General features: G+C 35.2%; 55 protein-coding genes, 6 pseudogenes and 1 riboswitch (2 of these 62 running past the window's edge). Of the genes and pseudogenes, 10 read left to right on the top strand and 51 right to left on the bottom strand.

All coding sequences use genetic code 11. The annotated features are described in order from the left end of the window. Positions 1 to 66 carry the 5' end (the start) of a hypothetical protein gene (locus DPQ31_RS22120; protein WP_000867046.1) on the bottom strand. Its footprint begins 78 nt before the window's first position, so 66 of the gene's 144 nt are visible here — the first part of the coding sequence; the start codon lies at positions 64 to 66; the stop codon falls past the left edge of the window. 683 nt (positions 67 to 749) lie between these two features. After that, positions 750 to 1,673: a ribonuclease Z gene (gene rnz / locus DPQ31_RS22115; protein ID WP_000397436.1), complete on the bottom strand. Its 924-nt coding sequence runs from the start codon at positions 1,671 to 1,673 to the stop codon at positions 750 to 752. 189 nt (positions 1,674 to 1,862) lie between these two features. Between rnz and DPQ31_RS22110 the strand changes: the two genes are divergently transcribed. The 3 genes and pseudogenes from DPQ31_RS22110 (at position 1,863) to DPQ31_RS22100 (ending at position 4,604) form a co-directional block, all read left to right on the top strand. Then, positions 1,863 to 2,114 (top strand): DUF3932 family protein, encoded by a 252-nt coding sequence (locus DPQ31_RS22110; protein ID WP_000665711.1) that lies wholly within the window; start codon positions 1,863 to 1,865, stop codon positions 2,112 to 2,114. A gap of 195 nt (positions 2,115 to 2,309) precedes the next feature. Beyond that, positions 2,310 to 2,477, top strand: a riboswitch (M-box (ykoK) riboswitch). A 332-nt stretch (positions 2,478 to 2,809) separates the two neighbouring features. After that, positions 2,810 to 3,802: pseudogene (locus DPQ31_RS22105) on the top strand (cation-transporting P-type ATPase); the annotation flags it as partial. Between the two features lie 95 nt (positions 3,803 to 3,897). Next, positions 3,898 to 4,604, top strand: a pseudogene (locus DPQ31_RS22100) (MgtC/SapB family protein). Between the two features lie 41 nt (positions 4,605 to 4,645). Here the strand turns inward: DPQ31_RS22100 and DPQ31_RS22095 are convergent. Next, complete coding sequence (locus tag DPQ31_RS22095) at positions 4,646 to 5,884, bottom strand: DNA polymerase IV (protein WP_097957988.1); 1,239 nt, start codon at positions 5,882 to 5,884, stop codon at positions 4,646 to 4,648. A gap of 141 nt (positions 5,885 to 6,025) precedes the next feature. Between DPQ31_RS22095 and DPQ31_RS22090 the strand changes: the two genes are divergently transcribed. After that, entirely contained in the window at positions 6,026 to 6,226 is a 201-nt protein-coding gene (locus DPQ31_RS22090) for a hypothetical protein (RefSeq protein WP_002093303.1), read from the top strand. Positions 6,227 to 6,272: 46 nt separating this feature from the next. On the opposite strand, the gene DPQ31_RS22085 is transcribed toward DPQ31_RS22090, so the two are convergent. Next, the gene (locus DPQ31_RS22085) at positions 6,273 to 7,391 is read right to left on the bottom strand and encodes a tripeptidase T (RefSeq protein ID WP_000609820.1); all 1,119 of its coding nucleotides are present in this window, start codon (positions 7,389 to 7,391) and stop codon (positions 6,273 to 6,275) included. A gap of 127 nt (positions 7,392 to 7,518) precedes the next feature. Beyond that, the gene (locus tag DPQ31_RS22080) at positions 7,519 to 8,064 is read right to left on the bottom strand and encodes a GNAT family N-acetyltransferase (protein WP_002044843.1); all 546 of its coding nucleotides are present in this window, start codon (positions 8,062 to 8,064) and stop codon (positions 7,519 to 7,521) included. Positions 8,065 to 8,251: 187 nt separating this feature from the next. Between DPQ31_RS22080 and prli42 the strand changes: the two genes are divergently transcribed. Beyond that, positions 8,252 to 8,344 (top strand): stressosome-associated protein Prli42, encoded by a 93-nt coding sequence (gene prli42, locus DPQ31_RS22075; RefSeq protein ID WP_000549039.1) that lies wholly within the window; start codon positions 8,252 to 8,254, stop codon positions 8,342 to 8,344. A 72-nt stretch (positions 8,345 to 8,416) separates the two neighbouring features. Here prli42 and DPQ31_RS22070 read toward each other — a convergent pair whose 3' ends face one another. The 19 genes from DPQ31_RS22070 to DPQ31_RS21980 all read right to left on the bottom strand — a co-directional run bounded on the left by DPQ31_RS22070 (position 8,417) and on the right by DPQ31_RS21980 (position 27,073). Continuing rightward, on the bottom strand, positions 8,417 to 8,656 hold the full coding sequence (locus tag DPQ31_RS22070; protein WP_000281161.1) for a DUF3894 domain-containing protein: 240 nt from the start codon (positions 8,654 to 8,656) through the stop codon (positions 8,417 to 8,419). Positions 8,657 to 8,770: 114 nt separating this feature from the next. Then, positions 8,771 to 9,331 carry a L,D-transpeptidase gene (locus DPQ31_RS22065; RefSeq protein WP_001146537.1) on the bottom strand — a complete coding sequence of 187 codons (561 nt, stop codon included), beginning with the start codon at positions 9,329 to 9,331 and terminating at the stop codon, positions 8,771 to 8,773. A 16-nt stretch (positions 9,332 to 9,347) separates the two neighbouring features. Next, positions 9,348 to 10,316: an aromatic acid exporter family protein gene (locus DPQ31_RS22060; protein WP_000472694.1), complete on the bottom strand. Its 969-nt coding sequence runs from the start codon at positions 10,314 to 10,316 to the stop codon at positions 9,348 to 9,350. Between the two features lie 100 nt (positions 10,317 to 10,416). Then, on the bottom strand, positions 10,417 to 11,139 hold the full coding sequence (locus tag DPQ31_RS22055) for an amino acid ABC transporter ATP-binding protein (RefSeq protein WP_000590220.1): 723 nt from the start codon (positions 11,137 to 11,139) through the stop codon (positions 10,417 to 10,419). Beyond that, positions 11,132 to 11,791: an amino acid ABC transporter permease gene (locus tag DPQ31_RS22050; protein WP_001046918.1), complete on the bottom strand. Its 660-nt coding sequence runs from the start codon at positions 11,789 to 11,791 to the stop codon at positions 11,132 to 11,134. The genes DPQ31_RS22055 and DPQ31_RS22050 overlap by 8 nt, the downstream gene beginning before the upstream one ends. A 36-nt stretch (positions 11,792 to 11,827) precedes the next feature. Next, positions 11,828 to 12,607 (bottom strand): transporter substrate-binding domain-containing protein, encoded by a 780-nt coding sequence (locus tag DPQ31_RS22045; protein WP_000735467.1) that lies wholly within the window; start codon positions 12,605 to 12,607, stop codon positions 11,828 to 11,830. A 249-nt stretch (positions 12,608 to 12,856) separates the two neighbouring features. After that, a complete protein-coding gene (locus DPQ31_RS22040; RefSeq protein WP_001979317.1) occupies positions 12,857 to 13,270 on the bottom strand; it encodes a BrxA/BrxB family bacilliredoxin in 414 nt (137 codons plus the stop codon). A 143-nt stretch (positions 13,271 to 13,413) separates the two neighbouring features. Then, on the bottom strand, positions 13,414 to 13,821 hold the full coding sequence (locus DPQ31_RS22035; RefSeq protein ID WP_208730994.1) for a YjdF family protein: 408 nt from the start codon (positions 13,819 to 13,821) through the stop codon (positions 13,414 to 13,416). A gap of 119 nt (positions 13,822 to 13,940) precedes the next feature. Next, positions 13,941 to 14,405, bottom strand: a complete 465-nt coding sequence (locus DPQ31_RS22030) for an NUDIX hydrolase (RefSeq protein ID WP_000542539.1) — start codon at positions 14,403 to 14,405, stop codon at positions 13,941 to 13,943. A gap of 70 nt (positions 14,406 to 14,475) precedes the next feature. After that, positions 14,476 to 15,180: a DUF421 domain-containing protein gene (locus DPQ31_RS22025; RefSeq protein ID WP_033661369.1), complete on the bottom strand. Its 705-nt coding sequence runs from the start codon at positions 15,178 to 15,180 to the stop codon at positions 14,476 to 14,478. A gap of 99 nt (positions 15,181 to 15,279) precedes the next feature. Continuing rightward, a complete protein-coding gene (locus DPQ31_RS22020) occupies positions 15,280 to 16,458 on the bottom strand; it encodes an FtsW/RodA/SpoVE family cell cycle protein (RefSeq protein ID WP_000831187.1) in 1,179 nt (392 codons plus the stop codon). A gap of 340 nt (positions 16,459 to 16,798) precedes the next feature. Further along, complete coding sequence (locus tag DPQ31_RS22015; RefSeq protein WP_208730992.1) at positions 16,799 to 18,112, bottom strand: dihydrolipoamide acetyltransferase family protein; 1,314 nt, start codon at positions 18,110 to 18,112, stop codon at positions 16,799 to 16,801. A 15-nt stretch (positions 18,113 to 18,127) separates the two neighbouring features. Beyond that, on the bottom strand, positions 18,128 to 19,111 hold the full coding sequence (gene bfmBAB, locus DPQ31_RS22010) for a 3-methyl-2-oxobutanoate dehydrogenase subunit beta (protein WP_000290072.1): 984 nt from the start codon (positions 19,109 to 19,111) through the stop codon (positions 18,128 to 18,130). 13 nt (positions 19,112 to 19,124) lie between these two features. After that, positions 19,125 to 20,126: a 3-methyl-2-oxobutanoate dehydrogenase subunit alpha gene (bfmBAA, locus tag DPQ31_RS22005; protein WP_000852551.1), complete on the bottom strand. Its 1,002-nt coding sequence runs from the start codon at positions 20,124 to 20,126 to the stop codon at positions 19,125 to 19,127. A 27-nt stretch (positions 20,127 to 20,153) separates the two neighbouring features. Beyond that, complete coding sequence (lpdA, locus tag DPQ31_RS22000) at positions 20,154 to 21,575, bottom strand: dihydrolipoyl dehydrogenase (RefSeq protein WP_000090439.1); 1,422 nt, start codon at positions 21,573 to 21,575, stop codon at positions 20,154 to 20,156. A 4-nt stretch (positions 21,576 to 21,579) separates the two neighbouring features. Beyond that, positions 21,580 to 22,683 carry a butyrate kinase gene (gene buk, locus DPQ31_RS21995; RefSeq protein WP_000056190.1) on the bottom strand — a complete coding sequence of 368 codons (1,104 nt, stop codon included), beginning with the start codon at positions 22,681 to 22,683 and terminating at the stop codon, positions 21,580 to 21,582. Between the two features lie 87 nt (positions 22,684 to 22,770). Beyond that, a complete protein-coding gene (locus DPQ31_RS21990; RefSeq protein WP_000171363.1) occupies positions 22,771 to 23,871 on the bottom strand; it encodes a leucine dehydrogenase in 1,101 nt (366 codons plus the stop codon). Between the two features lie 34 nt (positions 23,872 to 23,905). Then, positions 23,906 to 24,805, bottom strand: coding sequence for a phosphate butyryltransferase (gene yqiS / locus DPQ31_RS21985; protein WP_000763063.1), 900 nt, complete (start codon positions 24,803 to 24,805; stop codon positions 23,906 to 23,908). Positions 24,806 to 25,000: 195 nt separating this feature from the next. Beyond that, the gene (locus DPQ31_RS21980) at positions 25,001 to 27,073 is read right to left on the bottom strand and encodes a sigma-54 interaction domain-containing protein (RefSeq protein WP_208730990.1); all 2,073 of its coding nucleotides are present in this window, start codon (positions 27,071 to 27,073) and stop codon (positions 25,001 to 25,003) included. Positions 27,074 to 27,210: 137 nt separating this feature from the next. Here DPQ31_RS21980 and DPQ31_RS21975 point away from each other — a divergent pair, with 137 nt between their 5' ends. Further along, entirely contained in the window at positions 27,211 to 27,444 is a 234-nt protein-coding gene (locus tag DPQ31_RS21975) for a DUF2627 domain-containing protein (protein ID WP_001190186.1), read from the top strand. 100 nt (positions 27,445 to 27,544) lie between these two features. On the opposite strand, the gene DPQ31_RS21970 is transcribed toward DPQ31_RS21975, so the two are convergent. After that, positions 27,545 to 28,273 carry a glycerophosphodiester phosphodiesterase gene (locus tag DPQ31_RS21970; RefSeq protein ID WP_208730989.1) on the bottom strand — a complete coding sequence of 243 codons (729 nt, stop codon included), beginning with the start codon at positions 28,271 to 28,273 and terminating at the stop codon, positions 27,545 to 27,547. A 50-nt stretch (positions 28,274 to 28,323) separates the two neighbouring features. Between DPQ31_RS21970 and DPQ31_RS21965 the strand changes: the two genes are divergently transcribed. Beyond that, a complete protein-coding gene (locus DPQ31_RS21965; RefSeq protein WP_001247671.1) occupies positions 28,324 to 28,470 on the top strand; it encodes a YycC family protein in 147 nt (48 codons plus the stop codon). A 228-nt stretch (positions 28,471 to 28,698) separates the two neighbouring features. Here DPQ31_RS21965 and DPQ31_RS21960 read toward each other — a convergent pair whose 3' ends face one another. The 11 genes and pseudogenes from DPQ31_RS21960 to DPQ31_RS21915 form a co-directional block, all read right to left on the bottom strand. Next, a complete protein-coding gene (locus DPQ31_RS21960; RefSeq protein ID WP_087949754.1) occupies positions 28,699 to 30,024 on the bottom strand; it encodes a glycosyltransferase family 2 protein in 1,326 nt (441 codons plus the stop codon). Between the two features lie 244 nt (positions 30,025 to 30,268). Next, the gene (locus DPQ31_RS21955) at positions 30,269 to 31,696 is read right to left on the bottom strand and encodes a glycan biosynthesis hexose transferase WsfD (RefSeq protein WP_208730987.1); all 1,428 of its coding nucleotides are present in this window, start codon (positions 31,694 to 31,696) and stop codon (positions 30,269 to 30,271) included. 368 nt (positions 31,697 to 32,064) lie between these two features. Next, positions 32,065 to 33,588 carry a glycosyltransferase family protein gene (locus tag DPQ31_RS21950; protein ID WP_208730985.1) on the bottom strand — a complete coding sequence of 508 codons (1,524 nt, stop codon included), beginning with the start codon at positions 33,586 to 33,588 and terminating at the stop codon, positions 32,065 to 32,067. Positions 33,589 to 33,765: 177 nt separating this feature from the next. Continuing rightward, positions 33,766 to 33,999 carry a hypothetical protein gene (locus DPQ31_RS21945; protein WP_261797528.1) on the bottom strand — a complete coding sequence of 78 codons (234 nt, stop codon included), beginning with the start codon at positions 33,997 to 33,999 and terminating at the stop codon, positions 33,766 to 33,768. Between the two features lie 263 nt (positions 34,000 to 34,262). After that, a pseudogene (locus DPQ31_RS21940) lies at positions 34,263 to 34,358 on the bottom strand (sporulation initiation factor Spo0A C-terminal domain-containing protein); the annotation flags it as partial. 309 nt (positions 34,359 to 34,667) lie between these two features. Beyond that, positions 34,668 to 34,922, bottom strand: a pseudogene (locus DPQ31_RS29415) (GntR family transcriptional regulator). A 273-nt stretch (positions 34,923 to 35,195) separates the two neighbouring features. Further along, positions 35,196 to 35,651, bottom strand: a complete 456-nt coding sequence (locus DPQ31_RS21935) for an SMI1/KNR4 family protein (protein WP_208730980.1) — start codon at positions 35,649 to 35,651, stop codon at positions 35,196 to 35,198. 18 nt (positions 35,652 to 35,669) lie between these two features. Beyond that, positions 35,670 to 36,122: a YrhA family protein gene (locus DPQ31_RS21930; RefSeq protein ID WP_173780794.1), complete on the bottom strand. Its 453-nt coding sequence runs from the start codon at positions 36,120 to 36,122 to the stop codon at positions 35,670 to 35,672. A gap of 141 nt (positions 36,123 to 36,263) precedes the next feature. After that, entirely contained in the window at positions 36,264 to 36,836 is a 573-nt protein-coding gene (locus DPQ31_RS21925) for an imm11 family protein (RefSeq protein WP_208730978.1), read from the bottom strand. A gap of 210 nt (positions 36,837 to 37,046) precedes the next feature. After that, on the bottom strand, positions 37,047 to 37,616 hold the full coding sequence (locus DPQ31_RS21920; RefSeq protein WP_070173760.1) for an imm11 family protein: 570 nt from the start codon (positions 37,614 to 37,616) through the stop codon (positions 37,047 to 37,049). Positions 37,617 to 37,651: 35 nt separating this feature from the next. After that, positions 37,652 to 39,313, bottom strand: a complete 1,662-nt coding sequence (locus DPQ31_RS21915) for an AHH domain-containing protein (RefSeq protein WP_208730975.1) — start codon at positions 39,311 to 39,313, stop codon at positions 37,652 to 37,654. 231 nt (positions 39,314 to 39,544) lie between these two features. Here DPQ31_RS21915 and DPQ31_RS21910 point away from each other — a divergent pair, with 231 nt between their 5' ends. Together DPQ31_RS21910 and DPQ31_RS21905 are read left to right on the top strand one after the other, a co-directional pair. Next, a complete protein-coding gene (locus tag DPQ31_RS21910) occupies positions 39,545 to 40,639 on the top strand; it encodes a Rap family tetratricopeptide repeat protein (protein WP_208730973.1) in 1,095 nt (364 codons plus the stop codon). After that, positions 40,639 to 40,893 (top strand): DUF2790 domain-containing protein, encoded by a 255-nt coding sequence (locus DPQ31_RS21905; RefSeq protein ID WP_000734398.1) that lies wholly within the window; start codon positions 40,639 to 40,641, stop codon positions 40,891 to 40,893. Before DPQ31_RS21910 ends, DPQ31_RS21905 begins: the two co-directional genes overlap by 1 nt. Positions 40,894 to 41,208: 315 nt before the next feature. Here the strand turns inward: DPQ31_RS21905 and DPQ31_RS21900 are convergent, their stop codons facing one another. Further along, positions 41,209 to 41,568: a hypothetical protein gene (locus tag DPQ31_RS21900; RefSeq protein ID WP_085450662.1), complete on the bottom strand. Its 360-nt coding sequence runs from the start codon at positions 41,566 to 41,568 to the stop codon at positions 41,209 to 41,211. A 1,096-nt stretch (positions 41,569 to 42,664) separates the two neighbouring features. On the opposite strand from DPQ31_RS21900, the pseudogene DPQ31_RS29410 reads away from it, so the two are divergent. Next, positions 42,665 to 42,799, top strand: a pseudogene (locus DPQ31_RS29410) (recombinase family protein); the annotation flags it as partial. A 312-nt stretch (positions 42,800 to 43,111) separates the two neighbouring features. Here DPQ31_RS29410 and DPQ31_RS21895 read toward each other — a convergent pair. The 14 genes and pseudogenes from DPQ31_RS21895 to xseA form a co-directional block, all read right to left on the bottom strand. After that, positions 43,112 to 43,807 (bottom strand): hypothetical protein, encoded by a 696-nt coding sequence (locus tag DPQ31_RS21895; RefSeq protein WP_208730971.1) that lies wholly within the window; start codon positions 43,805 to 43,807, stop codon positions 43,112 to 43,114. Beyond that, entirely contained in the window at positions 43,807 to 44,073 is a 267-nt protein-coding gene (locus DPQ31_RS21890; RefSeq protein ID WP_208730969.1) for a helix-turn-helix domain-containing protein, read from the bottom strand. Before DPQ31_RS21890 ends, DPQ31_RS21895 begins: the two co-directional genes overlap by 1 nt. Before the next feature lie 22 nt (positions 44,074 to 44,095). After that, a complete protein-coding gene (locus DPQ31_RS21885; protein ID WP_208732108.1) occupies positions 44,096 to 44,383 on the bottom strand; it encodes a helix-turn-helix domain-containing protein in 288 nt (95 codons plus the stop codon). A gap of 444 nt (positions 44,384 to 44,827) precedes the next feature. Continuing rightward, positions 44,828 to 45,235, bottom strand: coding sequence for a GIY-YIG nuclease family protein (locus DPQ31_RS21880; protein WP_173780788.1), 408 nt, complete (start codon positions 45,233 to 45,235; stop codon positions 44,828 to 44,830). 888 nt (positions 45,236 to 46,123) lie between these two features. Beyond that, positions 46,124 to 47,097, bottom strand: a pseudogene (locus tag DPQ31_RS21875) (tyrosine-type recombinase/integrase). A gap of 168 nt (positions 47,098 to 47,265) precedes the next feature. Then, on the bottom strand, positions 47,266 to 48,060 hold the full coding sequence (gene spo0A / locus DPQ31_RS21870; protein WP_000411416.1) for a sporulation transcription factor Spo0A: 795 nt from the start codon (positions 48,058 to 48,060) through the stop codon (positions 47,266 to 47,268). Positions 48,061 to 48,348: 288 nt separating this feature from the next. After that, positions 48,349 to 49,647 carry a SpoIVB peptidase gene (gene spoIVB, locus DPQ31_RS21865; protein ID WP_002048975.1) on the bottom strand — a complete coding sequence of 433 codons (1,299 nt, stop codon included), beginning with the start codon at positions 49,645 to 49,647 and terminating at the stop codon, positions 48,349 to 48,351. 118 nt (positions 49,648 to 49,765) lie between these two features. Beyond that, complete coding sequence (gene recN, locus DPQ31_RS21860; protein WP_043322351.1) at positions 49,766 to 51,505, bottom strand: DNA repair protein RecN; 1,740 nt, start codon at positions 51,503 to 51,505, stop codon at positions 49,766 to 49,768. Positions 51,506 to 51,766: 261 nt separating this feature from the next. Then, positions 51,767 to 52,216 (bottom strand): arginine repressor ArgR, encoded by a 450-nt coding sequence (gene argR / locus DPQ31_RS21855; protein WP_001032581.1) that lies wholly within the window; start codon positions 52,214 to 52,216, stop codon positions 51,767 to 51,769. A gap of 142 nt (positions 52,217 to 52,358) precedes the next feature. Then, positions 52,359 to 53,201: a TlyA family RNA methyltransferase gene (locus tag DPQ31_RS21850; RefSeq protein WP_001274740.1), complete on the bottom strand. Its 843-nt coding sequence runs from the start codon at positions 53,199 to 53,201 to the stop codon at positions 52,359 to 52,361. Between the two features lie 3 nt (positions 53,202 to 53,204). Further along, the gene (gene dxs / locus DPQ31_RS21845; protein WP_000366442.1) at positions 53,205 to 55,097 is read right to left on the bottom strand and encodes a 1-deoxy-D-xylulose-5-phosphate synthase; all 1,893 of its coding nucleotides are present in this window, start codon (positions 55,095 to 55,097) and stop codon (positions 53,205 to 53,207) included. A gap of 300 nt (positions 55,098 to 55,397) precedes the next feature. Beyond that, a complete protein-coding gene (ispA, locus tag DPQ31_RS21840) occupies positions 55,398 to 56,288 on the bottom strand; it encodes a (2E,6E)-farnesyl diphosphate synthase (RefSeq protein WP_000150368.1) in 891 nt (296 codons plus the stop codon). Then, positions 56,288 to 56,518 carry an exodeoxyribonuclease VII small subunit gene (gene xseB, locus DPQ31_RS21835; protein ID WP_000428977.1) on the bottom strand — a complete coding sequence of 77 codons (231 nt, stop codon included), beginning with the start codon at positions 56,516 to 56,518 and terminating at the stop codon, positions 56,288 to 56,290. The genes ispA and xseB overlap by 1 nt, the downstream gene beginning before the upstream one ends. Beyond that, positions 56,508 to 57,671, bottom strand: partial view of an exodeoxyribonuclease VII large subunit gene (gene xseA / locus DPQ31_RS21830; RefSeq protein ID WP_000415264.1) — the 3' portion only. Its footprint extends 195 nt past the window's final position; the window shows 1,164 of its 1,359 coding nt (coding positions 196-1,359); its start codon lies beyond the right edge, outside the window; the stop codon is at positions 56,508 to 56,510. Before xseA ends, xseB begins: the two co-directional genes overlap by 11 nt.

The following is a 57,671-nucleotide window of genomic DNA, read 5'->3' as shown; positions in this document are numbered from 1 at the left end:
AATGAACCAATATCCTGAAATAATACCAGATACCATAATACATAAGAAATATAGCATTACTTTCATTTAAAACGATATAAGATAACCAGCAATAAATCCTGGTAGCAATCCAAAGTTTAACACAGAAGCCATTGCAAGCATAGCATAAACAGGTGATATAACCATTGTTAATACAACTAAATTTGCACCCGCTACTCAACCTAGACTACCTGCTGATGTTCTGAACTCTTTTAAAGAGTGGTATACCAATTAAATCCCCACCAACTTATTATTAAAAAAGCTTCTACTAAAGCACTTGCAACAGCTACACTAGCTAATCATACCGTTTAGCTAAAAAGTAAAAAAGACTTAGTACAAATAATGATATCTTTCCTATTATAATCTCCATATTACTCTCTCATGTTTTAGTCAACTTCACTTGTTACGACAATGACTAATATGCATGTGACTTATAATAAATTGTAATCTGCCCTCATTATAGCTTGTTTTTTATAAAACGCTTACTTTTGTTGAATTTTAAAAGTTCTGAATAAAAGTCCCTTTCTGCTATTTGTATTACTTGTATGTCATCTGACTTATATAACAGTTTTTCTAAATAATCATTATTACGTATTTTTATCCTATATATTCAAACCATTCTAAGTTTCTGTATCATCCAAGTTTAAGTATAAAATAATAACAGTTTTATTTTTAAAATTTTTTAGACATAAAAAAATGGTAACCTAATGTTACCATTTTTCAAAAAATCATTATTTTTCTACTGGAAATGATTTTAAATCTGTCGCTATTTCTGTATTAGGAAATAACTCTCGTGCCTCTTTCAATAATTCCTTATATGTATCTCCTTGATAACGAGAACTAATGTGAGTTAATATTAATCGTTTCGCATTTGCATGAAGTGCAATGCTCGCAGCTTGCTTAGATGTGGAATGAAAATAATCATGCGCTTGTTGTTCATCGTCTGCCGCAAAAGTTGCTTCATGAACAAGTACATCAGCATTTTGTGCTAGCTCTCTACTCGCTTCGCAATATCGTGTATCACCTAAAATGGTAATAATTCTTCCCTTTTGAGGCGGACCGATAAAATCTTTTCCATTTAGTATCGTACCATTCTCTAATTCAACTACTTCTCCATCTTTTAAACGCTTAAAGATTGGCCCTGGTTTCACTCCCATTTCAAGCAATTTATCGACTAAAAGAACACCTTGTATATCTTTCTCTACAATACGATATCCAAAACATTCAATGCCATGTGACAATTTTTTCGTTTCTACATAAAACTCATTATCTTCAAACACAGTACCTTCTTCTGTTATCTCAACGATTTCAAGTGGATATTTCACATGTGTCGTACTTACTGATAATGCCACTTCAATAAATTGTTTAATTCCTTTTGGTCCGTACACTGTTAATTTTGTTGTTCCACCTTGAAACGAACGGCTACCCAATAAACCCGGCAATCCAAAAATATGATCGCCATGTAAATGCGTAATAAATATTTTTTCAATGCGGCGTGGACGTACAGACGTATGTAGTATTTGATGTTGCGTCGCCTCGCCACAGTCAAATAACCAAGTCTGTCCTCGTTCTTCTAACAACTGCAAAGCAATTGCTGAAACATTCCTTCCTTTTGAAGGAACACCTGCACCAGTTCCTAAAAATACAAATTCCACTTTCTTTCCTCCAGCTCTTTATATAATCTATCTTTCATCTTACGGAATGTTATTTCAAATGGCAAATTGAATTTACATAACCAATCATCTAGACAACTATATAACACGAACGTTATACTCAAAAAATTTAGCTATCGTTCGTGTTTTGTGGTAAAATGATTGTACTACATTTTAAGGGAGCGTTTTATTATGAAAGAAGTATTTCGTTTACAAACTGATTTTTCATCTTCATTTGATCGCTGGGTAAGTTCTTTCGTGTCTGATCACCCAGCACAATTAGAATGGACGACTTTAAAAGAATTAATCCATGAATATACAACATCACATACAAATGAGACATTACCAACATATATTTCTTCAGCTTTAACATATTACGCACAACGCGTTTCAACAACAAATAACTCAGAAATTGTTATTTTTGAAAATCCTACAATCTCATAATCTATTATAAAAAGCACTGTAATGAGTGCTTTTTATTTATGTTCATTATTTTTTATTTTTCCAACTTATTCTCAAAAAATACAACTTATTTCATACTATATACCCTTCATAAATCTATTTGATTTTTCAAAAAAACAGATTAAAAAGATATTGACACTACGATTTTACAGTGCTAACATTCAACATGTAATTGAATATGGTCTCTGTTAGGTGAGGCTCCTGTATAGAGAAACGCTGCTGCCCAAAAATGTCGAGAGACGCCAATGGGTCAACAGGAAAGGTCGGAATGAAGGCCTTTTTTAACGTAGCTGGTTTCAGTACCTATGCTATACAGTGCTAAAACTCAACGAGGGAGAGGTGCATGTATTTTGTCATACACAAAAACTGTTTTTAGCTATGTTTACTAACAGGCTTTCGTGTGGACGTTTTTTAACTGTGAATTCAGACCTTTACTCGTTGTGAGTAAAGGTCTTTTTTATGTCTTTATGCACCTGACTATGAAACAAACATAGCATATTCAAAAACTATTAAATTGGACGGAGGTGAGGAACAGTGGCAAGTGATGATTCGGCCCAGATACCCATATGTTTTACGTTCATATTTCATCATGTAGGTAGGAAAGAAGCTGTTCCTCCTAATTTTAAATAGTCGAGTAACAGATTGTTTCCTCCTTCATGACAAAGAAGGAACTACCGATGTTAAATTTACAAAGACAAGAAGCAAAGCATGCTTACGATCAAGATAGCATGCAAACAAATAACAAAGTATTAGTGGAAGTTGCAACACAAGATATAAACTCTGCATTAAAACTTCTAGAAACTACAGAAAATGGACTCTCTAAACAAGAAGCGTCCCGTAGACTTTCTTTATATGGTCCGAACGAAATTGCTCATAATAAAACATTGCCGTGGTACATTCAATTTCTGCTGGCATTTAAAAATCCATTTATTTTTGTTTTATTAGCTCTTGGAGCGCTCTCTTTTTTCACAGATGACATGCAAGGAAAAATTGTCGTATCTGTAATGATACTGCTAAGTTCAACGGTTCGCTTTTTACAAGAATTCCGCTCTCAAAAAGCCGCGGATAAGTTAAAGGCTATGGTTCGAACAACCGCGAGCGTCTTTAGAATAGATGGATTTGTACACGAAACAAAAAACGTAACGAATTTAAATCGAAATTATACAATAGAAATTCCAATTGAAGAACTTGTGCCTGGCGATATTATTTCACTTTCAGCTGGTGACATCGTTCCAGCTGATGTGCGTATTTTATCCGCTAAAGATTTATTTGTTAATCAGTCTTCATTAACTGGGGATGCACTTCCTGTAGAAAAATACGAAAACTGCTACCATACAGAAAACAAGCATATCTTACCGAAAAATATGAAAAAAAATTTCAATCCACTCGATATGGAAAACCTTTGCTTTATGGGTACGAATATTGTAAGTGGTAGCGCAAAAGCTGTTGTCGTTTCAACAAGTACCGATACGTATTTCGGCTCTTTAGCGAATAAAGTAATCGGAAAGCGCGCAGAAACAAGCTTTGATAAAGGTGTAAACAAAGTAAGCTGGCTCTTAATTACATTCATGCTTATTATGGCGCCCATTGTCCTTCTCATTAATGGATTCACAAAAGGTGATTGGCAAGAAGCTTTCTTCTTCGCTATCGCTATTGCAGTTGGTCTTACTGCCCGCAAATAGCGGGATAAAAACGAGAATGAGTGGGTACTCCCCACTCATTCTTAAAAACATAACACGTACTTATATGTATGGAGGTGACCATGATGGTATGGTATGACATTGTATTAAGATTATTTATCGCAATTATTATAGGTGCTTGTATCGGAATGGAAAGGCAATGGAGACACCGGATGGCCGGTTTACGGACAAATGCTCTCGTATCACTTGGTGCCTGTATATTTGTTTTATTATCCGTCATGCTTGATCATGATGCTAGCCCCTCACGTATTGCTGCTCAAGTTGTTAGTGGGATTGGCTTTTTAGAAGGCGGTGTGATTATCCGTGACGGTTTTAGTATTAGAGGATTAAATACTGCGGCTACTTTATGGTGTGCTGCTGTCGGTACTCTTACAGGCGCTGGTTTTCTCCTTGCAGCTATATTAGGTGCAGCCGGCGTTTTACTAGCAAATATACTACTTCGCCCGATCGCTCTCTTTATGAATAAAAAATCAAAAGAAGAATCACCTGAACAAACAAACAAACAAACTACTTCCTTTCTCTTACTTGTTCCGAAGAAAATGAAGCACATATTCGTTTTTTACTCATGCACATGGTAAGTACAGAATGTCTCGGTTTAAAAGAGTTATATAGTGAAGATGTAGATTCTTAGCAAAAAGTCTGTATACAGGCTACATTACATTGCAAGACAAATGCGGCTATCTTAATTGAAAAAATAGTAAGTAGAATGTTATTAGAATCTGGCGTTACTGCTGCTGGGTGGAAGACTTCTTTAAATTTAGAAGCGAGTTAAATATGAAAGGTGTCATGATATTTACTACTTCATGACACCTTCTACATAAACTTATTTTCTAACTTTTGTTGAAACGACTTCTCTTGCTTACGTAGTAGTTGACTACCTCGTTGTAAAAGCGGTGTTCCATACTTATCATTAATTTGATCAATGACAGCAAGTAGCGGTTCTTTTTTCGCATCCTCTTCAAATGAAAACAAATCTAATTGTTTCACCGATTCTGTCTTCCACTCTATTTCAGTAGCTGTAACACCTAATAAACGAACGGAATCACCGTCCCAATGTTGCTTCCATAAACGGGATGCTGCTTGAAAAATATCGCGTTCTTCCCAAATTGCATTTTTCAATTGCTTACTCCGTGTTATCGTTCGCCTATCATGGTATTTAATCATAATTTGAATATTATAGCTGACAAGAGTTCGCTTTTGTAATCTTTTACTCACTGATTTTGATAAACGTTCTAACATATCAAGTAACTCTTTCTCTTCATCCATATCCTTTGAAAAGGTCGTCGAATTACCGACACTTTTATGCTGTCCCATTTGACTCGGATCAACTTCTCTATCATCCATACCTTTTGCACGCCTTTGTAAATCAACACCGTGCTTTCCAATTTTAGCTCGAATGATATGCTCGTCTCCCTTTGCCAATTGTTCAATTGTCTGTATATGAATATCATTTAATTTTTCAGCTGTTTTCTCACCAATTCCATGCATGGCCCCAACTGGAAGTGGCCAAATCAATTCTGGAATATCACGTTTTCGAAGTACAGTAATACCAAGTGGCTTTTTCATATCTGAAGCGGTCTTTGCTAGAAAAAGATTTGGAGCAATCCCAATACTACACGGAAGCTGTAGCTCTGTTAACAACGCTTGTTGAATCATCTTTGCTATTTCAAGAGGCGAACCGAGTGCATAGCAATCTGTAATATCTAAATATCCTTCATCTATAGAGACTGGTTGTATCTTTTCTGTAAAACGGGAAAGGATTTGAAACATTTGAAATGAAGCTTCACGATATAATGTGAAATTAGGACGCCTTACAACTAATTGTGGGCATAACCTTTTCGCTTCCCAAAGAGGCATCGTCGTACGTATTCCATATTCTCTCGCCTCATAACTACACGTTATAATAATTCCTTTTCTCTCTTTTTCATTTCCAGCAACCGCTAATGGCTTTCCTTGTAATGATGAATCATGAGCAATTTCAACAGATGCGAAAAAACAATTCATATCCACATGTAAAATAACACGGCCATTTTTCGGATACATTTCTCGCATAGTACTACCCCCTCCAAAGAACATTTGTTCCTTCATTATACCAAATTCATGTACAATATAATAATTACTTATTCTTTTTATCCTTATTTTTGCTATACTTAATACAAAATATGGATATTATTGTAAAATGAGTGACTTATTATGAAATCTAATAGTAAACTTAACTCTACCTTTCTCATTATTATATTAATCCTCTTAATTAATTACTTACTACTCCCCATTTTTAATATTAATACAGCTGGACTCCTCCCTCGTTTACTAAGTATCGTAACAACTTATATATTGCCATGGATTTTCTTATATTGGTTTATCCGCCTAGTGAAAGCAGTTGAATCAAAATAAAAAAGACGTGTAAACCATAATTGGTTCACACGTCTTTTTTATTTTATTACTTCGCTACTTCTTCAATAATTGCAACAACTAATTCTGCTGTTTTCGCTAATTCTTCAACAGGAATCTTCTCGTTTGTTGTATGAATTTCTTCATAACCAACCGCTAAGTTAACTGTTGGAATACCGTGTCCTGCAATTACGTTTGCATCACTTCCGCCACCACTTTGGTGAAGAGAAGGTGTGCGACCAATTTTTTCAGCTGCACGTTTTGCAACTTCTACAACGTGGTCGCCATCAGCAAATTTAAATCCTGGGTACATAACGTTTATTTCAACGTCTGCTTGACCACCCATATCTTTTGCAGTTGTTTCAAATGCTTCTTTCATTTTCGCAACTTGTTCTTCCATTTTCTCGTTGATTAAAGAACGAGCCTCTGCAAAGATTTGTACATGATCACAAACGATATTTGTTTGTGTACCACCTTCAAAACGTCCAATATTTGCAGTCGTTTCAGAATCAATACGACCAAGTGGCATCTTCGCAATTGCTTTCGCTGCGATCGTAATTGCAGATACACCTTTTTCTGGTGCTACACCAGCATGAGCTGTTTTCCCGCGAATAATTGCGTTCACTTTCGCTTGTGTTGGAGCTGCAACAACGATTTCACCAACTTTTCCATCGCTATCTAATGCGTAACCATATTTCGCTGTAATGCGCTCACGGTCTAATGCTTTTGCACCAACAAGTCCAGATTCTTCTCCAACTGTAATAATAAATTCAATTTTACCATGAGGAATATTTTTCTCTTTTAACACACGAATTGCTTCGAACATTGACGCTAATCCTGCTTTATCATCCGCACCTAAAATTGTAGTACCATCTGATACGATATATCCATCTTTAATAGAAGGCTTAATTCCATTACCAGGAACTACTGTATCCATATGAGAAGTAAAGTAAATTGTATCCACGCCATCTTTTGTTGCTGGTAAAGTACAAATTAAGTTACCTGCACCATGACCAGTTACAGACATTGTGTCATCTTCAAATACTTCTACACCTAAATCTGTAAATTTCTTTGTTAATACTTTGCAGATTTCTGCTTCAAATTTCGTTTCAGAATCTACTTGTACTAATTCCATAAATTCATTTACTAAACGTTCTTGATTAATCATAAGACTGCGCCTCCTGCACTACCATTATGTATGTAACACTACTAATTATAACAGAATTTCGCAAAAGTTTCGAAATACAAGACAAAAAACAGACGGTTTATATGTCTAGATAACCATCTGCTTTCGATTACTCATTTAACAATACCCAGCGCATATGATCTTCCCACACTCCATTTACCATTAACATCTTCCTAGATACACCCTCATACTGGAAGCCTATTTTCGTCACTACTTGTATAGATGCTAAATTACGCGGCATAATTGGTGCTTCTATACGATGTAAATGAAATTCCTCAAAAGCAACTGCAATTGCTTTTCTAAGCGCTTCTGTCGTATAACCTTTATTTAACTCTTCCTTATCTAATTTATAACTGAGTACACAAGATTGATAAATACCACGAACGATTAAATTAAATGAAATACAGCCAATTATTTTCGTGTCATCACCTTTTTTAAAAATCCATAGCCTAATGATCTTACCTTCTGTAAACTCTTTTCTATCCTTTTGTAGCTTTTTCTTTTGATAATCTAACGTAAAAAAATCCTCCGGTCTATACTCTTCCCAAGCTTTTAAAAATTCACGATTTCTGTCGTAATATTGAAGAATTTTTTCAGCATACGACTCATCGATTTCCCTTAAATGTAAGCGACCTGTCTCATATATTTTCATCATCGTATCTCCATTCTTCAGCTTGCAAAACAAAAACTCACAATCTATCTTTTAATATATTCTCTATGCATACTTAAATTTCCTGTTATATTTTGCAACCCCTTCCCGAAATTTGTCCTTTCTCTCCCCTTGTCCACAGTTTCATTTCTCGTTACAATGAAGGTGTACTGATTTGCAAGGAGGTTTAACGATGCATAAAAAAGCTCAAAAAGTTATGGTTTATATCATGCTAATTTCTATGCTTGTAACAACATTACTTGCTGGCGCAAGTATGTTTTGGTAAAAAGGGCGATGTGTTCGTCCTTTTATTACGTTTTACACATAATAAAATAAACCATCTCGACATCGAGATGGTTTATTTTATATAAAACACAACCGCTACAATACTAAAGGAAAATGCCATTACTAACGCTATCACAAAACTCGTGTACTGTTTCTGCTGAAACGCCCCAATAACAAAAGTAAGATTAAGTAATGCCATCAATACAACCGCTACAACGTAAGAGCATATATTAAAAGTTGCCAATATGAATGTAATCACAAATAGAAAGCCAATAAAAAACTGCATATACGAAATTTTTGGATTCAAGTACATATGAGCAACCCCTTTACCTATTTTTATCCCGCATTAACGGGGAATAACCTCGCACTGATTAAAGTTTCACTTTATCTTTCTATATTTTCATTAACGCATGGTTATGTACACATGTCAAGACAACTTATGATAAAAGAAAAAGCCAACCTTTGCGTTGGCTTTTTCATATGCAATGGCACCTTTTTCTTTTGCCAATTGCTGAAATGTTTTTTTCGACTTCACAATCCACACTTTTGTTCCAATTGGAATGCGATCAAATAAATATTCCACATCGTTTTTCTTCATTCTTATACATCCTTGTGAAATATACTTTCCAATTGAACTTGGTTGGTTTGTTCCATGTATTCCATATTTACTCCCATCAGTTCCTCTTGCATTAAACCCAATCCACCTTGATCCAAGTGGATTTTTTGGTGAACCACCTGGAATATCTTTTGCAATATAGTACGGATCCTTCGCTTTCATTACAATATCAAAAGTTCCTTCTGGGGTTAATTCATTCGTTTTTCCTGTCGCTACGGGAAAAATCTTTTGAATTTTCCCATCGTCAATGTAAGCTAGTTTATTCGTCGCTTTATTTACAATAATGAAAGGATCTCCGGCACGTGGATTATCACCAAGAGGCCAAATCGGCGATAAAGAAAGACATAATATGAAAGAGAGAAGATACGGCATAAATAATTCCTACCTTCTATATAAGTTCTTTTATATTATCCTTTCCCTTAAAGCGACTTTTAATGAGTAAATATTGCTCCATTTCATATACAAGTTGAACAAGTTTTGCACGTATTTCAAATTCTTCACGTGTGACTGGTAACGGCATTTCTCTAAACAATTCCCTCATTTCTTGAAGCTGCCTTAAGGAAATAACACCTGTACTTTCAGGGCTAATTGCATTCCCAATATTTTCAACAACATCGGCAATCATATCAGCCTGTTCATATGTCCACGATAAAGAGGCTGCCAATGGTATCATTCTCTCTAAAATTTCGAATTGTTGCATGCGCATATTAAAGTAACGATAGTAATAATCATCTTCGCGCATAAATGCATTCTCCAGCTTCTTAAAAGATAAATCTCTTGCTTCATTTAGCATATTCTCGGTTTCAATGAGTTCTGCCCCGCTCCAACTACTTTCTCGATTTCGTAAATACACAACCATTTCAAACAATATCGTTTTAAAATTACTTTCTATTTTATTCCGATACTCTCTTAGCTTATTTTCACTACTTGGCATATACATGTTCACTAATAACGCCACACTAATTCCTATCGTTAATATAGCAATTTCATTTCCAACTATAAGCCATGTAATGTGTTTCAATGAATATAGATGCATAACAATAACTGAACTCGTGACGATGCCTTCTTGAATTTTCAACATAACTGCAGTCGGAATAAATGTAAGTAATAATACGCTAATTGCAAGTGGGGTATAGCCAATTGTTTCAAAAATGCAAAATGCGAATACCATTGATAATACACAAGCTAAAAATCGATGTACCGATACTTGAAGTGATTTACGCTTCGTATTTTGTACACATAATATAACTAAAATACCTGCTGAACTATAAAATTCTAACCCTAATAACTGAGCAATAAAAACTGCTGCTCCTGTCCCTATTGCTGTTTTTACTGTACGGTATCCAATTTTAAACATATCATTACTCCTATATGTATAAACGTATTTACAGTTAGTATAAAAAAAGGATGACACAATGTCATCCTTTTCTACTTATTATTCACATAACCTTTTCATATTACAATATTTTTTGTAAAAATTGTTGCGCACGTTCACTTTTTGGTGCTGCAAAAAATTGTGCTGGCGGACTGTCTTCTACAAGATTTCCTCCGTCTAAGAAAAGAACGCGATCTGCCACCTCTTTTGCAAATCCCATTTCATGTGTAACGATAGCCATCGTCATTCCTGTCGTCACTAATGATTTCATAACTTCTAGCACTTCCTTCACCATCTCTGGATCTAGAGCAGATGTCGGTTCATCAAATAACATTACTTCCGGTTCCATCGCTAAAGCTCTCGCTATCGCTACACGTTGCTTTTGTCCCCCTGAAAGGCGATTCGGATACGTATCTTTTTTATTTAACAAGCCTACTTTTTCTAAAAGTTTCTCGGCTTTCTTTTCAGCCTCTTGTTTCGTTACTCCTTTTACATTGATAGGAGCATACGTAATATTTTCTAATACAGTCATATGAGGGAATAGGTGAAAATGCTGAAATACCATTCCTACATTTTCACGAACGTGCATTATATTCGTTTTCGGATTCGTTACTTCTTCCGTTCCAATCCAAATGTGACCATTTGTCGGTGCTTCTAACACATTCATACAGCGTAAAAATGTTGATTTCCCTGATCCGGACGGTCCGATAATTGCAACTACTTCCCCTTTTTCAATCGTTGTTGTAATGCCCTTTAATACCTCGTTTTTCCCGAATGATTTATGAAGGTTTTCAATTTTAATCACTTTTTTTCATTCTCCCTTCAATTGCCTTCCCGACTAATGTAAGAATAATGACTAGCGTATAGTAGATCAGACCAACAAATAGTAGCGGCTCAAGATATTTAAACGTTTCACCGCCTACAATGTAAGCGCGGCGCATTAAATCCGTCGCACCTATTACTGTTACTACAGCCGACTCTTTCGTAAGCGTCGCAAACTCGTTTACAAGTGCCGGTAATATATTTTTTAAAGCTTGGGGAAAAATAATATTTCGCATCATTTTTCCATATGGAATTCCTAAAGCCATCGCTGCTTCTGTTTGTCCTTTATCAACCGCTTGAATGCCGGCACGGATGACTTCTGACATATATGCACCTGAATTCAAACTAAATGCTAGTACAGCCGCTAAAAAGGCTGGTATCTCATAACCAATTATTTGCGGGACACCGAAATAAATAATCATTAATTGCAATACAAGTGGTGTACCACGGAAAATTGATGTATAAAGATCTGCCGCTATATTTAATGCTCGTATTCTAGCAATCTTACAAAGTGCTAATAACGTTCCTAAAATAAATCCTGCTAAAGCTGATACTGCTACAATTTTCAAAGTAACTTCTAGCCCTTTTAATATATACGGTATCGAAGGCGTAATCGCTGAAAAATCCAAGTTCATTCTTTTCATTCCCTTCACAGAAAAGCGAAAGGCAGCTTATTTTCCGCTGCCAAACCACTTCTTCACTAATTTATCCATTTCTCCGTTTTCTTGCATTTTTTTAATCACTTTATTAAATTCAGCTGTTTTATCACTGTTTTTCGGAAGGGCAATTGCCGCTCCTACTTCTTCTGGTGCTTCTTTAATTTCAATTCCTTGTAAATCTTTCATTTTCTCTAAATAATTTTTCGCTACTGTATCTTCTAAAATCGCCGCATCAAAACGACCCGCTTTAATTTCTTGTACAATTTCTGGTATACGGTCACGTCCCTCAGCTTTGAAATCAACTTGTTTTTTAAATTCCGCCGCCTTCTCTTCTTGAATAGATCCTGTTTGTACCCCTACTTTTTTCCCTTTTAAATCTTCTACTGATTTAATGTTAGAATCCTTTTTAGAAACAATCATGTTTTTCGCAACAAAATATATATCTGTAAAATCTACATTATTTTTACGCTCTGCCGTTGGCGTCATACCTGCCATTACAAAATCAACTTTTCCTGAGCTAAGAGACGCTAATAAACCACCAAAATCCATATCTTTCACTTTCACTTCATACCCAAGTTCTTTTCCGATATACTTTGCAATATCAATGTCAAAGCCAATAATTTCATCACTCTTTGAAGCTTCTACATATTCATAAGGTTTATAGTCTGCTGAAGTTCCCATTACAAGTACTTTCTTATTTCCGTTTTCTTCTTTTACGTCCCCATTACTACACGCACTAAACATACTTACAATTAAAATAAGTGCAAACGATATCGATAATAACTTCTTCATCTTTCTTCCCCCTAATAATGTATATTTAAAAGTTTAATAGAATATTTATTCGATGTTTGTATTGTATCAGCAGTTTTATTTTTATGCAATATATAAAATAAAAATAAATAAAATAACATTAAATAACGCATTCTCAATGCATAAAAAACTGCATAACAAAACAAGATGATGTATATTCCATCGTTTTGTATAATTAATAAAAAAAGCGGTACACCCACTTAATCGTGGGCGTACCGCCTTTTCACTTATTTATAGTTCTTCACAATTCTCTTCAAAATACGATTGTAATTTCGCAATAACTTGCATCGGTTCATGACCTTCAATTTCATGACGTTCTACCATCGTTACAATTTTTCCATCTTTTAATAAAGCAAATGATGGAGAAGAAGGTGGATACCCTTCAAAATATTCACGAGCTCTTGCTGTTGCTTCTTTATCTTGACCTGCAAACACCGTTACAAGATGGTTAGGACGTTTATCATAATGTACGGAATGCGCAGCAGCAGGGCGAGCAATACCACCTGCACAACCACATACAGAGTTTACCATTACAAGTGTTGTACCATTTCTTTTAAACGCTTCTTCAACTGCTTCTGGTGTCGTTAATTCTGTATATCCAGCAGAAACGATCTCTTCACGCGCTTGACGAACAACATCATTCATAAAAAAGTTAAAATTAATCAATCTTTTCCCTCCTCTAAATCTACCTATTTGTATCTTACCAGTTAATGTTTATGAAATACAAGTAAGTTTACTTGTATTTAAGCATAGAAAAGGTGTTAGAGCTCTTGCTCTAACACCTTTTCTCAATGACTACGATGTTTTTGCTTTGCTTTTTGTACTTTTATAAAACGTTTTCTCTGCTTTTCAGCTTCCCGTTTCTCTTTAGATTGCACTTTCTGTTCTTGTTTATGCAGTTCATAAGATAAACTAATTGCTTCTTGTGCCTTTGTAAAACGTTTTACATTTACTTCTTTTGCTGCTTCTCGTATGATACGTTTTATATTTTTTGGACGCTGTTTTTCTTTAACGTCCACACCACATTTTGCAACGTGCTGGAAATATGCTAACATTGGACCATTCACAAATATAAGTACTTCCTCGTCTGAAGGTTCCATTCCAAAAATATACCTCGCTCCATACAATTTCCCTTTTTCTTTATGCGTAATAATTCCTACAAAAAATTGACCTTCGTGATATACTGTCAAATCCATTGACAGCCCCTCCTTTAATAAAATTAGAAATATTGGACATCCCGGAGGGGAAGGTTACTGACATGAAATCATGCGTCTGGACTACCGACCAGAGCTGTGTTTTTATATTTCTTTCATTATTATATATTCATTTCCATAATTTTCATATATTCAACAATCATTTTTTTATGCGATCCAACAATATAGTCAGGTAGCTCCGTTACTGGAAAGAATTTAAGCTGAACCGCCTCTTCTTTATTCATAACAAAATGTCCTTCGTATTCATCCGTATAATAGGCTGTCGTTACAGATTGAAATTCATCACCGTTTGCTAATTTTGTAAAGTAGTTCGCTCCAGAAAACACATTGATTAATCGTAAGTTCTTTACTTCTATACCTGTCTCTTCATATACTTCACGGTAAGCTGTTTCTTCTGGTGATTCACCAAGCTCCATGAGCCCGCCAGGCAGCCCCCATTTTCCATACGGTTCTGTTCGTTGTTGCAATAATACATCTCCATGTTCATTTATAACGAGTACAACAGCACCAACTAAAATTAAAGGGCGATGACCAACTATTTTTCGTAATTCTTCTACATATCCCATCGTATCGCCTCCTTTTTCGTTGTCCACACTATTGTATCATATGTATGAAACGACAAAATGCGTATATTTTTCATTTTTTTAACAAAATATTTATTTTACGTGCTTCATCTACTGTAGCTAACATAATAGATTCGACTTCTGTACTCTCCTCTAGAAATTCTCTCGCCCACGCTTCTGTTTTTCCTAATAAAGCAAGAACATCTTTCTGAATCCTCCCATCCTTTACTAATACAAAAGAAACTGGAGATTTTTTTCCCGCCACTTTAAGATCAAGTCGCGAAACTGCTTCATATTCTGGATATCGAAATATAGAAACGACACCGTTCGCTTCCCATAATGCTAATTTGATTGTTTGAATATCACTCACATTTCGCATACGAAGTTCCGAAAATAAATATTCCACGGTAATTCTCGCTTTTTTCAAATTGCTAAAATCAATGGAACCATTGTGTATAAGAATGATAGGTGCTGGCTCTAAAAAACGTCTCCATCTATCCCATTTCAGCATTAAAACTGAGCTTATAATATGAAGTACAACGAGTATGAACGTTGTAATCATCGAACCAAGTAACCCTACTTTTTCATCAGACAATGCGTTAGAAATATTCCCACCAAGCAATAGCACTAATACAACATCTAAAAAACGAAGTTGTGCGATAGATCTTTGCCCCATCGCTTTCGCAACTAATATTAAAAATACGTATGCTATTATAGCCCGTACAACCCATTCCATATTTGAAAGGTGCCGTGCCCCTTCAAAAATATGCATATGCATCATTCGCACCCCATCTCAAACTGCTAGTCTGTTTTAGTTTGCAACGTTTAAGAGCATATATGTAAAAAAGCTAGTTCGTTTTTACACGAACTAGCTTTTTTACTTAACTGAAAACATATATTTTTTATACGTTTTCCGTACCGATAATATGAGACCCATCATAATCATATTCGAGAACAAGGAACTTCCCCCATACGATAAGAAAGGCAATGCAATCCCTTTTACAGGCATTAATCCAACGATCATACCGATGTTTTGGAATATTTGAACCGTTAATATCCCAATTGATCCAGCACATAATAATGTACCGAATAAATTATCAGCAGAATAACCAATAATAATTGTTCTATATAGTAGTAATAGGAACAAGAACACAACTAACGCTGCTACGATAAATCCACCTTCTTCGGCAATTGTAGCGAAAATAAAGTCAGTATGCTTCTCAGGGATATAGACGTTCCCTTCGCCAAATCCTTTCCCTTCCATACCGCCACTACCTACAGCTAAAATCGATTGCTGCGTTTGATAACCTTGATCTGTATGTTCAAATGGATCTAACCAACCTAAAATACGTGATTGTTGGTGAGGTTTTAGTAAAGTAACTAACTTATTAAAGAAGAAATCCTCATACCTTACGTAAATAAATATTAACGTAGTTAATATGGTGACTGGAATAACTGTACATAACGCTATCAATTTCTTCTGAATACCTGACATAAATAAAATACATGCAATGGCAGCAGCATATAAGAACACCATCCCTGTATCCGGTTGGCTATATACAACAGCCATAGGCGGGAGGGATACTAGCACAATTTTACCTACTAATTTTAAGTCCGTTTGGAATGTCCTTGCCATATACTGTGCATTATGTTTCACTGCTATACTTGCTACTACGAGAAGCAATGAAATTTTGAAAAACTCAGACGGCTGAATTTGGCCAACTAGCGGAAATACAAACCATCTTTTTGCACCTAATTTTTCAGGTGTGAAAGTGGAAACTGGTAGTATTTTCAAAAGAATAAGTGAAGCAAATCCAACGATATAAAGTGGCCAAGACAATTTTTGTAATTGATCTAGGTCAATGCTTGCAACAAGCAATAACAATACAACCCCAATTATGTAGTTCAAACCCTGTTTCATCGCAAAGTTTGCCTCTCCATATTGGCCAGTTTGCTGACTGCTATATATAGCAGCTATACTCGTAACACATAGTGCACACAAAATTAAAATTAATTTTACATCTAAACTTTTTAGAAACTCGGTACTTCTTTTCATGACATCCTCCTGAAACATTGTTACAGCAAAATAAAAAACCAGGAGTCAACATTCTTCATGTTTTGACGACTGATTACACATTATCTATAAAACACTTATATAGAATAACTCTCTTTTTCATACAATACAATATATTATACTACAGTTTCATCAGTAAGATTTGCCAAAAAAATTATTCTTTTCTTATTTTATATCTATATACCATATATCAGCAATGTATTTTCGTAAATTCCTAATACATAATCGTTCATTGTAAGATTACTGGGAAAAGTGTTGTACATACAGTAGAATGCAAATGAAGAAATAAGATGATAAAAAGCTCGCATAAGCGAGCTTTTTATTAATATACAGATGTATTATTTTCTGACATGTTTTCTAAAATTTCTTTTACACGTCCTAAGAACTTACCACAAATTAAACCATCAAGTACACGGTGATCAAGTGATAAACATAAGTTAACCATGTCACGAGCACCGAACATACCGTTATCCATGATTACTGGGCGTTTTACAATTGATTCAACTTGTAAAATAGCTGCTTGTGGGTAATTAATAATACCCATAGATTGAACAGAACCGAATGATCCTGTGTTATTAATTGTAAATGTTCCGCCTTGCATTTCGTCCGCTTTTAACGATTTCGTGCGTACTTTTCCTGCAAGCTCTGTAATTTCACGAGCGATACCTTTAATTGTTTTCTCGTCCGCTTGTTTAATTACTGGTACAAATAGTTCTTCCTCTGTTGCAACAGCGATAGAAAGGTTAATATCTTTCTTCTGAACGATTTTATCGCCAGCCCACATAGAATTGATTTGAGGATACTCTTTTAACGCTTGTGCTACTGCTTTTACGAAGAAAGCAAAGAACGTTAAGTTAAAGCCTTCGCGCTTCTTAAAGTCACCTTTAATTGAATTACGGTATGACACAAGGTTTGTCACATCTACTTCAATCATCATCCAAGCGTGTGGCGCCTCATGTTTACTACGTAACATATTCGCTGCAATTGCTTTACGCACACCTGTTACTGGAATTTCGATATCGCCAGGCATTGTCGGTACAGAAACTGGTTTCGCAGCTTCTACTTTTTGCGCTACTGGCGCTGCTTTTGGTGCTTCTGGGCGCGCTTCTACTACTGCTACAGCTTCCTCTTTTTTCGCACCTACTTGCGGAATGTTTCCAGATTCCACTAGTTTTAAAATATCTTTACGAGTGATACGACCATTTGCTCCCGTACCTTCTACTAAATCTAAATCAACGTTATGCTCGCCCGCAAGTTTTAATACCGCTGGTGAAAAACGTAGTTTTCCATCAGTTGGTTGTTTTACTTTCGGCGCTTTTTCAGGCGTAGTTACTTCTGCCTTTGGTTCTTCTTTTGTTTTTTCTTCTACAGCTGTTGCTGCTACTTCATCCGCGCCTTCTACTTGAATGACACAAACTACTTCACCTACAGCTAACGTATCGCCTTCACCAGCGATTAACTCTTTCACAATACCAGTGAAAGAAGATGGTACTTCTGCATTTACTTTGTCAGTCATTACTTCTGCAAGCGGATCATACTTATTTACGTGATCGCCAACATTAACGAGCCATTTACTAATTGTGCCCTCTGTAACGCTCTCCCCGAGCTGAGGCATTGTAATATTTTCTACAGCCATGTATAGTCCCCCCGATTAAAATTCCGCAAGTTCACGCATTGCTTTTTCAACTTTATCTGGATTTACCATAAAGAATTTTTCCATTGTTGGTGCATATGGCATTGCTGGAACATCTGGGCCTGCAAGACGTGCAACTGGTGCATCTAAATCAAACAGACAATTTTCAGCGATAATTGCCGCCACTTCACTCATAATGCTTCCTTCTTTATTATCTTCTGTTACAAGAAGAACTTTACCTGTTTTAGAAGCAGCTTCAATGATTGCTTCTTTATCTAATGGATACACAGTACGTAAATCAAGAATGTGTGCAGAAATGCCATCTTGCGCTAACTTCTCAGCTGCTTGAAGAGCAAAGTGAACACATAATCCGTAAGTGATAACAGTAATATCATCACCTTCACGTTTTACATCTGCTTTTCCGATTGGTAATACGTAGTCATCTTCTGGCACTTCACCTTTAATTAAGCGATAGGCACGCTTATGCTCAAAGAATAGTACCGGATCTTCATCACGAATTGCAGCTTTTAATAAGCCTTTTGCATCATATGGTGTAGAAGGGATAACAATTTTTAAACCTGGTTGGTTTGCAAACATCGCTTCTACAGATTGTGAATGATACAATGCACCGTGAACACCCCCGCCAAATGGCGCACGAATTGTAACTGGACAAGTCCAATCATTGTTAGAACGATAACGAATTTTTGCTGCCTCAGAAACAATTTGGTTTACTGCTGGCATGATGAAATCAGCAAACTGCATTTCAGCGATTGGGCGCATACCATACATTGCCGCACCAATTGCTACCCCAGCAATTGCAGATTCTGCAAGCGGTGCATCAAGTGCACGATCTTCACCAAATTGATCGTATAAACCGTGTGTCGCTTTAAACACGCCACCTTTTTTACCAACATCTTCTCCTAAAACGAATACTTTCTCATCGCGTTCCATTTCTTCGCGCATTGCTAATGTAATAGCATCAATATAAGACATTACAGCCATGAAACGTTCCCCCCTATTCTGCGTATACGTGCTTCAATGCATCTTCAGGTGCTGCATACGGAGCATTTTCTGCATATTCTGTTGCTTCATTTACGATATGCATAATTTCGTCTAACATTTGTTTTTCAGATTCCTCAGTTAACACGCCAGCTTCTTTTAAATAAGCTGCAAATGTTATAATTGAATCTTTTTTCTTTGCTTCTTCTACTTCTTCTTTATCACGATAAACACGATCATCATCGTCACTAGAATGTGCTGTTAAACGATATGATACTGTTTCAATTAAAGTTGGACCTTCACCACGTCGACCGCGGTCTGCTGCTTCTTTTACAGCTTTATATACTGCAAGCGGATCGTTTCCGTCTATTGTATATCCAGGCATACCGTAACCAATTGCACGATCTGATACGTTTTTACATGCTAATTGTTTTTCAACCGGAATAGAGATTGCATATTTGTTATTTTCACACATGAAAATAACAGGTAGTTTGTGTACACCAGCAAAGTTTGCCCCTTCATGGAAGTCACCTTGGTTTGAAGAACCTTCTCCAAATGTAACGAACGTTACTAAATCTTTCTTCTCCATTTTTCCAGCTAACGCAATACCAACTGCATGTGGTACTTGTGTTGTTACTGGAGATGAACCTGTCACAATACGATTTTTCTTTTGACCGAAGTGACCAGGCATTTGACGACCACCAGAGTTTGGATCTCCAGCTTTCGCGAAAGCTGACAACATAAGCTCTTTAGCTGTCATACCAAACGCTAGTACAACACCCATATCACGGTAGTATGGTAATGCATAATCTTTCTCTCTATCAAGAGCGAACGCTGCTCCAACTTGTGCAGCCTCTTGTCCTTGACAAGAAATTACGAATGGAATTTTACCTGCACGGTTTAATAACCACATACGTTCGTCAATTTTACGTGCAAGTAACATCGTACGGAACATTTCTAATACTTGCTCATCACTTAAGCCAAGCTCTTCATGGCGCTTTTCTTTTACTTCTGCCATTTTTCATAACCTCCTAAATCCACATTTTTATGCGTGTAACGCTCTTCCATCTACAGCAAGTGCTGCTTCACCAATCGCCTCAGATAATGATGGATGCGGATGAATTGTATGTGCTACTTCCCAAGGTGTTGCATCAAGTACTCTTGCAAGACCAGCTTCAGAAATCATATCTGTTACGTGTGGTCCAATCATATGAACACCAAGAATGTCATTTGTTTCTTCATCAACTACAAGCTTTACAAAACCATCAGATTCTCCGTATACAAGCGCTTTTCCGATTGCGCGGAATGAGAACTTACCTACTTTTAACTTATAGCCTTTTTCTTTCGCTTCTTGTTCTGTTAAACCGACAGAAGCAACTTCTGGACTGCTATATACGCATTTTGATACCATAGAGTAATCAATTGGCGTAACTTCTTTCCCTGCAATATGTTCTACTGCAACAATTCCTTCGTGAGAAGCAACGTGAGCAAGTTGTAAGCCACCGATTACATCTCCAATTGCGTAAATATGAGATTCTTTCGTTTGATAAAACTCATTTGTTTGAATGTATCCTTTTTCCACAACGATATCCGTATTCTCTAAACCAATATTTTGCGTATTGGCTTGTCTTCCTACAGATACAAGCATTTTTTCTGCTTTAAATTCTTTATTCTCACCGTTATGTTCAGCTTGAATTGTTACTCCATTATCTTTTACCAATGTTTCTGGTAATACTTTTGCACCAGTCACCACTTTAATACCTTTTTTCTTGAACAGACGTTGCATTTCTTTTGAAACGTCCTGATCTTCTAGTGGTAAAATCGTTTTCGCATACTCTAACACTGTAACTTCTACACCGAAGTCAGCAAGCATAGATGCCCACTCAATACCAATTACACCGCCACCAACGATAATGATCGAACTAGGAAGCGTTTCCATTTTTAGGGCATGATCTGAAGACATTACATACTCTCCGTCTAACTCTAAACCTGGTAATGAATTTGGACGAGAACCCGTTGCAACAAGTACATTTTTTGGAATTAACATTTCATTCTCTTCTCCACTTGCAAGTTCAACTGAAATTGTCCCTGGCATCGGAGAAAAAATAGACGGGCCAAGAATACGGCCAATACCTTCAAACACATCAATTTTACCTTGTTTCATTAAATGTTGAACACCTTTATGAAGCTGCGTTACAATCTTCTCTTTACGCTCTTGTACTTTTGCAAAGTTTAGTTCTACATTACTTGCAATAACTCCGAACTCTTCGCTTTTTTTAGCAGTTGCGTATACTTCCGCACTACGTAAAAGAGCTTTACTAGGAATACATCCTTTATGCAAACAAGTACCACCAAGATTTTCTTTTTCAACAAGTGCTGTTTTTAATCCTAGTTGTGATGCGCGAATTGCAGCAACATATCCACCTGTACCGCCGCCAACGATGACTAAATCATATTCTCTTGCCATTATCTCAACCCCTAGCTACTGTTTGTTTTTCTCTTACCACATACTCTTTCGGCGCTTCTTCTTCACGTAATACACGAAGTGCTCCTTCTGCTAACGCTTCTAACTCATCTTCCCCTGGATGTACGATAACATCTGCAATCCAATCCACTCGTTCTTTTATTTCATCAACAAGTATTTTACTGTATGCAAGTCCACCAGTTAATACGATTGCATCGATTTTCCCGTGAAGTACAGCACTAGCTCCGCCAATCTCTTTCGCAACTTGATATGCCATTGCTTTATAAATAAGAGTTGCTTCAGGATCGCCTTTTTCAACCATTTGTTCTACTTTAATTGCATCATTTGTACCGATAAGACTTACAAGTCCACCTTGTCCGACAAGTTTTTTAACCATTTCGTCTCGGTAATACTCACCAGAGAAACACATCTCAACTAATTGTCCTACTGGTACTGTACCAGCACGCTCTGGACTAAATGGTCCTTCTCCGTTTAAGCCATTATTAACATCGATAACTTTTCCTTTTTTATGAGCACCAACTGTAATACCGCCGCCCATATGTGTAACTAATAAATTTAAATCCTCGTATTTGTGGTTTAATTCTACAGCCACTTTACGAGCAACTGCTTTTTGGTTTAATGCATGGAAAATACTTTTACGTTCCATACCAGCAATACCGCTTATACGAGCAATCGGTTCCATTTCATCTACAACGACAGGATCCACAATGAATGCTGGAATATTTAATCCAGAAGCGATTTCATATGCTAAAATGCCTCCAAGATTTGAAGCGTGATGACCGCTAAATCCATTTTTCAAATCTTCTAACATTGCATCGTTTACTGTGTATGTTCCGCCTTCTATTGGACGAAGTAATCCACCACGCCCACAAACAGCGTTCAATTTTGAAATGTTAATACCGTGAGAATGTAAAACTTCTAATATTGTTTCTTTTCGAAACTCATATTGGTCGATAATTCGTTTATATTTCCCAATCTTTTCTTCATCATGACGAATTGTTTCTTCTAAAACAGGTCTTTCATTATCAAAAACACCAATTTTTGTGGATGTACTACCCGGGTTAATAACAAGAATTCGATTTAAGGACAATGTTGCTACCTCCACTAATAAATTCAAAAGGACGTGGAAACCTCATAAGAGGTAACCACACCTTTTGTAAAAGTTATATATGAATGATTAGCGACGGCTAATAATGTCGTGACCGTTGCGTAAGTATGTGCTACGAGAGTTTTTCAAGCTTGCAATGCGCTCTTCAGCTAAACGATCTGCTGCTACATAAGTTGCTATGCCATCGCGTTTTGAAATTTCGATTACTTTTGCAATTGTGTCATAAATTGACTCAACACGTTTTAGCGCACGTTCTCTATTATATCCATATAATTCGTCTGCTACGTTAATTACGCCACCTGCATTAATTACATAGTCTGGTGCGTATACAATACCCATTTCATGAATGATGTCGCCGTGACGATCTTCTTTTAATTGGTTATTTGCAGAACCCGCGATTACTTTTGCTTTAAGTTGTGGAATAGTTTCATCATTAACTGTTGCGCCTAATGCACATGGTGCGTAAATATCACATTCAACACCGTAAATTTCATTTGGCTCAACTGCTGTTGCACCGAATTCTTCTACTGCACGTTGTACAGCTTCTTTATTAATATCTGTAACAATTAATTTTGCTCCTTCAGCGTGTAAATGTTTGCATAGATGATATGCTACGTTACCAACGCCTTGAACAGAAATTACTTTTCCTTCTAGATTATCTGTACCGAACGCTTCTTTCGCAGCTGCTTTCATACCACGGTATACACCGTATGCAGTTACTGGAGATGGGTTTCCAGAAGAACCGAATGAAGGTGAAATACCTGTTACAAAGTCAGTTTCTTCATGGATAATATCCATATCATCTACTGTAGTACCAACATCTTCAGCTGTAATGTAACGTCCGTTTAATCCTTGAATATAGCGTCCTAATGCACGGAACATCGCTTCACTCTTATCTTTACGTGGGTCACCGATAATTACTGTTTTCGCTCCACCTAGGTTTAAACCAGCTGCTGCGTTTTTGTATGTCATCCCTTTTGCAAGACGCAATGCATCTTCAATCGCCGCTTCTTCAGAATCATATGTCCACATTCTTGTTCCACCAAGAGCCGGTCCAAGTGTTGTATCATGAATTGCAATAATTGCTTTTAAACCTGATTCTTTATCTTGACAAAATACTACTTGCTCATAATCATATTTTTCTAAGTATTCGAAGATTTCTAATGTCATTGTCGTTTCCCCCTAATGTTTTACCCTTTTTGGTTTATTTTGAAGCAGTCGTAACTGCCAATGCTAATGAATATACTTTTGTTTCTGCTGAATCAGCACGAGATGTTAAAACTATCGGTGCTTTTGCGCCAGCAATCATCGCTCCTACTTTTGCATCTGCAAAGTAAACGAGTGATTTATAGAGCACATTTCCAGCTTCAATCGTTGGGACGAGTAAAATGTCTGCCTTACCTGCTACATCACTTACTATGCCTTTATGCTCTGCTGCGATTTGTGATACTGCATTATCTAAAGCAAGTGGTCCATCAACGATACAATTTTTAATTTGTCCGCGGCGATTCATTTGTGTTAACATCGCTGCATCAATTGTCGCCTGCATCGCTGGATTCACAACCTCTACTGCTGCAATTGGTGCCACTTTTGGCAACTCGATTCCTATTGCCCGGGCAACTTCTACAGTATTTTGTATAATAGCAGTTTTTTGTGTTACATCAGGTGCGATGTTCATCGCTGCATCTGTAACGAAAATAAGACGATCGTAATTTGGAACTTCAAATGCTGCTACATGTGAAAGCACGCTACCTTTACGTAACCCCCACTCTTTATTTAACACAGCCTTTAAAATATTCGCTGTTGGGATGTTGCCCTTCATAAGCACATCTGCTTCACCGTTTCTCACAGATTTAACAGAAAGCTCTGCAGCCTCAGCACTTGACGCTGCTGCAATCACTTCAATGTGGTCTGAAGTTTGTAAACCATGTTCTTGTAGCATCCCCATTATTTTTTCTTGATTTCCATATAGACGAAATTGAGCTAGCTGTAATTTAATCGCTTTCGCTACAGCTTCAATTACTTCATGATCTTCAGCTACTGCTACAGCTACAGTTTTTTTAGGCTGTCCTGCTGCTTGATCAATTAAGTGTTCTAACTTCATATTTTGTAATCAACCCTTTCCGTCGTCCCTCGTTTATTTATAAAGCAAATACCGTGCCAACTTTTTAAAGTGGTCTTACCAATAATGAAAACGCATTCAAAATGCAGTAAAATCAATACTTTGCAAAATAACGAAATATTCTGTCTTAATTTGTCGCTTTTTATATACCATGCAATAAATTGCACGGTACGCAATTTATTGCATGCTATTTTTTGCACACTCATACTTTTCTAGCTTGTAATATAGATTTCGAACTGAAATTCCTAATGCTTTTGCAGTCTTCGTTTTATTCCCATCAAATTTCTCTAGATATCCACGAATAATATTCCCTTCAAACTCTGTCACTAAATGTTCAAGTGGCTTTTCTTCTAATTCAGATAATAGGTTATTTTGAGCTAACTCCGCATGCTCTTCTTTATGCAAAGGGGGTAAATGCTGTACATCAATATATATCTCGTTATAATTCATAAAGATAATCGCTCGCCCTAAAATATTTTCAAGTTCCCTTACATTCCCTGGCCATTCATATGATTGTAGATAGGAAATAGCCGAATCAGTGAGTCCATCTACATTCCGACCATAATCTTGGTTTATTTTTTGTATCAATCGTTCAGCAATTGCCGGTATATCTCCTTTTCGCTGACGAAGAGACGGAATTTGAATTGGAATTTTATTTAATCGATAATATAAATCCTCTCTAAACTCTCCTTCTAGAATAGCCTTTTCTAAATTCACATGTGTCGCTGCAATTACCCGAACATTAATAGGTATCGCTTTCGTTCCACCAACTTTTACAATTTCTTTTTCTTGCAACACGCGAAGGAGTTTCGCTTGCGTATTTGCAGACAACTCACCTATTTCATCTAAAAAGATACTACCGTTATTCGCTTCCTCAAAGAATCCGCGTTTCCCCCCTCTTTTCGCTCCAGAAAACGCACCCTCCTCATAACCGAATAATTCACTTTCTAACAACGTCTCCGAAATCGCCGCACAGTTTACACGGACGAACTTATTATATTTTCGATTACTTCCATTATGGATCGCATGTGCAAATAATTCTTTACCCGTTCCAGATTCTCCGCGTAACAATACTGTTGCCGGTGTATTCGCCCCAAGTTTCGCCTGCTCGATAGCTGCAGTTGTTTCATCTGAATTTCCGACAATATCATCAAATGAATATTTTGCTTCTAATGTACGAATAATCTGTCTCGCTCTATTCAACTCATTTGTTAACTTTTGAATTTCTGATACGTCACGAATTACACCGACGCTTCCTTTTAATATCCCATCAACAATAACGGGTGCTACGTTTACAATTACATCGCGCTTCTTTTGCCCAATCTTCATATGTATCCCGCGTACCGCCCTACGCGTTCGAAGTACTTTCATATGCATACTTTCACCTTCCACAATATCAGTTGTAGCCGGTTGTCCAAGAATATCTTCTTCTGTTAAACCCGTTAACTTCGTATAAGCAGGGTTTATAACTAATCCTCTTCCTTTCTCATCGACAACCGAAATTGCTTCTTCAGATGAGTTGATAATTGCCTCTAGTAACGTTTGAATTTCTTTTAAATCTGTAACTTCTTCCGCTAAATCTACAACTTCTGTAATATCTTTAAAAATCGCAAATGCCCCTTGAACCTCTCCTCCTTCTTTTAATATTGGAATACGTGTTGTAATAATTTTCTTTTCATTTTCTAACGTCAGTTCATAATTTACTTCTATTTGTTTCGTACGTATAATGCGAAGCAGCTTACTAGTTGGAATAACTTCTAAAATATATTTCCCTATCGCGTCTTCTTTTTTATATCCGATAATACGCTCTGCACTTTTATTAAAAAGACGGACTTGTCCCTCTTTATCAATTACAATCATACCGTCATGTGTAGAATTTAAAATTAATTCTCCTTGTTGCGTCTGTTCCTCTAACTGTCCAATTAAACCTTCCTTCTCATGCGCTAATTTCGTAACAATTTTCGCAATATCACCTGGAATGAGAAGAGTATCTTTATGCTTTTTCTCTAGTAAAACTTTATGTAAACCATCGTCACCTGTCATATCAAATATGACATCGATATGCATAGAAAGAAACGGAGTTACACTCTCTCCAATTGCAATCCCATTTTCCTTAGCAATTTGTAATCCTTGCGCAATCGGATTTATATCAATAACCCCTATAATTTGAAATATATTCGAACTTTGTAACAGATTCAGCAGTGTACTTCCACCTTCACCTGCACCAACAATTAAAACCTTTTGTTTCATACATTACACTTCCTCTCGAAGTATCTCTGCAAAATTTTTCACACCTTTATCTTACTCGCTCAGCCCCCTCTTGACAAACCCCCTTCTCATATAACATCATTGTAATATACTAAATAATCTGAAAAGGAGCGTTATGTATGCAGCGTTACCTTGCTCTATTATTAGCACTCATCCCTATTTCATTAGCTGTATTCGGCATTAAGTTAATGAGAGATACTGTATTTGGGATTTTATTCCCCCCAATTTCTATACTATGGTTACAGTTTTTTATTGGCGCTCTCTGCTTCGCACTCGGGTTTTACATCTTTGGTGGCTTCGTCTTACACCGAGACCGTAAGCGCAATAAAGTTCAAGCTCGCTTTAGAAGATAAAGTAAAACTTTAATCACCAGGGTTTTGTCCATTTCTAACTGATGATGAGTCCTACAACAAAGAGCTTGATAAATAAAAAATGAGACCTTTATATTAGGTCTCATTTTTTTATCGGCAATAAAGTTCTTGCTGTTTCAGGATAATCGGTAATAATCGCCGAAATATTCATATCAAAATATTTACGCATAAGAGTTTCTTCATTTATTGTATAGGGGCGAACCTCTACACCACTTTCCATTGTTAGTATAGCTATGGCATCTTGAAGGTAACGATAATTAGGATGTACTGCTGTTGCCCCCATTTTTTTTGCATATGCCCACGGACTATGCAAACCTTCACGATATAAAATAGCTGTTTGAATATCCGGAGCCATCATATGACATTTTTTCATACTGTAGTGATTAAACGAAGAAAATACAACACGATCCTCTAGACTAAACTTACGTACAAGTGTTATAACCTCTTCTTCTAAACCTCTGTATGGGATTTTATTATTTTTAAATTCAATATTGAGTAGCAATTTCGTTTTGGCGAGCCATTCTAATATTTCTTCTAGAAGAGGTATTTTACAAAAACCTACTTTATCACCGAATTTATAACTCGCATCCAACTTACATAAATCCTCATATAAATAATTTCGAACCGCACCTTTTCCATTTGTTGTCCGATCCACCGTTTCATCATGAATGACGACAACCTTTCCATCTTTCGTTAGTTGAACATCAAGCTCAATTCCGTCCGCTCTAAAAGCCTCCGCCGCTTCAAATGAAACCATTGTATTTTCCGGATACGTTCCCGCTGCACCACGATGTGCAAATATAAGAGTCATCCTCACTCCCCCAATCTTATGCTATACTATACGAAAAAGGAGGTACTTCTATGAGACCATTACAAATTTCTCCAGACACTGCAGTTCGCTTATCAAAAGCATTAGGTGTGCCGCTCGAACAGCTCATGCATATGCCACAACACATTTTAATTCAAAAGCTAGTTGAATTAGAAAAACAAAATAAAGACGAAGAATAATATGGTCCTGTTTTGCAGGACTTTTTAATTTATCCTTACTACATATACTATCACAAGTACATCTTCCATACAGTGAAACTTCCACCAGATAAGTTATCTTGTCTTATTCTCCTACTGATCCCACAACTAATCGCTTTCTTACAAGCATTCTTTGAACAAAAAAATGAAAGAGCGTTGCCTCATGGCATCGCTCTTTCATTTCTCTATTGGAAATATATTAAACCTTTATCATTTATCCGCTTTATGATTTATCGTTGTCTTATTATGCTCTGTTTTCACCCATGTATGTTGTTGTCTCCATTTAAACAAACCAACAACTTGAGCATAAATAAATGTATACGCATAATAAAACACAGAGAAACTCATCCGAATTAATTTATATTCTCGATTAGTATCTACCTTAATCGCATAATACATACAAATAATCAATTGGTAAGCAAAAAGTACTAAAGAAAAAATACTCAGTCCAAAAATCACACCAATTAGACGTTTCCCTACAAGCGGTATATCTTGATACGATTGTGTAGCAAGAACATAGGCAAGAGCACCAAAAACACCAAGTAAAGTAATTAGCATTTGAACTGCACGCGCCATACCAAACAGATAAAACAACTGATCAATAATTCTCAGTTTTCCTTTTTCAGTGAAAAGTTTCTTTACCATAGGTTTAAAATTCGTAAACGCCACATACCAATGTCCTTGAGACCAACGTGTACGTTGCTTAATACTAATTTTAAAGTTATCTGGTTTTTCATCGTATACACGGACGAAATGATTCCACAATACTCTTCCATTATCTTTAACAATTTCCATTTCTAATTCTAAATCTTCCGTTAAAGAATTAAAACGAAAACCACCATGTTTCATTAAGTATTCCATTTTAACAATGAATCCCGTTCCGCCAATGGCATTCGGTAAACCTGCACGATATTTTGCTAACTGGAAGAAACGATTTGTTACGTAATAACTCATGGCATAACCAAGCGATAAATTAGTCGCTGAATTTTTTGAATCTAAATAAATTTGAATCGCCTCTGGTTTATCTTTAGCAATGTACTGTGAATTTAACTCTTGTAAAACATTTGAATCAACATGATTATCAGCATCTAAAATCATTAAACAGTCATATTTTTCAGTCAGTTTATCGAATCCTAAATGACGTAACGCATATTGCAAACCTGCTGGTTTCCCTACTCCTTCACGTGGGAATACTTGTTCACTTGTATTAACATACTTCATTCCCTTTTCTTCACAAATAGCACCTGTTCTATCCGTACTATTATCATTTACAACATAAATATCATACAAATCATCTCGATATTGAATTTTTCTCAAATTATCAATAGTTGATCCAATTACTTTCTCTTCATTATGTGCTGCAACTAATATTAAAAATCTTGTCTTATCTTCGATTAATTCATAGTCACGTTTCGCTTTGCCAAATCCGAAAAAGGATAAAATCACATAGTATACCGTATTAATGTTAACGTATACAGTAAGTATAAAAAACAACGTCAACAACACGGTAACCACTTTTCCAGTCAAAAATTCCATGTCCATCCTCCTAAAATCCTTCCAATATAAACCATTATAGACTCTTAAATAATAATAATCTAGTTCGTTTCGTATTTCAAATAGTTTTTCTTACATAACGATGCAGATTAGTAATGTAAATAAGCATAAAATACAGTGGCATTTTAGTCAGCGTTTTTTTATCCATCTCCACTGACTATTATCCACTATTAATTAAGTTTTTATTGCAATCTATTTTTCTGTAAAACAAAAACCTGTTAACATTCTATTTTTTCATTATCAATCTACCTTTTGCTAACCACCAAATCCCACTTACTAACATTACATCTAAGCAAACTGTAAATAAAAATAAATGTTTAGCGAAATCCCCTTCACCGCTTCCAACAAATGGGACCACATAAGAAACCATACCAATTATAGCTACAGCTGTAAATATGTCAGGAATAAGCCGCTCACTATGCGTCTTAGCTCTTCTGTATTCTAGCAAAATTCCTAGTCCATATAAAATGTATAAAAGAACAATCCATATGAATCCATTTGGATGATACTGCTCTTTTACATGGCTCCATAAAGAAAATGTCTCTACTTGAGCAACAGGAACTGGATTATCTTTTTTCTCATAATTACCAAGAAAAGCAACTCCATCAACGGACGGACGGATGGTCCAAGCATATTCAGCTGTTGCCTCTAGTTTACTCCAAAATCTTTGTGGATGCGTTAAATAGAACTTGGCGATATCAGGGAATTTTATTTTATTATATAATTCTTTATGCAATCTCGGATCTTCCTGTGGTATCGCTGCATTAGACCAAAAATGAGTTCCTGCATTTACAGCAAGTTCTGGATCTACTCCCAGATCACGTAAATCTTGTTCTGGGTTTGGGGAATCTTTAAGAACTCCATAAAATATAGTTTGATATATATTGATTTTATCAATCCATGCAGGTGAGCTTTTATAACAAATGAAAGATAAAATTAAAAGTAATGCCGTCATTGATACAATTATACTTCTCCATACTGTATCCTTGCGTATAAACCATAGTCTAATAGTAAGTAGTGCCGCTATAAATCCTGCTGGTGTATACTGTGTTTTAGAACAAGCTAGCATTATTGCTGATATATAAAACAAAATAACTAACCAAATAGACGGATGTTTCTGACGCGCAAGTTGTATTCCTAATGCAATTGTTAAAAATAGAAACACATACGTTACAGCTTCACCATACATAGAATTAAAATATAGTATGTATCCAATATCTGCAAAAACAACAATTGTTAATGTTACAAGAAAACCATTCACGATTTTATTATTCGTTTTATTCAGTTTGACAATTAGATATAGCGCTAGAAGAAAAATCATAATATATTCGACCGCTAGAACTCGTATATCAAACCAAGGTCCTGGTAATAATTTCCCAATCCATAAAGCTGGAACCATGAGAAACAACTGCGAAGAAACATAATCACCTGCAGCTGGATTCACATAAGCATATAAATGATGGATAAATGAAAAGTATTTATCTACCCTCGCTTCATTTGGATCTGGATAAGCCAATCCAATTTGAATCATAATACGTTCAAAGTCACCATTGTCAGCGAGACCAACAATAGGCTTAATAAGTAATAAACCAATCATTACTATTGCCGCAACAACAACTGCTATAACTTCCCATTTTAACCACTTTGTCTGCATTTTCTGTCTCCTTTATAGATGTATAATTATTATGTCATCGTTTTTTGTCAGACAAGCATAAAATTAACACAGTCCTTTCCCCTCTTTCTAACTGAAAACCATGACTTCTTTTAGCGTGTTTTTTGATGAAAACCTGGAGATATTAAAAGTCAACATATTCATAATATACATATCTCTATAATCACCAGAGCATTCAAAATATAAAAACTAACCAAATTCTACATCATCACCCTAAAACTGTCAATTTTACATTTAGAACAACAGAACAACAATCTACTCGCTATAATTCTATTCTCTTTCAACAATAAATTACCTAATCCTATACATAAAACCCCATCTTATTACAAGATAGGGTTTTAACAACTAATCTAAACTATTTTTTTATTATTGAAAATCGTAAACAATTTATACAATCCTAAAGAAGCCGGAATATTCATAAATGCAAAAGCCTCATAAGTATAATGAGGTGCCGTTTCCCATAGTAACAAGAAAGTAAGTATTCCTAGTATACTAACCATTGAGATCCGTATAACCTCTGATTCAGCTTCATCTTTCTGCTTATAAAAAATAACTGCTGCTAAAACAGCTAGATAGATAAATAACTTAAAAATATACGAATATATGGTAACCATTTTATACTTCGTTTCTTTATAGTTCGATACAAAATTTGTGACCGTTTCATCTTTCTGCTGGAACCATTCCCCAATACGATACATTGAAAATTGACTCGATACCCATTCTCTAGTTATTTTTTCATTTAAATGTTTTATATAACCCATTACGCCAAGTTCATTAAATCGCTGTACTATAACTTCTTTATTGTGTTCATTCAAGTCCTTCGTATTCTTCATCTTTTCATCATTAATATAATCTGAATCCGCCTGATTCCAGACACCATACGTATCTTTGTTAACGCCCATTTTTATCCAATGGGTGTATGGAATTTTTTCAATTTCATTATCGGTACTGAGATTCAGTTTGGTCGTTATACCTTTAAAACTTATAATGAGAATTAAACAAAATACAACACTACTTAACACCTTCAGAGAATATTTCTTACGAAACTTTAAAATATTTTCAATTAAAATCGCCAACGCTACGGCCAATGCTGTCGGTCTTATAATATAAGTACAAGCTGCAAAAACTCCTAATAAAACCCATAAAATAACCTGCATTCTTTTTGTTTCTGCCGTTTTCAAACGCAAATACGTATACATCGTTGCTGAAATGAAAAATATTACTAATGTGTGTGTATAAAAAACTGGTGCCTGCCAATATATAAAAATATTTAGTACAGACAATACAATCGATATGTGAGCAACTTTAAAGTTTGTAATTTTCCTGACAATCAATACATTTAAAATAATACTCCCTGTTATACATGCTATTGGTAATATTTTCATTGCTACATCTACACTTCCGATTAATTTGGCAAAGTACCCTCCTAATAATACAATATGTGTATTATATGGATAAAATAAAAGCTGTCCCATCTCTAAAAAATAATTATCTCCATTAAACACAGAGACAATTCCTTCTTTAAGGATGGCATAATCTCCTACAACAGGGTTAAACGCTATAGAAGTAATAATTATTTCTACTGTCAAAATACCCACTATACCCAAGGCAATCACGACATTTGTATACGTTCTTTTCATTTTATTAATAACCCATTTATAATACATAAAGAAAAGCCCAAATAAAAGAAGTGTCGCTACTATAACAACGCCTACTTTTCGCGCAGTATACTCTTCAGTCGGATAAGGAAATTCTCCACTCATCCAAATTATTTTCGGGATAAAAAATTTACTTACTATCATTGAAAATACAGATAAAAACACCGTCATAACAATGATTGGATAAAATTGATTCACTATTTTTTTTACAGACATTCTTTCATTCTCCTATATCTCCATCATTTCCCAATTAATGATACGTTATCAAAATTGCACTGTCAAACCAACGTATTATATTACCTGTATAATCTGCTTTCTCTTAAGGTTTTTTACATATATTTAAACAACTTCCGCTATCCATTCACTAAATCAACTCACAATTTTGCGAAGACATTAGGTCGAAAAGCTCGATTGGTGAAGATTAATAATCAGTGCAGGATGAACACCATCTACTACCGCTGATTCTTCTTTTTTATCTATTTCAGCACTCGCATGTTTATCTGCTAGATTATCTGCAAGTCCTAACATTTGAAAAGTAACTGCAACAGCAAGAACTCTGATAGTTGCTACTATTCCTAGCCATGTTAATATTTTATTTCCCTTATCTGTGCCTTGTAATCCTTTCATAAAAAACCTCTTCTTATATGTAATATTACTAAAAAGAGGTTTTGTTTTCCATAAAATCAAATAACCCCCTTTCGTTAATTTCAAAAACTTTGACACATTCAAACTTACTACTCCATTTTTTCGTGACAAAATAAAAAGACCAACGAATCATAACATTCATTGGTCTTCGGATGAAAAGTTTATTTGTTTAAAATTAATATTGATTATAGATTTCAAAAACCCGTCAGCTTTGCTAAAAAATAAACCCTTTACTACTTCTACTCTCAGCTAGCCTTATGTTCAAGTCTCAACTTATCCGCAACCATTGCGATAAACTCAGAATTCGTAGGTTTTGCTTTTGACATGGATACTGTATAACCATCGCTATATCAAGGCGTGTTGTATTTCATAACTATCATTAAATGCTTCTATTTATTGGTTAGAAGTGTACAATCTATTGCTTATCTAAATTTAATTGCACCACCTATTTGAAGTACCTTCAATTATATTCAGACATTATTTTTTAGCCTGTTGAATACTTATATATAACTTATTAGTAATTTATTTCAACATAGGATGAATCCAACTTCCTCGCAACTGAATAATAGTTAATCACTTACAATTTCCTACAAGAAATTTTTTGCTTTATTCTATAATTTTATTAAATCAAAAATAAACTCCATTCAAATTCATGTTTTATACTTATACACCGTTTCTAATGTAAGGTAGTAAGTGTTAGAAGCTTTCCCTTGTCCTACTATAACAGATAGTAACCCTTGTTCTTTCAGTCCTTTTATTGCTTTTGTTGTATTACGGTTCGCACGTAAATAGTCTTATTGGTTATATGATAACTTCACAGGTGCTTTATCCGATTCTAATTCTTTCATAATATATAGTAACAATAGTTCGGTTTTATCTAAGTTAGTACGTTTGAATAGTGCCAATAATAGACACCTTTCTTCCTTATTATATGTTTTAGTACTTACAATAATGACACCTAGCCTTCTATATAGCACAAATTAATTACTACAAAAACAATAAAAACTTCCTCTTAACTGTGGGGTAATATTAAAAAGACTTATGTGAATTACGCATAAGTCTTACTTTTGTTACTCATAATTAATTATTATTTGCCTTCGCAATCACATAAGCTAGAAAACAATTCTTAAAATGATGAACCAATAATGTCCGACTCTACAAAATAGAATTGATATCTATTAAATATAATAATCAGGATTTTCTTCCATTTTTATTAAAAATTCTTCTAAAGAATCCTCTATTTTCGTTGAACCATAATATTTAGGACATTGACCTAATTCATTTTCCTGCTTAAATTTAATTGTTAAAAAGCTAATCTCTGATACTTCAAAAAATACTAGTGATTCTTCATCATCGAAATCGTCGAAATTAGGATTATATTCATAAATATCTTGTCTTAAACGAAAATCTGCAACAGAAGATGGGTCCATGAATCTGTTAATAAGAGTCTTATTAATCTTTAAAAATCCATAGCCAATTTCCTCATAGAAACGTTTTAATTCTTTTGGGAATTGCATTTTCAACAAATCTTCTGCTTCTGCTATCTCTTCTTTTGGTAAAGGATAAAAAATAGGTGTTTGATTAGATTTAATACTCTCGTCTGCTACAATGTGTTTTTTCAAAAAATTAAACACGTTTTAATTACCTCCTTATTACAGAAGGGCTGTTTTCAATGCTTCCCCAAGCATTGTATTGAAATCATTATATGTGTTCATCACTGTGCCAGATGGTTTATCGAGTTCTAGATAAGTACTGTCTGATAAGTTTTTGCAAAACCACGCAATATTTGAATCCCCAAAGAAAAGATACTCTTTTTGAAATTCATTTTCATACCAAATCTCATTCGTGTCTATAAAGCCGCAAATTTGTTCATCTTTTTCTGTTTCTAGTAAAGGAGAATCAACTCCGTAAAGTACCAGCCCATTAAAATCTAAACCATTTATAATTTTAAGAAACTCTTCGTATTCACTCGGTAAATCAACATTAAATTTCTCTTTTGCATGTTCTCTTAATTTCTGAACTTCGCTATCTGTTGCTGGCGTACTCAGTTTATCATTAAAACTTTTCTCTATTTTTTCAATTTCTAAAATCAGATTTTTCCACATATATATTTCACCATTGCTTCAGCTTGAATCTGTTCAAAAATTTCTTTCTCATTTCCCTCATAATTGTCTAACATTCTTAGGATTTCTGAAACTTTTGTGTCTATGCTGTTAACTCCTATCAGTTATTTTAAGGACTTTCTTTTACATGTCCGCTTTTGAATCCCATACCTCTACAAATTCAAAGCCTTTTAAATCACTCTCTAAAACTACATTTCTAAATTCGTCAGACACTAAAACAGTAGAGGAGTGTAATCTTTGATTTAAATAGGTTTTAAATATTATCTGCCCTTCAACTATATTAGGCAAAAATGCGTATTTTTCGAAACCTATTATTAATCCTGTACTTAGTTTTTCAAAAGCTGCTTTATTGTAGTCAATTGCATCAATTGTATTTAAAACGTTTATTAGGTAATAAACTTCACCTGTAACATCATGTGTTAGCGGAAGGAACTCAACATTATTACAAATTAGAGGTTCTAATACCTCTTTTGCTTTTCTACTAAACATTGGCGTGCCAAGTTCCCACCAGAACATAGGACAATCACTATGATTATCTCCTTCTACACATTCAACAAGAATTTCTCCCCATGAATCAGATAGCTTTATTGCCAAATCAATTTTTTCATCGAAATATTTTTTACGGTCTTCTTTCAAATTTAATAGTTGAAAAGATTTATAGTTATCAAATAAACTTTTTAATTGCCAAATTTTCATCTTTTTTCTCCTTTACTATTTTTCTAACATAAATAAAATTATTCCTTCTTCGGTTTATTTAATTTACCATTTACAATGGCAAAACATACTATGTAACAGCAAATGAAGCCTATGTATATGTGAGGTAGTAGGTAGCAAAAAAGCAGAACCTGATGAAAGCTGAGGTTCTGCTTTTTTATAATGTCTGTCAGCTTTTGAAAGTCAATTTAACTACATATTTGCTTCTGAATCCCATATCTCTACAAATTCAAAACCTTTTAAATCACTTTCTAAAACTGCATTTCTAAATTCATCTGCTACCAAAATATAGTTCGGGTGAATCTTTCCATTTATATACAATTTAAAAAACATTTCATTTTGAACAACACTAGGAATAAATACAAATTTTTCACAGCCTATTATTAAACCTGAACTTAATTTTTCAAATATTGTATTATTAATATCAAGTGCATCTAACACACATAAAACGTGAATAGCATAGTACTTTTCGTTTGTTGTTTTATGAATTAATGGTAAAAATTCAACATTATTGCCTACTAAGGGTTCTAATACTCCTTTAGCTTTCTCACTAATTATTTGTACACCAGATTTCCCCCAAAAAATAGGACAATCACTTTGATACCCTTCATCTATAATCTCAATAAATTTAACTGTCCATGAATCTGACAAACTCACTGTAGAGTTAAAATCATTTTTAAAATATTTTTTGTCCTCTTCATAATTTAATAATTGAAAAGTTTGATAATCACTAGTTGAACTTTTTAATTGCCAAATCTTCATATGTATATTCTCCTTCACCATTTATTGACATATAGTTATTTCTTTGGTTCATTTAATCTTATCTTACCTTCTAATAAATCTTGTCTTATTTTGTGTAAAACTTCAGCTACATCAGCTTGAGTACCACCCATTTCCACAACACTATTGAGTCGTTCTGTTACTTCTCTTATATACTCTTTAGAATGGCTACCTATATGCAATACTTCAGTGGTCACATAATCATTCACTTTATACGGTAAAAATACCCCATTGACAGCAGCATCATGGTGTATTCCAATCTCTTTTAATAATTCCTGTACTTCCACAGCCCTACCATCATTCCAAGGTACAATATGATGTGCCGCATTAGGATACGGTGGTAGTTCAATCCCTGCTTCTTTAAGTTCTGCACGCAATTTTTGAGATGCTGTATACGAATCGGGATAATCATTTTTCACATCTACTCTATCAAGAACTTTATCTGCATATTCCTTTATTACTTCTTGAACATCTTTGACCCTACTTCTTCCACCAGTTTTGGAAAACATAAATGTATCACGGGCTTCTTGTAACATTTCAGAAGCTTTTCTCTTTGCACTTCCAAAGCCACTAGCACCTGCGAATGCAAAGCGTTCTGTCAACGGTAATTTATTCGGAGCAGAAGAGATTCCTGTAGAAAACTTTGCTAGATTTACACCTTCACCGAGTGTAGTTACTTTCCCTACATTGCTTATCCCTTTATCCCCAATCCATCCTAACCCAAATTCCATAAAAATACTTGTTCCCCATTTTGTACGACTTTCCGCATCACCATGCCAAACATCATTCATAAATGAATCCGAAAAAGTATTATACATAGTATATGCCGTCTCTAGAGGGTGACCTATAGCATACTTGATATTTTCTTTTGTTACTGTATCGTCTAGTGAATTGAATCCTTCTACAATCTCTCCGATAACTTGCCCAGAACCAACGTATATACCGTCCCAAACTTTTCTAAGCATAGATTTTTCAAGGGAGGTATCATCATACATTGCCTGTTCTTCGATATTATCATCTGATAAATTGTCATTTAGAAGATTGCTAGCTTGGCGTGACCTATCTTCTCCAATCGCTTGAATAGCAGTTGTCCACTCCATATTCAACCCTTGTGTACTAAATGTACCACTCGCAGGACTAAAGCCTTTTCCACTTTGTACCTCTGCTAAACCTGTCGCAATGCTAGCGGCTAGTTGGAGTGCAGTATCATAATTATTACTAGAAGTATAATTAAATTCATATAGATGTTCTAATTTTTCTTGCAGTTTTTTCCTCATGACAGTAAAAAGATTCGCCATAGCGTCCATACCTGGGATTGGCATAGCTTGACTGATGGCTTCCATACTTGCTTTCATTCGGTCAATTTCTCGAATTTGTTCTAATATTTCTTGTTCGATTACATCTGTGGAAGCGACTTGTGATTGAAATTGACTTGGAAAAGCATCATTCTGACGAATTAACTCTTCACACAGATAAATGATTCCATATGCTAAAGGACGAAAGGTTTGTACAAAAAATGATTTTGCACTGCTATAAGTTTGTCCTTGTAGAACAGTATCAATTGCAAAGGTGTCAATCGACTGAATGACTTGTTCCATACCTTGAATGGTAGCGTTGCATACAGCATTCATACTTTGAGTTTGGCGTTGTACTTCTCCTAGATACATGTTTAAACTCATGCCTTGCCCTTCCTTCTTTATACAGTATTTCACAAGAAAATTATACCATGTAGAATTTTTTCACTGTACCAAGTATTTGAATTTACTAAACAGGTAGAATTAATACGATTAGTTATATAATTGAAAATAAAATTGTTAAACAAATGTTGAGAAATATCGAAATTCAATTTCCATTATATTCTATTCTTGTTATCATTTAATGTAAGACTATTCAGAAAAGGAAGGGGTTACATGCACGTTCCAGTGAAGGGGAATGAACAAGTTACAAAGTTACTTAATGACTGGTATCAAGCTATACTACAATACCAAAATATACAAGCAACAAACTTAAAACAAGAAGTTGAAGATAAGCTTTCCAGTATAAAAAAAGATAAAAATTTATTATTATACTATTCATTATTAGACTTTAGATATAAAGTACTAACCGATGGACTTAATATTACAAAAGATAGCTTTAATGAAATTAACTCTTTTGATATACCTGATAGCAGTTTTTTATCCTATTATTATCACTTCTTCAAAGCTATTCACAGCACAATTCTTGCAGACTATAATGAAGCAAATGAATACTTCGGAAAAGCAGAGAAACTTTTAATGTACACACTGAATGAAGTAGAAGAAGCAGAATTTAATTATAGGTTGGCATCTTTCTATTACCAAACTTATAAACCCCTACCATCTATTTCATATGCTAACAAAGCAAAAGACTTTTTCAGCAAAACTAACTGTTATAACATTAACATTGCTTTATGTGAAAACGTCCTAGGCTTAGCATGTATACAGATAAGACAATTTGAACAAGCAGAAGAACACTTAAATAAAGCTATTGATATTGTTAAAAAGATTAATAACACGGAACTACTGTTACGTATTAGAAATAATTTAGGCTGGTTATACGCAAATCAAAACCTTTCAGATTTAGCTATCCGTCATTTATCAGAAGTTACAGAACACCTTCCAAACCATTATAAAGCTATATTCTTACAGGCTAGGGAATATTATAAATTGGGTGAACACAACAAGGTTGATACACTCATTGAAAAAGGGCTTGCAGCTTGTACTAAGATAGAAAATAAGGAATACGTACATCGCTTTAATATCTTGAAGGAAATGAATAATGGTTCTGATTCTCTAACGTTGGAAAGTGTTGTTTTAGAAGGAATTTCCTACTTCGAAGCAGAAAATTTAACACGTTGCGTACAAGAATACACGGAAATATTAGCAACTATGTTTTATAAGGAAGCAAACGAAAAGAAGGCAAGTAGGTATTTTTACATGAGTAATGAAGCAAGAAAGAAATATGAAGAAAAAGGGGCGTTAGTATAATGAAAAAGCTTAAAACAGTACTACTATTATCGGTTACGGCATTTAGTTTCTTAGCAATGGCTGAGGGTGACACACCTGCACCACAAAGACCTGACTTATCGTATAGTCACGGTCATACTGGTGGTTCTCCTGAATATACACATGGAGAAGGTTGGTCTCCATCTTACACACACGGAGAACCTTGGGGTATAGCTGATGGTAATACTGGTTCGCCAACTTATAATAAAGGTGACACACCTGCACCAAAAGCTTAACTGTTTCATAAAGAAAGTCATACTACTTGTATGGCTTTTTTTTATTGTTCCATATTCTATATTTCAATTTAATTAACTTTATATAGGTTTAAATTTCTTTAAATCACTTTATTTTCACTACATAACTGCACTTCATAAATAAAGCTTAATAAAGCACCCGCTTTAAAATTAAATACAAATAAAGTAGGTTACGCATTTCACTTATACAACAAGGAAAGGCAATTAAAGTTTAATAAAGATAATTGAAGTATATTAAACTTATTTAAAGAAACGGCCAGTTTAAGTAATAATAAAAAGACACCCGTTAAGGTGCCCTTAATTTATAAGTGCCTTCGTTTCCGTTTGTAGCCCGTCATTAATATAACTATAGAACGTATCTATTAACTTTTGCTTATGTAGTTCAGGGGCATGTTCAAGTATGTCTATTATATCCTTATAAGCATTACACACTTCTGTAAGAGTATATAGGACTTCTTCAGCCGTCATACCTACCTTTGCTGCTTCTACTATTATATCGTCCATAAAGAAGGAATGGTCTTTGTATTCCATTTCATATAGTAGTTCCGTGAATACTTCCTTATTTAACAATTCTGCATTATCAAGCCTGTATACTGGGTAGCCGAATGTGTCAGCTACCCTTTCCTGTATTAAAGTAACTATAATTTTATTTATCATTGTTATAACCCCCACCTTCCATTTCACATAATTATCCCTTTATATATTTTTCTTTTAAACTCATTTACTTTTTTCTAATGCTTTATTCAATTTTTCAATATGCTATAAAAAGGCATATGCTTTTTCCTTACAACTTTCCGTTCATTATACTCCTAGTGCTGTTTTTAATTTAATGGTAGTAAGATGAAAATCTCTTAGCTAAAGAAGTATTTACTTTCCCAAAACCTCAACCATTTAGAGTTAATAAAAATATTGTGTAATTTTTCAAAAGAATCATCAAAAGCGAAATACAAAAAACTTGAACCAACCTTTCTCATTACTATCAATCTTTATTAATCTCTACTAGCAACTGGTAATAATTTAGAAAAGATTGCTAAGACGACATAAAAAGAGACGTACAGCAATTTGACCTTTGCTATACGTCTTTCCATCTACTATACCGCTAGCACTTGTTATATTTAGCGGTAGGAGGTGACAAATGCCCCACTAAAAGAAGTAGTAATAATTTTATTATATCCAATATATAAACCGCTTACCAGTCCGAGGTTTTTAGTCCCGTCGCAAAATTTTTTTAAAGAGAATAGCTATTTACAAAGATGAAATTCTTGTTATACCCTTACCCAAGTTTAGAAAAATGGTGCATATTTGTTTCAGACATCAGATGAGGTATATATTAAGGTGACTTCCCCCTTGCACCCCTTCCTTCAAAATAAAGAATATATGAATTACCTACCGTTCACTCTAACCCAACTAACACCTTCAAATAGCGGCTTCGGTCTGACTTCATATTTACTTATTACATGTTTGTATATTGTCTTGTACTATGTATGTATTTGTATGTATTACTGTGTAACTATACCTATGCGTACTGCACACCTGCCTTGCCCATTATCCTCGCTATGCCCTTGTCCCCTACATAGTGTGATTGCAGTATAGTGACTGGGAATAGTGTGATACTGCTGCTGTGCTAGATGGTACTTTAGGTGGGCTTGGTATATAAGGTACACCTTTGTACATACCTACTACACAAACGGCGGTATAGTACAAGGTAATTATGCAGATTATTTATTTAGCAACTGCGTGGAGGTGTTAGAGTGCTTTATTACATGCTATCCACCAAGTAGAAAAGGGGAAAATGGCCCAGCCTGAATGGGCGGAATTTGCGGGGTGTAGTTTAGCCACATTTAAAAGACGACTAAAAGAATACAGAGAACAAAAAGGAGTTTCCTAGTTCTATTTCATAACTGGTCTTTAAATTCTCTTCAGGAACTACAAGGGATAATACTTGTGGTTTCCTACTAAGCCATACAGGACAAAAAATACCCACAAACGTATATGTAACAAGAGCTGGACAGCTATCACCACCTCAAAAAAAGATTTTCAGCATTCACAATTTATCACACAGGCAAGCTGTGCTATTTCACCTACTTGTTAACCTAATCTCAGAAGTTCTGTCAAATGCCTTCTAATGGGCTAATATTACAAATCTATATAAAAAATACTGCAATCCCTTCTAATTAAAGTGAGATTACAGTACTTTATACTAATTATCTTTGTTTATGAATGTTGACATACCAGAAGTTAATCTTTCTAATTCTCTAAGCGTATCATTAGCTAAAACTTGAGATGGATAAGAAGGAAAATCGTAACGCATAGAAGTGTAATTATATGTGCTGTTAATCATATTAGGACGGTTGATATATTTTCGATTTACAGCTTCGTCCCATGTAGCTTGTCTAAACTTATCTGCTTCTACTTTTTGTTTAGCAAATTCTTTCCCTACAATTGACACGCTTTCTAGCATTTTGCAAAGCACATTATTGACAAAGGGTGTAAAATCAATCTTCTGTATTTCAGCATTATCTTTTTTCATAGCTTCTTCAAATTCAGGGAAGTATTTTACTTTCAATTCAGAAAAGCGTTCCTCTACTTCTTTTAGAACTTGCTGTACAATTTCAATTTCTTCCACAGTATTTTTCATTTCCCTACGTAGGTACACGACTTGTGAAACATCACCTTTAAATAATTCTAATTCCTTAACAAGCTTTACCTGTTCAGTCATTAATTGTGTTAATTCAGTTTCAAGCTGTGCCTTCTGTTCTTCAATTTTAGCAACTTCTTTTTCATAGTTTTTGTAAACCTTTTCGCTATTTTTAAAGAACTTTAATTCCGCTGCTATTTCTTCAAACGCTTCTTTATTTACCGTGAATAATTTACTTGTGTCCTTCAGTTTTTCCATTAGTTAATTCCCCCTGTTAGTTTCTTATACACATCCATTTCAATTTGACTTACGCCCTTTTCACTTAGCACGGTTAAAAGCCTTGAATGAACATTAGGTGAAAATAGTTTACTGCCCTTCTCATACTCGTAAAACTCATCTAAGTTAATTCCTATGCGTGCCGCTAGTTCTTGCCGTGTTAGTCCTATACGTGTACGAATATATGGCAACATAGCTGGCGTTACCATTGGAACATATGGAAGGCTATTTATATCAATCCCAATCATTTATTTAATGCCCCTTTCATAATTACACTCGGTAATTTCTACGTTGTTTAATTTCCATAAGTTCCCTGTATGAATCAATCTCAAATCTATCGACTCTATATGCCCTCAGTAATTCACATACTTTTGAATAAACCAGTGGACTAAAATCTGTGACTTTGCCGTTCTCGTAGTCACTAACCATTTTTTGACTTACAGATAACTTTGCAGCTACATCAGATTGAGTCAGGTTCCTACTCAAACGAACCCACTTTAACATATGGGGCTTTATCTCTGGCTTATATTTTAAGTTTTTATATTCATTTCCAATCATTATTAAATCCCCCTTTGTAGGTAGTTTCATTAGTTCCTTCCCCTTCTGCTAATACGAAAAATAACCCCTACACCACATGACATAGGGGCTACTTACCAAAAGCACAACTTAAAGGGGAATGAGTTTAAGAAGAAACAAAAAACCACACACAATAAAGTATGCGGTATATCATAAATCCCCCTATATCAATGTGTGTGACAAACATGTCATTTACAGGTATACTTTAGAATCATTTTTCATTTCACACTATGTATGACAAGGATTTATGTTTCCCTCTTCGTCAAGTGTATTTTAAACGTACTAGAAATTTCCGCCTAACACATCGCTGTATATTCTAACGTGCTTATCTAGGCAATTACTCATCATTTCATGCTTCTGCCTTGTATGTCTCTATTTTTCTTTGAACGAACTATATAGAACCAGTCCCACAGTCTTATTATACTTTTAATTTTTTCTCTCATTTTTATATGCTTCAAATGCAGGATTTAAGACAAGCTGCAACAAGGTTTCTACTACAAGCCTATCCCTTTCAAATGCCGCCCAATATATATTCATCGTCCCCTCTTTTTCTTGGAAGAATTGTTGCCTATAACTAGGGATAGAAGCAAATAGCTTTTTATAATGTCGCTTAATTCTTTCTTTTACTTTCCCTTGTCCCACATACAATACTTCTCCATTACCATTTTGAATTACATACACTCCAATAACATTACTAGGTACATTGTCATTTATTATTTTATGTGTTACTTCCTTACATTCCTTCTTAAAATCCACCTGAAACACTGACCATTTAGAAGAACTTAATGGTAAAATCTCCTCAGATACTAAAAGCTGTTCTAGTTTATCCCTCATATTCTTTCTCCTATTCATATTTCCTATATTTAAGACCATTCGTTACTTTGCGTCTTAAATATCATTATCTCGTATACTCTACTCTTTATATAGTGCTTAATTCTTTAGATTGTTTCTACACTTCATTTGGTTAATTTATTTTAACTTAATTAGTGGGGAACGCTATAAACTAGCACTTTTCTTTAATGGTGATATTGACTGAATGTCTTGAGGGTTTTTATCATGCGGGAACGATTATGGAACACGGCTGGAAGGCAGATTTATCCGCTACTTTGAAAGGCTACAAAAAAATAATCAATCAAAATAGATGGATAAGCGTCTTTGTTTTCGCCATGCGGTCACTTATAAGGTATCCGTATGTATAGACCCCGTTCACTCAGCGATTTTCACCGCATACACCCTTTTTCTATGCTTGTCCTTGTAATATCGTCCCTACACGACAAACTGAATGCATTCCCTAGCACCGTAATGCTAACGATAACCACCCGAACCTTTTAGAGAATCGTCCCTGGGCAAGTTCTCACTCACCCTCACCAGATGAACAGGAATCCAGTGAGGGGTGCTGTTTTTGTAGGCGTATACTCTGTACCCCCTGCACGACTAACAGCTAGCCAAGCCATAAAAAGTTCCCGCTAAATATATGGCAGTACGGAATTACGGCTTATCAGTTTTTATATACGTGGTATCAGGCAATTCCACGTTCGGAATTACCGCACACCAACGCCACTAATCGTCTAAAAAAGGCAATAAGAAACCACACCCCTTGCTATCCATTTTTGAAAAACGGTATAATACAAGTGCTGAATGTACGGAATATCCGTTATTTAGTTTTAAAACATGATTTTTAATTTTGAGTCTCCAGCGGCAACTGGAGACTTTTTCTTTTACTTAAAATTTCATACTTGCTAGAGGTGAATGACGTTGATATTTATTTTTAATCTCATCATCAGTAAAATCTAAATACGCCCTTTGCGTTACTTCTACCGATGAATGACCTAATACCCTAGACAAGCTAAACCAATCACCACCATTAAGAATGTAATACTTTGCAAAGTTATTTCTTAATTGGTGAGGTGTGAAATGTACTCTTACCTTTTTACCAATACTTCTAATACTCGCTTCAAAATTATTAACGTTTAACATTGTTCCTCTTATCGTAGGGAACAAATACTCTGCATCACTAAATCTATCCCTATACTTCAACCAACGCTTTAAATCGTTAGCCATGATATTAGAAAAATAAACATATCGTTGTTTCTTATTTTTCGGATTCGTAATTAGAATACTTTTATTTTTTATATCCAGGTCTTCGGCTTGCATATTGCAACATTCTCCTGCACGTATACTTGTATCTAAAATAAGTTTAATCATGACGTAACTTCTAAACCCATGGAATGTACTTATATCAATTGAATACAACACACTTTCTTTATTTCATCTACTGATAACAATATCTTTTGTTTCCGTTGCGGCTTAATCGATTCAATATTGGATATTGGATTCTTAGCAATATCCTCTTCAGCTTCTAAAAAGTTGAAAAACACCTTAATATTGCGAAGATAATTAGCAATCGTTGTTTCACTAATGGTCTTTCCATAATCAGTTCTACGTGTTGGATAATTAATTTGCTCACTAGCTGTATTAGATGTAAATGTGTATTTACCACGTTCCCTTAAATATTTAATATACGTCCGAATATGAAGGGGTTTTACCTTATCAACATCTGTAATCTTTAATTCTCTTTCTAAATATGAAGCAAATAACTTCAATGTTTGGTCATATGACCGAATTGTTTTCCTACTTAGATGCTTTGAATCGCAATGAAGTAAAAAGTTCTCAACATTCATCTGAAAGTTATTCATACAACAAAAAAAAAACCTCCTAACTATTGGAATCAAAATTTCAATCCAATAAATAGAAGGTTTTTAAATTAACCGCCAATTACCTATGTACTTTATTGCTTACATACGTAATTCGTTGGTTATTAAATGTTGTTATGAAATACGCTTAACATCTTGATAATACAGCGTTTACGAAGCCTTATGTTCAAGTCTCAACTTATCCGCAACCATTGCGATAAACTCAGAATTCGTAGGTTTTGCTTTTGACATGGATACTGTATAACCAAATAAGGACGAAATAGAATCAATATTTCCACGGCTCCACGCTACTTCAATCGCGTGACGGATTGCACGCTCGACACGGCTCGCTGTTGTATTATATTTCTTTGCAATATCTGGATATAATACTTTCGTAATAGACCCTAGTAATTCGATATCATTGTACACCATAGAAATCGCTTCTCGTAAGTACATGTACCCTTTAATATGAGCAGGTACACCAATTTCATGAATAATACTCGTAATACTTGCATCTAAGTTTTTCGGTTTTCCATCTATTGTTGTTGCTGATCGGAAAGATGGTAATGGACGTTTAATAGTAGCATTTGCCTTGCCACTCACTTGACGAATATGACTAGTTAAATTCTCCATATCAAATGGTTTTAATATGAAATATGAAGCACCTAGGTCAACTGCTTTTTTCGTCACATCTTCTTGTCCAAATGCTGTTAACATAATTACGCTAGGCTGTCTTAACCTTTCAATATGTCGCATTTTCTCTAGTACAGCTAAACCATCTAAATGTGGCATAATAATGTCTAAAACGAGTACATCAGGCTGCTTATCTGTTAATAAGTTTAAACACTCTTGACCATTATAAGCAGTACCGATTACTTCCATATCATCTTGAGCAGCTACATAACTCTCTAGCATTGATACTAATTCTTTATTATCATCCACAAGACATACTTTAATTTTCTCCACAGCTTTTCCTCCCTTACCGAATCGATTCTCCGACATGTGTATCCTTCTAGGCTACATGAATTGTTCGACAATTGTGTGAAAATTCCCTTTTAAAGTTTGTTACTTTCCGATAAAATCACAAAAAAATATGTTTATCGTTCATTTATTCCCTTTCGCAACACATTCCATCATAGAAATACAACGAAACGTTCAACCCTTTGCTTATATTTTACAACAAAAAACATCTCTTGCGGAGCTTTTACAAAATTTCAACGAATTTTTCAATAGAAAAGCGAGCTAATGAATAAATTAGCTCGCTTTTTTTTCTTGATCATAAATATTAATTCCAGCCTCATGTAACATCCATTCAATATGAACACCGTACCCTGATGTTGGATCATTGACAAATACATGTGTAACGGCTCCGATTACTTTCCCGTTTTGTACAATTGGACTTCCACTCATCCCTTGTACGATACCACCTGTTTTTGCTAATAAACGCTTATCTGTTACTTTTATTACCATACCTTTTGTAGCTGGAAATTTTTGCGGTACCGTACTAACAACTTCAATATCAAATGCTTCTACTTTATCTTGATCAATAACTGTTAATATTTTTGCCGGTCCTTCTTTTACTTGATGAGATAATGCGATAGGCATTGCTTTATCCATTACGCCGTTTGTCATATTTGTATTTAATTTTCCAAAAATACCATACGGACTATTTATTGTAATATTGCCAATCACTTCACGATCTGGTGAGAACCTTGCTAACTTCTCTCCTGGATTCCCATGACTACCTCTTTCAATCGATGTAACTGTCGAACGCATAATTTGTCCATCTTCAACTTGAATCGGCTTTTTCGTATCATTATCAGAAATGACATGACCCAGTGCTCCGTATTTCATAGAATCTGGATGAACAAATGTCATTGTTCCGATTCCAGCTGCCGAATCACGAATATATAAGCCAATACGATAAGACGATTCCCCACTGTCTTTTTGTGGTGTTAATTTCGTGCGAATGTATTTTCCATCTCTTAACAAAACAAGGTTAAGTGGTTCACCTGTTTCACCACTACTATGAATAAATGGTGCGACATCACTCATTCTTTCAATTGTTTTACCATTAATTTCAGTAATCATATCTCCAATTTGCACACCAGCTGTTTCACCAGGAGATATTTTACCTTTTTCAGTTTGAATTAAATGATGGCCTACAACAAGTACACCTTTTGTGTTTAATTTCACACCAATTGATTGTCCACCTGGAATAACTTTAAAATCTTTTAATACTTTCACATTTACTTTTTTTACTGGAAAACCAGCGATTTGGAACACCATGTCCGCTTCACCATTTTGATGAGAATTTACCATAAGTCCTTGTTTTTGTTCATTCGAACTCACTGTAAATACATGGCTATTTGTAGATGAAGCTTTAAAAACTGGTAATGAAGCTATTTCTGATTGTTGTCCTTCAAAAACAACAAGTTGCTTCGGGGATGAAATAAACGTCCGAAGCGGCTTAAAACATCCAATAAAAACTAAAGAAACAAGGAGACAAAGACCTATTATTTTTCGAAATCTTTCTAATTTCAATTTGTTCACTCTCCTCGCTCCTACCCCACATTCAGCCTCTTGGCTTCACTTTTTAATCTCTCCTTGCAGTGCTTTATTTATAACCGGAAGAATTAAGAAATCTTCATTTGAGAAAAAAAGCTATCCATTACTGGATAGCCTCTGCTGTCTGTTTAAAATGATGCGCTTGCGTAAGTAACTCTTTCGCATGTTCTGTCGTTAAATCTGTAATTTCCACACCAGAAATCATTCGAGCTATTTCTGTTACTTTATCCTCCATAGTTAAAACGGTAACTGATGTAATTGTCCGATCATTCGCTACCTGTTTTCGAATAAATAAATGCGAATCCGCCATTGAAGCTACTTGAGGTAAGTGCGTAATACAAAGCACTTGTGAGTTTACTGATACACGATAAATTTTTTCCGCAATAGCCTGTGCAACTCGACCACTCACACCAGTATCCACTTCATCAAAAATAACAGATGCAATACCTTGATGTTTAGAAAAAATACTTTTTAAAGCTAAAATAATACGAGATAACTCTCCACCAGAAGCGACCTTTGAAAGTGGTTTTAACGGTTCACCGGGATTCGTTGAAATATAAAACTCCACGTGATCATAGCCGTCCGCCGTAAGGCGCACCGGTGCGCCTTCCACAAGAGGTTCTTCTGCATTTCCTTCTCTCTTCATGATTCTCACTTCAAATTTCGTTTTTTCCATATATAGTTCTTTTAATTCTTGATGAATAGCATTTGTAAGATGCTCTGCAAGTTCATGACGCATATTACTTAACAACGTTGCTTCTTTCAGAATAACACTTTCTAATTCCTTTAACTGCTTCTTCGTCGCTTCAATATGAACGTCTTTATTTTCAATCGTAAAAATTTCTTGCTCAATTTTATCAGCATACGCTAAAATCTCTTCTACATTATTTCCATATTTTCTCTTTAGCATACGAATTTCATTTAAACGTGTTTCAATTTCATCTAGACGATTCGGATCATATTCCATCATATCGAGATTTTCTCTAAGTTGATACGCAACTTCTTCTAATAAGTAATAGCTATTTGCAATTGAATCATGATTTTCTTGATATACTTCATCTAAATGTGTAATACTCTCCATTTGTCCCATTGCACTTCTTACATTATCTAATCCTTGTCCGTCAGCACTTAACGAACGATATGCATCACCTAACGCTTTATAAATCTTTTCAAAATTAGAAATTTGCAATCGTTCCTCAGTTAATTCATTTTCTTCATCCATCTTTAAATCAGCCTTACGGATTTCTTCATGCTGAAATTGAATTAAATCTAAGCGATGTGCCATTTGTTGTTCATTTTCACTTAACGATTTCAATTGTTTTTTTAATTTCTCATAGTCAGCGTATACATTTTGATATATATCCAACTGTTTAACAATACGCTCCCCATCAAAATGATCGAGCATAAACAGATGTCGCTCTTCATTCATTAAGTCTTGCGTTTCGTGCTGTCCATGAATATCAACAAGCGTTTTGCCAATCTCTTTTAATATACTAAGGGTGACAAGTTTCCCATTTACACGACATACACTCTTTCCGTTTGCAGCAATATCACGCTTTAAAATAATCATGCCGTCTTCTATTTCTATATCTAACTCTTCTGCCTTTTCAATACATGGATGCTTGTCGTCTTCCACATAAAATAACCCTTCTATCTCAGCTTTTTCTGTTCCGTATCGAACAAATTCCGCTGAACCACGGCCACCTACAAGTAAACTAATCGCATCAATAATAATCGATTTTCCAGCTCCTGTTTCACCACTTAAAACTGTTAAACCTTTTTGAAAAGAAATATTTAATGCCTCAATAATAGCAAAGTTTCTAATCGATAATTCCGATAACAATGCCCCATTCACCTCGTTATAAACTAATCCCCTACTAAGGGCTTTTTTCAGTTCTTTATTCAAATAGTCATACTATATGTTTGTATGTACTCTTCTAACCCGCTCCATTGTACCAAACATTCGTTTTACGGGTCAATCCACCTATTTTCTAATTTTATTCAAACAAAATATTATATTACAATTAAAAATTCACATTTTTAACCGCTAAAAAAATCCTGTTCACTTTCCACTTTACAGAGGAAAGCAAACAAGATTTTTTTGTTACAACATATTTAAGAAACGATCAGAGACAACACCTGTATCCTCAGGTGTACGGCAAATAATTAGGCAAGTATCATCACCACAGATGGTTCCGATGATCTCATCCCACTCTAAATGATCAATAAGTGCTCCAAGTGAATGAGCGTTACCAGGCAATGTTTTTAGCACAAGCATATGTCCTGCCGTGTCTAATTTTACAAATGAATCCACTAGATTTCGTTTTAATTTTTGTAACGGGTTAAACCGTTGATCTGCTGGCAAGCTATATTTATAGCGACCATCATGTAATGGCACCTTCACTAAGTGCAGTTCTTTAATATCGCGCGATACTGTTGCTTGCGTTACATTAAATCCCTCATTACGTAAAATATCAACTAATTCATCTTGTGTTTCGATTTCTTTGTTCGCAATAATTTCCCTGATTTTAATATGGCGCTGACCTTTATTCATACATTTGCACCTCACACTATCTCTTACCATAGTTTAAACATTGGTATACTTCACTTATTTATGTTAACTTATAATTCGTTACTTGTACACAATTGTTTTTACAATCATTATACAATTACAGCAAAAAGAGGAACAACATATGTTATTCCCCTTTTCCTTTTTGTTTTAGAACGTCATGCGCTTCTGTAACAACTTGCTCAATAGAAATTGGAGAATGATTTTTGCCACTCTCATCACGTTCACCATGCCATTTTAAATGAATTAAGAATTCAATATTACCGTCTCCACCCGTAATCGGTGAGAATGTTAACCCTTCTACATCATAGCCTTCTTTTAAAGCAAAATCGACAATCATTTCTACGACAGCTTCATGCACTTTTCTATCACGAACAATGCCTTTTTTCCCAACTTGCTCTCTTCCAGCTTCAAACTGCGGTTTAATTAACGCTGCTACATCACCGTTAAGCATAAGCATTGTTTTTAAAACTGGCAGTATTAGTTTTAATGATATAAATGAAACATCTATACTAGCAAATTGTGGTAAACCACGCTCTAAGTCTGCTGGTGTCACGTAACGGAAATTTGTACGTTCCATTACGACAACACGCTCATCTTGACGCAATTTCCACGCCAATTGATTATATCCTACATCTAATGCATAAGATAGTTTCGCTCCATTTTGAAGCGCACAATCTGTAAAGCCACCAGTTGATGAACCAATATCTATCATAACTTTATCTTGTAAATCTAGATGAAATGTCTCCAGTGCCTTTTCAAGTTTATAACCACCACGGCTTACATACGGCATAACTTGTCCCTTTACCGTAATCTCTGTATCTTGTGGGATCTTCTCTCCTGGCTTATCGAGTCTCATCTCATTCGCATATACGAGTCCAGCCATAATAGCACGTTTCGCTTTCTCACGTGTTTCTATAAGCCCTCGCTCTACTAATAGTACATCTACTCTTTCTTTTTTTGCACTCATTTGTTACGCCCTTTTTTGTTTTGATGGAATCATTGTATGAATACGGTCTACAACAGCATCTGTCGTTAAACCAATTTCTTCTAATAATTTTGTTACACTACCGTGCTCTATGAAACGATCTGGAATACCCATTCTTTCAATTAATGCACTATGGTATCCGTTCTCAGATGCAAATTCAACTACTCCAGTTCCAAAACCACCGATTAAACAAGCTTCTTCAATCGTTAAAATCGGTATATTTTTTCCTAAGAGATCATGTAAATACGCTTCATCCATTGGTTTAATAAAGCGAGCGTTCACTACTTTCACTGAAACTCCAGCCTTTTCAAGACGCTCTGCTGCTTCCATTGCCATTGGAATTGTCGTACCAAATGTTAAAATAGCTGCCTGCGTACCTTCTTTTAACGTTTCCCATGTGCCGATTGGAATTGCCTTTAATTCTTCGTCCATATGAACGCCAAGACCATTACCACGTGCATAACGTAAAGCGATTGGTCCATCTTCATATTGCATCGCCGTATACACTAAATGTTGCCCTTCATTTTCATCTTTTGGCATCATTATTACCATATTCGGTAAATGACGTAAAAACGAGATATCAAATACACCTTGATGTGTTTCACCGTCTGCTCCTACTAATCCAGAGCGATCTATTCCGATGAAAACATTTAAATTTTGACGACATATATCATGAACAACTTGGTCATATGCTCTTTGTAAAAACGTTGAATAAATTGCTAAGAATGGTTTCATCCCTTGCGTTGCCATACCTGCTGCCATTGTTGTAGCATGCTGTTCTGCAATACCTACATCGATCATACGATTCGGGAATTCCTTTTGGAATTTCTCAAGTTTCGATCCAACAGGCATTGCAGGCGTAATTGCAACAATACGCTCATCTTCTCTCGCCAACTTAAGTACTGTTTCACTAACAACAGCACTCCATGCTGGTGCAACTTCCTTCGGTTTAACGAAGTCACCTGACTCAATTTTATACGGGCCTGTTCCATGCCAAGTTCCAATTACGTCACTCTCAGCTGGTTTATAACCTTTTCCTTTTTTCGTAATCACATGAACAAGTACTGGACCTTTTGTTTTCTTTGCATATTGCAACGTTTCGAATAACTTTTCATAATCGTGCCCATCGACTGGACCTAAATATGTAAAGCCTAACTCTTCGAAAAAGACGCCTGATACTAGTAAATATTTAAGACTATCTTTTATTTTCTCTGCTGTTGCAGCCACTTTTCCACCGACTGCTGGGATTTTTTTCAATATATACTCTAGTTCATCTTTTACCCAATGGTATTTTCCTGCGGTACGTAAACGACCAAGTACATTATGAAGCGCACCAACGTTTGGTGCAATTGACATTTCATTGTCATTCAAAATAACAATCATGTCTGTTTTTTCATGCCCAATATGGTTCAATGCCTCTAAGGCCATTCCACCTGTTAAAGCACCATCTCCAATGATTGGTATAACATATTCTTTCGTTTTCTTTAAATCACGTGCTAAAGCCATTCCCATTGCAGCAGATAGTGATGTCGAGCTATGACCTGTTTCCCATACATCGTGCTCACTCTCACAACGTTTTGGAAAACCACATAGACCTTGATATTGCCTTAATGTACCGAATTCCTTCGCACGTCCTGTTAAAATTTTATGTACATAGGATTGATGTCCTACATCCCATAAAAATTTATCTTTCGGACTATCAAATAATTTATGCAGAGCAATTGTGAGTTCTACTACACCTAAGTTAGGTGCAATATGTCCACCTGTTTGAGAGAGCTCTTCAATTAAAAATTTACGAATATCCTCACTCAATCCCTCTAGTTCACTGATAGACATATCTTTCAAAAAACTAGGGTTTTGAATTTGCGTTAGATCCACATGGATCACTCACTTTCATTTCATAATCTGTCAACATGTCAAATATTATAAAAAACATTTACACAACACAAGAAATTTCTTTTCTATCCTTTATCTTACCCTGCTATCAACCAGTCTATTGTGCCCTAATCCTATTATAAACCATATTTCTTTATGCGTTGAAAAAAATAGCCGCTAACACGAAGTGATAACGGCAATGTAATCTACATATATTTTTGCCAATAACAAGAAAAGAAAAACCTTTTCCTACATTTATATCATAAAATGATGAATGACTCAACAAATGAAAACGCTGTTATATTAGTTATTACGTTTTGCAATCAAATCGCAAATAGATAGTAAATATTCATCTTGTAATTGCAAGGAGCTAATCGCATCTTTTGCTTTTGCAATTGTTTCTTCTAAAATATTCTTTGCTCTATCTACAGTAAATAACGTCGTATATGTGCTCTTTTCGTTGGAAACATCACTACCAATCGGTTTTCCAATCTCTTCTTCGGTTCCTTCTACATCTAAAATATCATCTCGAATTTGGAAAGCTAGGCCAATATTTTTTGCAAACTCAAGTAACTTTTCTTCCTGCTCTTTTGTAGCATTAGAAAGTATCGCTCCTGCAAGTACAGCGAATTCAAGTAGTTTCCCGGTCTTATGCTTATGAATATACTCTAACTCATCAATCGTAAGTTGTTTCCCTTCAGCTTCCATATCCGCCACTTGTCCGCCAACCATTCCTTCCGGCCCAGCTGCTTTTGCAAGCTCAAGTACAAGTCTTACTTTTTTTTCAGCAGAGATTTCTTTTTGCTCATATGCCATAACAATTTGAAAAGCATACGTCAACAAACCATCTCCTGCTAAAACTGCCATTGCTTCACCAAATACTTTATGATTCGTGGGCTTTCCTCTTCTTAAATCATCATCATCCATACAAGGTAAATCATCATGAACTAACGAGTATGTATGTATCATTTCAAGAGCACAAGCTGCACCTACTCCAAGATTTCTTTCTTTCCCAAACGCTTGTAATGTTGCAAATAAAAGTAACGGGCGGAGACGTTTTCCACCCGCTTCCAAAGAATATGCCATCGCTTCCCGAAGTACATTTGGACATTGTAATTCATTTGCATAGCTTACAAGCTTCTCTTCTACGAAAGTTTTACTTTCTTTCAAAAAAGTATCAAAAGCGATTGTCACTATGCTTCATCTCCTAAAGCAGTAAACGGTTCAAGCTCTCCATCTTCTCCAAGAATAACTGCCATTTGTTCTTGTACGTTCTTCAACTTCTCATCGCAAAGCTTAGATAATTCCATACCCTCTTTAAAATAAGAAATCGCTTCTTCTAAAGGTACATCACCTTGCTCTAGCTTAGATACGAGATGCTCAAGTTGCGAAATTGCCTCTTCAAAACTCACTTTATTTTCCATTATTCAATTCACGCTCCTCTATGCCTGATACGCTACAATCTAGTATTCCATCTTGTAATTGAACTGAAACAGCATCTCCAAGGCTGACATCTTTCACACTTTTTAACACTTGCTTCTCTTCATCATATACAAGCCCGTACCCTCTCATCATTACTTTAAGCGGACTTAATGCTTCAAGTTTTTGAGCAGCTCTTACAAAGGCAAATTCTTTCGTTTGAAGTAATGTTTGCATTTCACGTTGTAATTGCTTTTGCAACGTTTCAATCGCTACCTTTGTTTGTATAATTTTTTGAGACGGGTGGTGCTTCTCTAAATAAAATGAAAGCTGTTTTAACTGATTCACCTTTTTATCAATGTAGCGCTCTTTCGCTAAAACAAGCTGTTCTAACGCTCTATCTAATTGCTCTTCCTTTTGTTCATATACTTGTCTTGGATAACGGAATGCATAAGATTTTTGCAATACTTGTAATTTTTCTTCTTTTTTATGTACTAACTCTCTCATTGCTCTTTGCAATCTTAGAGTTCTTTGTAATACCTTTTCTTGTAACTCTATAACGTTCGGTGCTGCTAGTTCAGCTGCTGCAGTCGGTGTTGGTGCACGTAAATCGGCAACAAAATCTGCGATTGTAAAATCTGTTTCATGCCCTACTGCTGAAATAATAGGAATTTCGCTCTTAAAGATTGCTCTTGCAACCACTTCCTCATTGAAAGCCCATAATTCCTCAATAGAACCTCCCCCGCGCCCAACAATTAATACATCTATATCTCCCATTTCATTCGCTGTACGAATCGCTTGTACAATCGAGGGAGCTGCTGACTCCCCCTGTACAAGTACTGGAAATACAATAACATTCCCAATTGGATAACGACGTTTAATCGTTGTTATGATATCACGAATCGCAGCTCCTGTTGGCGACGTAATTACCCCTATTGTTTTAGCATAAGGAGGGATTATTTTTTTATAAACTTGAGAAAACAATCCTTCTTCCTCTAAACGAACTTTTAATTGTTCGTAAGCCAAATGCAAATTTCCGACTCCGTCAGGTTGCATGTCTTGAATATAAATTTGATAAGAACCACTCGCCTCGTAAACAGAGATTTTCCCTTTTACAAGTACCTTCATCCCATTTTCAGGTCTGAATTTAATATTACG

It is taken from the genome of Bacillus sp. COPE52, from assembly GCF_003355115.1.
In the GTDB taxonomy this organism is placed as follows: domain Bacteria; phylum Bacillota; class Bacilli; order Bacillales; family Bacillaceae_G; genus Bacillus_A; species Bacillus_A toyonensis.
This window is presented reverse-complemented; position numbering and strand designations above follow the sequence as displayed.

Excerpts from the sequence above, each read along its gene's own strand:
- DPQ31_RS22110 (WP_000665711.1), top strand. The coding sequence starts at position 1,863 with ATGAAAGAAGTATTTCGTTTACAAACTGATTTTTCATCTTCATTTGAT.
- DPQ31_RS22095 (WP_097957988.1), bottom strand. The coding sequence starts at position 5,884 with ATGCGAGAAATGTATCCGAAAAATGGCCGTGTTATTTTACATGTGGAT.
- DPQ31_RS22090 (WP_002093303.1), top strand. The coding sequence starts at position 6,026 with ATGAAATCTAATAGTAAACTTAACTCTACCTTTCTCATTATTATATTA.
- DPQ31_RS22085 (WP_000609820.1), bottom strand. The coding sequence starts at position 7,391 with ATGATTAATCAAGAACGTTTAGTAAATGAATTTATGGAATTAGTACAA.
- DPQ31_RS22080 (WP_002044843.1), bottom strand. The coding sequence starts at position 8,064 with ATGATGAAAATATATGAGACAGGTCGCTTACATTTAAGGGAAATCGAT.
- prli42 (WP_000549039.1), top strand. The coding sequence starts at position 8,252 with ATGCATAAAAAAGCTCAAAAAGTTATGGTTTATATCATGCTAATTTCT.
- DPQ31_RS22070 (WP_000281161.1), bottom strand. The coding sequence starts at position 8,656 with ATGTACTTGAATCCAAAAATTTCGTATATGCAGTTTTTTATTGGCTTT.
- DPQ31_RS22065 (WP_001146537.1), bottom strand. The coding sequence starts at position 9,331 with ATGCCGTATCTTCTCTCTTTCATATTATGTCTTTCTTTATCGCCGATT.
- DPQ31_RS22060 (WP_000472694.1), bottom strand. The coding sequence starts at position 10,316 with ATGTTTAAAATTGGATACCGTACAGTAAAAACAGCAATAGGGACAGGA.
- DPQ31_RS22050 (WP_001046918.1), bottom strand. The coding sequence starts at position 11,791 with ATGAACTTGGATTTTTCAGCGATTACGCCTTCGATACCGTATATATTA.
- DPQ31_RS22045 (WP_000735467.1), bottom strand. The coding sequence starts at position 12,607 with ATGAAGAAGTTATTATCGATATCGTTTGCACTTATTTTAATTGTAAGT.
- DPQ31_RS22040 (WP_001979317.1), bottom strand. The coding sequence starts at position 13,270 with ATGAATGATGTTGTTCGTCAAGCGCGTGAAGAGATCGTTTCTGCTGGA.
- DPQ31_RS22035 (WP_208730994.1), bottom strand. The coding sequence starts at position 13,821 with ATGGATTTGACAGTATATCACGAAGGTCAATTTTTTGTAGGAATTATT.
- DPQ31_RS22030 (WP_000542539.1), bottom strand. The coding sequence starts at position 14,405 with ATGGGATATGTAGAAGAATTACGAAAAATAGTTGGTCATCGCCCTTTA.
- DPQ31_RS22025 (WP_033661369.1), bottom strand. The coding sequence starts at position 15,180 with ATGCATATGCATATTTTTGAAGGGGCACGGCACCTTTCAAATATGGAA.
- DPQ31_RS22020 (WP_000831187.1), bottom strand. The coding sequence starts at position 16,458 with ATGAAAAGAAGTACCGAGTTTCTAAAAAGTTTAGATGTAAAATTAATT.
- DPQ31_RS22015 (WP_208730992.1), bottom strand. The coding sequence starts at position 18,112 with ATGGCTGTAGAAAATATTACAATGCCTCAGCTCGGGGAGAGCGTTACA.
- bfmBAB (WP_000290072.1), bottom strand. The coding sequence starts at position 19,111 with ATGGCTGTAATGTCTTATATTGATGCTATTACATTAGCAATGCGCGAA.
- bfmBAA (WP_000852551.1), bottom strand. The coding sequence starts at position 20,126 with ATGGCAGAAGTAAAAGAAAAGCGCCATGAAGAGCTTGGCTTAAGTGAT.
- lpdA (WP_000090439.1), bottom strand. The coding sequence starts at position 21,575 with ATGGCAAGAGAATATGATTTAGTCATCGTTGGCGGCGGTACAGGTGGA.
- DPQ31_RS21990 (WP_000171363.1), bottom strand. The coding sequence starts at position 23,871 with ATGACATTAGAAATCTTCGAATACTTAGAAAAATATGATTATGAGCAA.
- yqiS (WP_000763063.1), bottom strand. The coding sequence starts at position 24,805 with ATGAAGTTAGAACACTTAATTGATCAAGCAGCAGGACAGCCTAAAAAA.
- DPQ31_RS21980 (WP_208730990.1), bottom strand. The coding sequence starts at position 27,073 with ATGAAACAAAAGGTTTTAATTGTTGGTGCAGGTGAAGGTGGAAGTACA.
- DPQ31_RS21975 (WP_001190186.1), top strand. The coding sequence starts at position 27,211 with ATGCAGCGTTACCTTGCTCTATTATTAGCACTCATCCCTATTTCATTA.
- DPQ31_RS21970 (WP_208730989.1), bottom strand. The coding sequence starts at position 28,273 with ATGACTCTTATATTTGCACATCGTGGTGCAGCGGGAACGTATCCGGAA.
- DPQ31_RS21965 (WP_001247671.1), top strand. The coding sequence starts at position 28,324 with ATGAGACCATTACAAATTTCTCCAGACACTGCAGTTCGCTTATCAAAA.
- DPQ31_RS21960 (WP_087949754.1), bottom strand. The coding sequence starts at position 30,024 with ATGGAATTTTTGACTGGAAAAGTGGTTACCGTGTTGTTGACGTTGTTT.
- DPQ31_RS21955 (WP_208730987.1), bottom strand. The coding sequence starts at position 31,696 with ATGCAGACAAAGTGGTTAAAATGGGAAGTTATAGCAGTTGTTGTTGCG.
- DPQ31_RS21950 (WP_208730985.1), bottom strand. The coding sequence starts at position 33,588 with ATGTCTGTAAAAAAAATAGTGAATCAATTTTATCCAATCATTGTTATG.
- DPQ31_RS21945 (WP_261797528.1), bottom strand. The coding sequence starts at position 33,999 with ATGAAAGGATTACAAGGCACAGATAAGGGAAATAAAATATTAACATGG.
- DPQ31_RS21930 (WP_173780794.1), bottom strand. The coding sequence starts at position 36,122 with ATGTGGAAAAATCTGATTTTAGAAATTGAAAAAATAGAGAAAAGTTTT.
- DPQ31_RS21925 (WP_208730978.1), bottom strand. The coding sequence starts at position 36,836 with ATGAAAATTTGGCAATTAAAAAGTTTATTTGATAACTATAAATCTTTT.
- DPQ31_RS21920 (WP_070173760.1), bottom strand. The coding sequence starts at position 37,616 with ATGAAGATTTGGCAATTAAAAAGTTCAACTAGTGATTATCAAACTTTT.
- DPQ31_RS21915 (WP_208730975.1), bottom strand. The coding sequence starts at position 39,313 with ATGAGTTTAAACATGTATCTAGGAGAAGTACAACGCCAAACTCAAAGT.
- DPQ31_RS21910 (WP_208730973.1), top strand. The coding sequence starts at position 39,545 with ATGCACGTTCCAGTGAAGGGGAATGAACAAGTTACAAAGTTACTTAAT.
- DPQ31_RS21905 (WP_000734398.1), top strand. The coding sequence starts at position 40,639 with ATGAAAAAGCTTAAAACAGTACTACTATTATCGGTTACGGCATTTAGT.
- DPQ31_RS21900 (WP_085450662.1), bottom strand. The coding sequence starts at position 41,568 with ATGATAAATAAAATTATAGTTACTTTAATACAGGAAAGGGTAGCTGAC.
- DPQ31_RS21895 (WP_208730971.1), bottom strand. The coding sequence starts at position 43,807 with ATGGAAAAACTGAAGGACACAAGTAAATTATTCACGGTAAATAAAGAA.
- DPQ31_RS21890 (WP_208730969.1), bottom strand. The coding sequence starts at position 44,073 with ATGATTGGGATTGATATAAATAGCCTTCCATATGTTCCAATGGTAACG.
- DPQ31_RS21885 (WP_208732108.1), bottom strand. The coding sequence starts at position 44,383 with ATGATTGGAAATGAATATAAAAACTTAAAATATAAGCCAGAGATAAAG.
- DPQ31_RS21880 (WP_173780788.1), bottom strand. The coding sequence starts at position 45,235 with ATGAGGGATAAACTAGAACAGCTTTTAGTATCTGAGGAGATTTTACCA.
- argR (WP_001032581.1), bottom strand. The coding sequence starts at position 52,216 with ATGAATAAAGGTCAGCGCCATATTAAAATCAGGGAAATTATTGCGAAC.
- DPQ31_RS21850 (WP_001274740.1), bottom strand. The coding sequence starts at position 53,201 with ATGAGTGCAAAAAAAGAAAGAGTAGATGTACTATTAGTAGAGCGAGGG.
- xseB (WP_000428977.1), bottom strand. The coding sequence starts at position 56,518 with ATGGAAAATAAAGTGAGTTTTGAAGAGGCAATTTCGCAACTTGAGCAT.